The organism is Thauera sp. (assembly GCF_035444905.1).
GTDB lineage: Bacteria > Pseudomonadota > Gammaproteobacteria > Burkholderiales > Rhodocyclaceae > Thauera.
In genome coordinates this window covers 1-56,102 of record NZ_DAOMPS010000029.1, presented here as the reverse complement: position 1 = coordinate 56,102, position 56,102 = coordinate 1, and the positions used below count along the sequence as shown (strand labels likewise).

Annotated in this window: 55 protein-coding genes and 1 pseudogene (1 of these 56 running past the window's edge); 31 read left to right on the top strand and 25 right to left on the bottom strand. The window is 67.9% G+C overall.

The genetic code is table 11. The features are described 5' to 3' along the window. On the top strand, positions 1-787 hold the 3' portion of the coding sequence (gene gcvP / locus PLC66_RS13645; protein ID WP_324541298.1) for an aminomethyl-transferring glycine dehydrogenase. The gene continues 2,108 nt to the left of window position 1, outside the view; the window shows 787 of its 2,895 coding nt (coding positions 2,109-2,895); the start codon falls outside the window, past its left edge; its stop codon occupies positions 785-787. A gap of 170 nt (positions 788-957) precedes the next feature. Next, a complete protein-coding gene (locus PLC66_RS13640; RefSeq protein WP_324541314.1) occupies positions 958-2,574 on the top strand; it encodes a glycoside hydrolase family 17 protein in 1,617 nt (538 codons plus the stop codon). On the opposite strand, the gene PLC66_RS13635 is transcribed toward PLC66_RS13640, so the two are convergent. Then, positions 2,470-2,907, bottom strand: coding sequence for a hypothetical protein (locus PLC66_RS13635; protein WP_324541296.1), 438 nt, complete (start codon positions 2,905-2,907; stop codon positions 2,470-2,472). The two genes, PLC66_RS13640 and PLC66_RS13635, sit on opposite strands and share 105 nt — an antisense overlap. A gap of 278 nt (positions 2,908-3,185) precedes the next feature. On the opposite strand from PLC66_RS13635, the gene PLC66_RS13630 reads away from it, so the two are divergent. Further along, a complete protein-coding gene (locus PLC66_RS13630) occupies positions 3,186-5,801 on the top strand; it encodes a glycosyltransferase (RefSeq protein WP_324541295.1) in 2,616 nt (871 codons plus the stop codon). Between the two features lie 7 nt (positions 5,802-5,808). Here PLC66_RS13630 and PLC66_RS13625 read toward each other — a convergent pair whose 3' ends face one another. The 8 genes from PLC66_RS13625 to PLC66_RS13590 form a co-directional block, all read right to left on the bottom strand. Next, positions 5,809-7,146, bottom strand: coding sequence for an SLC13 family permease (locus PLC66_RS13625; protein ID WP_324541293.1), 1,338 nt, complete (start codon positions 7,144-7,146; stop codon positions 5,809-5,811). Positions 7,147-7,261: 115 nt separating this feature from the next. Beyond that, on the bottom strand, positions 7,262-8,518 hold the full coding sequence (locus tag PLC66_RS13620) for a 6-phosphofructokinase (protein WP_324541291.1): 1,257 nt from the start codon (positions 8,516-8,518) through the stop codon (positions 7,262-7,264). Positions 8,519-8,656: 138 nt separating this feature from the next. Continuing rightward, positions 8,657-9,310 carry an adenylate kinase gene (adk, locus tag PLC66_RS13615; RefSeq protein WP_324541289.1) on the bottom strand — a complete coding sequence of 218 codons (654 nt, stop codon included), beginning with the start codon at positions 9,308-9,310 and terminating at the stop codon, positions 8,657-8,659. Between the two features lie 87 nt (positions 9,311-9,397). Next, complete coding sequence (gene kdsB, locus PLC66_RS13610; protein WP_324541287.1) at positions 9,398-10,177, bottom strand: 3-deoxy-manno-octulosonate cytidylyltransferase; 780 nt, start codon at positions 10,175-10,177, stop codon at positions 9,398-9,400. Between the two features lie 5 nt (positions 10,178-10,182). Then, on the bottom strand, positions 10,183-10,374 hold the full coding sequence (locus PLC66_RS13605; RefSeq protein WP_324541285.1) for a Trm112 family protein: 192 nt from the start codon (positions 10,372-10,374) through the stop codon (positions 10,183-10,185). Further along, positions 10,355-11,353: a tetraacyldisaccharide 4'-kinase gene (gene lpxK / locus PLC66_RS13600; protein ID WP_324541283.1), complete on the bottom strand. Its 999-nt coding sequence runs from the start codon at positions 11,351-11,353 to the stop codon at positions 10,355-10,357. Before lpxK ends, PLC66_RS13605 begins: the two co-directional genes overlap by 20 nt. Before the next feature lie 9 nt (positions 11,354-11,362). Further along, the gene (locus PLC66_RS13595) at positions 11,363-11,788 is read right to left on the bottom strand and encodes an ExbD/TolR family protein (protein WP_324541281.1); all 426 of its coding nucleotides are present in this window, start codon (positions 11,786-11,788) and stop codon (positions 11,363-11,365) included. Between the two features lie 13 nt (positions 11,789-11,801). Continuing rightward, complete coding sequence (locus PLC66_RS13590) at positions 11,802-12,410, bottom strand: MotA/TolQ/ExbB proton channel family protein (RefSeq protein WP_324541279.1); 609 nt, start codon at positions 12,408-12,410, stop codon at positions 11,802-11,804. A 337-nt stretch (positions 12,411-12,747) separates the two neighbouring features. Between PLC66_RS13590 and xseA the strand changes: the two genes are divergently transcribed. From xseA to tal, 4 genes are all read left to right on the top strand, one after another. Further along, positions 12,748-14,127, top strand: a complete 1,380-nt coding sequence (xseA, locus tag PLC66_RS13585) for an exodeoxyribonuclease VII large subunit (RefSeq protein WP_324541277.1) — start codon at positions 12,748-12,750, stop codon at positions 14,125-14,127. Between the two features lie 238 nt (positions 14,128-14,365). Next, positions 14,366-14,950, top strand: a complete 585-nt coding sequence (locus PLC66_RS13580) for a superoxide dismutase (RefSeq protein WP_324541275.1) — start codon at positions 14,366-14,368, stop codon at positions 14,948-14,950. 116 nt (positions 14,951-15,066) lie between these two features. Further along, positions 15,067-15,867: a pseudouridine synthase gene (locus tag PLC66_RS13575; protein ID WP_324541273.1), complete on the top strand. Its 801-nt coding sequence runs from the start codon at positions 15,067-15,069 to the stop codon at positions 15,865-15,867. Between the two features lie 169 nt (positions 15,868-16,036). Beyond that, positions 16,037-17,113, top strand: coding sequence for a transaldolase (tal, locus tag PLC66_RS13570; RefSeq protein WP_324541271.1), 1,077 nt, complete (start codon positions 16,037-16,039; stop codon positions 17,111-17,113). A 33-nt stretch (positions 17,114-17,146) separates the two neighbouring features. Here tal and PLC66_RS13565 read toward each other — a convergent pair whose 3' ends face one another. The 11 genes from PLC66_RS13565 to PLC66_RS13515 form a co-directional block, all read right to left on the bottom strand. After that, positions 17,147-19,117, bottom strand: a complete 1,971-nt coding sequence (locus tag PLC66_RS13565) for a chemotaxis protein CheA (RefSeq protein ID WP_324541270.1) — start codon at positions 19,115-19,117, stop codon at positions 17,147-17,149. Between the two features lie 80 nt (positions 19,118-19,197). Further along, a complete protein-coding gene (gene cheZ, locus PLC66_RS13560) occupies positions 19,198-20,094 on the bottom strand; it encodes a protein phosphatase CheZ (RefSeq protein ID WP_324541268.1) in 897 nt (298 codons plus the stop codon). Positions 20,095-20,126: 32 nt separating this feature from the next. Further along, positions 20,127-20,525, bottom strand: a complete 399-nt coding sequence (cheY, locus tag PLC66_RS13555; protein WP_324541267.1) for a chemotaxis response regulator CheY — start codon at positions 20,523-20,525, stop codon at positions 20,127-20,129. Positions 20,526-20,560: 35 nt separating this feature from the next. Then, positions 20,561-21,520 carry a chemotaxis protein gene (locus tag PLC66_RS13550; RefSeq protein ID WP_324541265.1) on the bottom strand — a complete coding sequence of 320 codons (960 nt, stop codon included), beginning with the start codon at positions 21,518-21,520 and terminating at the stop codon, positions 20,561-20,563. Between the two features lie 10 nt (positions 21,521-21,530). Beyond that, positions 21,531-22,499 carry a chemotaxis protein gene (locus PLC66_RS13545; RefSeq protein WP_324541263.1) on the bottom strand — a complete coding sequence of 323 codons (969 nt, stop codon included), beginning with the start codon at positions 22,497-22,499 and terminating at the stop codon, positions 21,531-21,533. Positions 22,500-22,592: 93 nt separating this feature from the next. Continuing rightward, positions 22,593-23,591, bottom strand: a complete 999-nt coding sequence (motB, locus tag PLC66_RS13540; RefSeq protein ID WP_324541261.1) for a flagellar motor protein MotB — start codon at positions 23,589-23,591, stop codon at positions 22,593-22,595. A 78-nt stretch (positions 23,592-23,669) separates the two neighbouring features. Continuing rightward, positions 23,670-24,524, bottom strand: a complete 855-nt coding sequence (gene motA, locus PLC66_RS13535) for a flagellar motor stator protein MotA (RefSeq protein WP_324541312.1) — start codon at positions 24,522-24,524, stop codon at positions 23,670-23,672. 209 nt (positions 24,525-24,733) lie between these two features. Further along, positions 24,734-25,297: a flagellar transcriptional regulator FlhC gene (gene flhC / locus PLC66_RS13530; protein ID WP_324541259.1), complete on the bottom strand. Its 564-nt coding sequence runs from the start codon at positions 25,295-25,297 to the stop codon at positions 24,734-24,736. A gap of 10 nt (positions 25,298-25,307) precedes the next feature. Then, a complete protein-coding gene (gene flhD, locus PLC66_RS13525; protein WP_324541310.1) occupies positions 25,308-25,625 on the bottom strand; it encodes a flagellar transcriptional regulator FlhD in 318 nt (105 codons plus the stop codon). 148 nt (positions 25,626-25,773) lie between these two features. Then, the gene (locus tag PLC66_RS13520) at positions 25,774-27,525 is read right to left on the bottom strand and encodes a putative bifunctional diguanylate cyclase/phosphodiesterase (protein ID WP_324541257.1); all 1,752 of its coding nucleotides are present in this window, start codon (positions 27,523-27,525) and stop codon (positions 25,774-25,776) included. Beyond that, complete coding sequence (locus PLC66_RS13515) at positions 27,525-29,468, bottom strand: GGDEF domain-containing response regulator (protein WP_324541255.1); 1,944 nt, start codon at positions 29,466-29,468, stop codon at positions 27,525-27,527. Before PLC66_RS13515 ends, PLC66_RS13520 begins: the two co-directional genes overlap by 1 nt. Before the next feature lie 158 nt (positions 29,469-29,626). Between PLC66_RS13515 and PLC66_RS13510 the strand changes: the two genes are divergently transcribed. The 11 genes from PLC66_RS13510 to PLC66_RS13460 all read left to right on the top strand — a co-directional run bounded on the left by PLC66_RS13510 (position 29,627) and on the right by PLC66_RS13460 (position 38,258). Next, positions 29,627-30,175, top strand: coding sequence for an NUDIX hydrolase (locus PLC66_RS13510; protein ID WP_324541254.1), 549 nt, complete (start codon positions 29,627-29,629; stop codon positions 30,173-30,175). A gap of 102 nt (positions 30,176-30,277) precedes the next feature. Continuing rightward, positions 30,278-30,862, top strand: a complete 585-nt coding sequence (gene rsxA / locus PLC66_RS13505) for an electron transport complex subunit RsxA (RefSeq protein WP_324541252.1) — start codon at positions 30,278-30,280, stop codon at positions 30,860-30,862. A 13-nt stretch (positions 30,863-30,875) separates the two neighbouring features. Next, positions 30,876-31,427, top strand: a complete 552-nt coding sequence (rsxB, locus tag PLC66_RS13500) for an electron transport complex subunit RsxB (RefSeq protein WP_324541250.1) — start codon at positions 30,876-30,878, stop codon at positions 31,425-31,427. Further along, a complete protein-coding gene (rsxC, locus tag PLC66_RS13495) occupies positions 31,424-33,133 on the top strand; it encodes an electron transport complex subunit RsxC (RefSeq protein WP_324541248.1) in 1,710 nt (569 codons plus the stop codon). The genes rsxB and rsxC overlap by 4 nt, the downstream gene beginning before the upstream one ends. Positions 33,134-33,140: 7 nt before the next feature. Beyond that, positions 33,141-34,157, top strand: coding sequence for an RnfABCDGE type electron transport complex subunit D (locus tag PLC66_RS13490; protein ID WP_324541246.1), 1,017 nt, complete (start codon positions 33,141-33,143; stop codon positions 34,155-34,157). Next, positions 34,154-34,828 (top strand): RnfABCDGE type electron transport complex subunit G, encoded by a 675-nt coding sequence (locus PLC66_RS13485; RefSeq protein WP_324541245.1) that lies wholly within the window; start codon positions 34,154-34,156, stop codon positions 34,826-34,828. Before PLC66_RS13490 ends, PLC66_RS13485 begins: the two co-directional genes overlap by 4 nt. After that, positions 34,825-35,538 carry an electron transport complex subunit E gene (locus tag PLC66_RS13480; protein ID WP_324541243.1) on the top strand — a complete coding sequence of 238 codons (714 nt, stop codon included), beginning with the start codon at positions 34,825-34,827 and terminating at the stop codon, positions 35,536-35,538. The genes PLC66_RS13485 and PLC66_RS13480 overlap by 4 nt, the downstream gene beginning before the upstream one ends. Before the next feature lie 13 nt (positions 35,539-35,551). Next, entirely contained in the window at positions 35,552-36,184 is a 633-nt protein-coding gene (gene nth / locus PLC66_RS13475) for an endonuclease III (RefSeq protein WP_324541308.1), read from the top strand. A gap of 34 nt (positions 36,185-36,218) precedes the next feature. Beyond that, positions 36,219-36,650 carry a DUF1841 family protein gene (locus PLC66_RS13470; protein ID WP_324541241.1) on the top strand — a complete coding sequence of 144 codons (432 nt, stop codon included), beginning with the start codon at positions 36,219-36,221 and terminating at the stop codon, positions 36,648-36,650. Between the two features lie 64 nt (positions 36,651-36,714). Beyond that, positions 36,715-36,954: a hypothetical protein gene (locus PLC66_RS13465; protein ID WP_324541239.1), complete on the top strand. Its 240-nt coding sequence runs from the start codon at positions 36,715-36,717 to the stop codon at positions 36,952-36,954. Between the two features lie 176 nt (positions 36,955-37,130). Next, positions 37,131-38,258, top strand: coding sequence for an aminotransferase class V-fold PLP-dependent enzyme (locus PLC66_RS13460; protein WP_324541237.1), 1,128 nt, complete (start codon positions 37,131-37,133; stop codon positions 38,256-38,258). 135 nt (positions 38,259-38,393) lie between these two features. On the opposite strand, the gene PLC66_RS13455 is transcribed toward PLC66_RS13460, so the two are convergent. Then, the gene (locus PLC66_RS13455) at positions 38,394-39,923 is read right to left on the bottom strand and encodes a sigma-54-dependent transcriptional regulator (RefSeq protein ID WP_324541235.1); all 1,530 of its coding nucleotides are present in this window, start codon (positions 39,921-39,923) and stop codon (positions 38,394-38,396) included. Positions 39,924-40,181: 258 nt separating this feature from the next. On the opposite strand from PLC66_RS13455, the gene PLC66_RS13450 reads away from it, so the two are divergent. From PLC66_RS13450 to PLC66_RS13440, 3 genes are read left to right on the top strand one after another with little or no spacing between them, the layout of a single operon-like run. Then, the gene (locus PLC66_RS13450) at positions 40,182-41,435 is read left to right on the top strand and encodes a D-amino acid dehydrogenase (protein ID WP_324541233.1); all 1,254 of its coding nucleotides are present in this window, start codon (positions 40,182-40,184) and stop codon (positions 41,433-41,435) included. 44 nt (positions 41,436-41,479) lie between these two features. Further along, positions 41,480-41,857, top strand: a complete 378-nt coding sequence (locus tag PLC66_RS13445) for a Rid family detoxifying hydrolase (RefSeq protein ID WP_324541231.1) — start codon at positions 41,480-41,482, stop codon at positions 41,855-41,857. A 30-nt stretch (positions 41,858-41,887) separates the two neighbouring features. Beyond that, positions 41,888-43,273, top strand: a complete 1,386-nt coding sequence (locus PLC66_RS13440) for an alanine/glycine:cation symporter family protein (protein ID WP_324541229.1) — start codon at positions 41,888-41,890, stop codon at positions 43,271-43,273. 77 nt (positions 43,274-43,350) lie between these two features. On the opposite strand, the gene cueR is transcribed toward PLC66_RS13440, so the two are convergent. Together cueR and PLC66_RS13430 are read right to left on the bottom strand one after the other, a co-directional pair. Continuing rightward, on the bottom strand, positions 43,351-43,752 hold the full coding sequence (gene cueR / locus PLC66_RS13435) for a Cu(I)-responsive transcriptional regulator (protein ID WP_503012208.1): 402 nt from the start codon (positions 43,750-43,752) through the stop codon (positions 43,351-43,353). Between the two features lie 11 nt (positions 43,753-43,763). Next, complete coding sequence (locus PLC66_RS13430) at positions 43,764-46,298, bottom strand: heavy metal translocating P-type ATPase (protein ID WP_324541227.1); 2,535 nt, start codon at positions 46,296-46,298, stop codon at positions 43,764-43,766. Between the two features lie 200 nt (positions 46,299-46,498). Here PLC66_RS13430 and PLC66_RS13425 point away from each other — a divergent pair, with 200 nt between their 5' ends. The 5 genes from PLC66_RS13425 to PLC66_RS13405 all read left to right on the top strand — a co-directional run bounded on the left by PLC66_RS13425 (position 46,499) and on the right by PLC66_RS13405 (position 50,864). Beyond that, positions 46,499-46,963, top strand: a complete 465-nt coding sequence (locus PLC66_RS13425; RefSeq protein WP_324541225.1) for a hypothetical protein — start codon at positions 46,499-46,501, stop codon at positions 46,961-46,963. A 45-nt stretch (positions 46,964-47,008) separates the two neighbouring features. Beyond that, positions 47,009-47,431 carry a c-type cytochrome gene (locus tag PLC66_RS13420; RefSeq protein ID WP_324541223.1) on the top strand — a complete coding sequence of 141 codons (423 nt, stop codon included), beginning with the start codon at positions 47,009-47,011 and terminating at the stop codon, positions 47,429-47,431. 195 nt (positions 47,432-47,626) lie between these two features. After that, positions 47,627-49,900 carry a heavy metal translocating P-type ATPase gene (locus tag PLC66_RS13415; protein WP_324541221.1) on the top strand — a complete coding sequence of 758 codons (2,274 nt, stop codon included), beginning with the start codon at positions 47,627-47,629 and terminating at the stop codon, positions 49,898-49,900. A 35-nt stretch (positions 49,901-49,935) separates the two neighbouring features. Continuing rightward, on the top strand, positions 49,936-50,226 hold the full coding sequence (locus tag PLC66_RS13410; RefSeq protein ID WP_503012207.1) for a DUF2933 domain-containing protein: 291 nt from the start codon (positions 49,936-49,938) through the stop codon (positions 50,224-50,226). Beyond that, the gene (locus tag PLC66_RS13405) at positions 50,223-50,864 is read left to right on the top strand and encodes a methyltransferase family protein (protein ID WP_324541219.1); all 642 of its coding nucleotides are present in this window, start codon (positions 50,223-50,225) and stop codon (positions 50,862-50,864) included. Before PLC66_RS13410 ends, PLC66_RS13405 begins: the two co-directional genes overlap by 4 nt. 9 nt (positions 50,865-50,873) lie before the next feature. Here PLC66_RS13405 and PLC66_RS13400 read toward each other — a convergent pair whose 3' ends face one another. Then, the gene (locus tag PLC66_RS13400; RefSeq protein ID WP_324541217.1) at positions 50,874-51,068 is read right to left on the bottom strand and encodes a phospholipase D-like domain-containing protein; all 195 of its coding nucleotides are present in this window, start codon (positions 51,066-51,068) and stop codon (positions 50,874-50,876) included. 143 nt (positions 51,069-51,211) lie between these two features. Here PLC66_RS13400 and PLC66_RS13395 point away from each other — a divergent pair, with 143 nt between their 5' ends. The 5 genes from PLC66_RS13395 (at position 51,212) to PLC66_RS13375 (ending at position 55,428) form a co-directional block, all read left to right on the top strand. Then, positions 51,212-51,544, top strand: a complete 333-nt coding sequence (locus tag PLC66_RS13395) for a hypothetical protein (protein WP_324541215.1) — start codon at positions 51,212-51,214, stop codon at positions 51,542-51,544. Between the two features lie 183 nt (positions 51,545-51,727). Further along, positions 51,728-53,038, top strand: a complete 1,311-nt coding sequence (locus tag PLC66_RS13390; RefSeq protein WP_324541213.1) for a TolC family protein — start codon at positions 51,728-51,730, stop codon at positions 53,036-53,038. Between the two features lie 2 nt (positions 53,039-53,040). After that, positions 53,041-54,447: a multicopper oxidase family protein gene (locus PLC66_RS13385; protein WP_324541211.1), complete on the top strand. Its 1,407-nt coding sequence runs from the start codon at positions 53,041-53,043 to the stop codon at positions 54,445-54,447. 85 nt (positions 54,448-54,532) lie between these two features. Continuing rightward, the gene (locus PLC66_RS13380; RefSeq protein ID WP_324541209.1) at positions 54,533-55,072 is read left to right on the top strand and encodes a cupredoxin domain-containing protein; all 540 of its coding nucleotides are present in this window, start codon (positions 54,533-54,535) and stop codon (positions 55,070-55,072) included. Positions 55,073-55,134: 62 nt separating this feature from the next. Next, positions 55,135-55,428, top strand: coding sequence for a copper-binding protein (locus PLC66_RS13375; protein ID WP_324541207.1), 294 nt, complete (start codon positions 55,135-55,137; stop codon positions 55,426-55,428). 513 nt (positions 55,429-55,941) lie between these two features. Here PLC66_RS13375 and PLC66_RS13370 read toward each other — a convergent pair. Then, positions 55,942-56,102: pseudogene (locus PLC66_RS13370) on the bottom strand (ISAs1 family transposase); the annotation flags it as partial.

The window sequence follows — 56,102 nt, the reverse complement described above, 5'->3', positions numbered from 1 at the left end:
GCACATGAACCTGCACAAGACCTTCTGCATCCCGCATGGCGGCGGTGGTCCGGGCATGGGTCCGATCGGCCTCGCGGCACACCTCACGCCCTTCATGGCCGACCACGTCGTTCAGCCCACCGGCAATGCCGACCGCCCCAACCTCGGTCAGGGCGCGGTGTCGGCCGCCCCCTTCGGCTCGGCCAGCATCCTGCCGATCTCCTGGATGTACATCACCATGATGGGCGGCGACGGCCTCAAGCGTGCGACCGAGGTGGCGATCCTCAACGCCAACTACCTCGCCGAGCGCCTCAAGGCTCACTACCCGGTGCTGTACACCGGCAGCCAGGGCCGCGTCGCGCACGAGTGCATCCTCGACATCCGCCCGATCAAGGCTGCGACCGGGGTCTCGGAGGTCGACATTGCCAAGCGTCTGATGGACTACGGCTTCCATGCGCCGACGATGTCCTTCCCGGTGCCGGGCACGATCATGGTCGAGCCGACCGAGTCGGAAGATCTCGGCGAACTCGACCGCTTCATCGACGCGATGATTGCCATTCGCGACGAGATCCGCCAGATCGAGGCCGGAACCTGGTCGGCGGAGGACAATCCGCTCAAGCACGCGCCGCACACCCAGGCCGATTTCATCGGCGACTGGCAGCGCCCCTACTCGCGCGAGCAGGCGGTGTTCCCGCTGCCCTGGGTGGCCGAGAACAAGTTCTGGCCGAGCGTCAATCGCGTCGACGACGTGTATGGCGACCGCAACCTGTTCTGCGCCTGCGTGCCTATGAGCGACTACGCCGAATGAGCGCAGGGAACGCGCGCTGACGGTGGCGCCCTGTCCCGCCCGGTTTCACCGAAAGCCACGCCCGAGGGCGTGGCTTTTTCGTGTCCGCCCTCGCGCCAATCCCAGCAGCCTCCCCTGAGGCCCTATCATGGCCGCCGGAACCGCCCACAACGAACAACACCTTGACCCAGATGCTTCCCCCACGCACCGACCGCAGAGCCCTCTGGCTAAGCCTGCTGGCAAGCAGTGTCGCGCTGCTTGCCCTCCTCTTTTCCGGCCTCGTCAAGCAGTCCCGCCCCGTGCCGATGCACGACCTGCAACTCGCCGCAGGCGAAAAGCTCAAGTGCGTCTCCTACGCCCCTTACCACCGGCCAGGCCAGACCCCGCTCGATGCCGAAACGCGGATCGAGCGCACGCAGATCGCCGCGGACCTCGCTGCACTGGCCGAGATCACCGATTGCGTGCGCCTGTATTCGGTCAACCAGGGGCTGGAGCAGGTCCCGGAAGTCGCACGCGCGCTCGGCCTCAAGGTCTTGCTCGGCGCCTGGATCGGCTACGACCCGGTCATCAACGCCATCGAGCTCGAACGCGCAATCGCGCTCGCCAACGCCCACACGGACGTCGTGCGCGCCCTCGTGGTTGGCAACGAGGTGCTGTTGCGCCGCGAACGCAGCGAGGACGAGATGCGGGCGCTTATCCGGCATGCCAAGACCCACTCGCAGGTCCCGGTCACCTACGCCGATGTGTGGGAATTCTGGACGCGCCACGACAGCCTCGCCGCCGAGGTCGATTTCGTCACCGTGCACATCCTGCCCTTCTGGGAGGACGACCCGGTCGATATCGACCTTGCCCTCGCGCACGTCGCCGACACCCGCCGCGCCGTCGCCCGCCACTTCGGCGACAAACCCATCCTGATCGGTGAGACGGGCTGGCCAAGCGCCGGTCGCCAGCGTGAACATGCTCGCCCGTCGCGGGTGAACCAGGCGCGCTACATCCGCGAATTCGTGCATCGAGCCCACGACGAGGGCTGGGACTACAACCTCATCGAAGCCATCGACCAGCCCTGGAAGCGCCGCCTCGAAGGCACGGTCGGCGGCCACTGGGGCATGCTCGAGGCGGACGACCTGTATCCCAAGTTTCCGCTCGCCGGCCCGGTCGCCGAGCGCGAGAGCCTGTTCGGACCGATCGGTGGCGCGCTGATTGGCGGCCTGCTCGCCTGCCTGCTCGCCGCGACCGGGCGGCGCACCCACCTGCTGCGCGTGAGCGCACTCACCGCGACCGGGGCCGTGGGCGGCGTCATCGCGGTGCTGCACTGGGAACACGCCCACCTCGCCTACCGCGATGCACTCGAATGGAGCCTGCTCGGCGGCGTCGCGGCGCTGTCCGGCCTGGTGCCGCTGGTGCTGGCGCGCTGGCATGGCGAGCCCATTCCCGATGCCGCGCGCGCGCGTCACATCCTGTGGACCCACACCCGCCTGCGTTCGAAGGCACCCTCGCTAGGGCTGCTGCGCGGCCTGCTGCTCTTCGCCGCCGCGGTGGCGGCGCTGCTGCTGTGGGTGGACCCGCGCTATCGCGATTTCCCCACCCTGCTCTATCTCGGCCCGGCGCTGGTGTTCGGCGTGATCGGCTGGTGGCGCAGCGGCATCACGGCGACCGAGCGCAGTTGCGCGGCGGTCATCGCGATCGGCGTGATCGGGCGCTGGTCAACGGAGATGACCAACCCCCAGGCCATCGCCTGGCTGCTGACCGGACTGGCGCTGGCCCTGCCGGTGCTGCTCGTGCGCGCGCACCAGCACGAGCAGCGCTAGCAGCGCACCGACCGCCGCCGGGTCGTAGCTGTACAGCACCAGGCCGGCCACGCCGCTCAGCCACGCCACCCAGGCCAGGCGCGGGCTGTCGCGCACGAAGGCAAGCACGCCAAAGGCCAGGCTCAGCCAGCCGATACGCTGGTGAAGGAAAGTCTGTATCAACGCGTCCTTCGCCAGACAGAGCCCCAGCGGACTGCCGGGCGCCGCGCAATCCCTCGGCAACAGGCCCGCTTCGAGCACACCATGCCGCAGCCAGAACACGCCTGCGCCCAGTGCCAGCGCGGCGAGCAGCGCCCAGACGATGACATGTTTCCCCGAATTCTTTGACCTCATTTGCGGCTTTCCCTTAATAATCAGCAGCGCGCGAGAGCAAACATCTGCTGTTGCAAATTCGCACCCAGTCTTCCTCGTAAGAGACTGAAATCGTGCATAAAATGCGCCCCGCCAGGCTGATCGAAGGGCGCGCTCGAGTGCGCGCATTCTGTCATAGTGCATGGGGCGGGCGAAGTTCGCGCGACACCCCAAGCCTTTTGAGCGCCCGGCATGAAGCCCACAAGGCACCTGCAACGCACACGCACTGCACAAGCACGGCAAGGCACGGGAAGAAGAACATGAAGCAAGCTGCCACCCTCACGGTCCGACTGGCGATCGCAATTGCGATCGCGGCCGCAGTCGCCTTCGCGCAGTACTGGATCTGGCAGCAGTTCAACCGTGGCGCCGAATTCATCGGCACCAACCAGAGCATCAAGGGCTTCGCCTATAACGGCTTCCAGCGCGACCAGAGCCCGCTGCGCGGCACCTACCCGACCCGCGCCGAGGTCGCCTCCGACCTCGATCTGCTCGGACGCATGTCGGACGGCCTGCGCACCTATGGCGTCAACGACCTGCCCGACCTGCTGGCGCTCGCCGGCGAGCGCGACATGATGGTCACCGCCGGCGCCTGGCTGGACGCCGACAAGGACAAGAACGCGCGCGAAGTCGATGCCCTCATCGACGCCGCCCGCGGCATGCGCCACATCGAACGCGTGATGGTCGGCAACGAGGCCATCCTGCGCGGCGACCTGCGGGTCGAGGAGCTGATCGTCTATCTCGACCAGGTGCGCAAGGCCATCCGCAAGCCCGTCTCCACCGCCGAGCCCTGGCACGTTTGGCTGCGTTACCCCGAGCTCGCCAAGCACGTCGACTACATCACGGTGCACCTGCTGCCCTACCACGAGGGCCTGCCGGTCGAGGAGGCGGTCGAGTACGCCTTCCAGCGCTACGACGAAGTGGCCAAGGCGCATCCGCGCAAGAAGATCGTGGTCGGCGAAGTCGGCTGGCCGAGCCGTGGTCCCACCATCGGCGCCTCGGTGCCGTCGCTCGACAACCAGGCGCGCTTCGTGCGCGAATTCCTCGCCCACCCCCGCACCGCGCGCATCGACTACTTCCTGATGGAGGCCATCGACCAGCCCTGGAAGGTCGACGTGGAAGGCTGGGCCGGCCCCTATTGGGGCATGTTCAATGCGGACCGCGAGCTCAAGTACGCCCTCGAGGGCCTGGTCGAGCGCGATCCCTACTGGTCGCAGAAGGCGAGCAACGCCGCTGCGCTGGCCTTCGTGCCGATGTTGCTGGTCGCCTTCTTCCTGCCCGGCTGGAGCGTGTTCGGCCGCCTCTTCCTCGCCGGCCTGATCCAGGCCTGCGTGTCGACGCTGATCATCGGCATCAACGTGCCGGTGGAGTACTACCTCACCCAGCGCGACCTCATCGGCCTGGTGCTGCTGATCGGCGCCACCTGCATGACCGCCGCGGTGCTGCTGTCCCATGGCTTCGAGTTCGGCGAGATGCTGTTCAAGAAGAAATGGCAGCGCCGCTTCATGCCCCTGCCGCCGCATGCCCCGGACCAGCAGCCCTTCGTGTCCATCCACCTCGCCTGTTACAACGAGCCGCCCGAGATGGTGATCGCCACCATCGACAGCCTGGCGAAGATGAACTACGAGAACTTCGAAGTGCTCGTGCTCGACAACAACACCCGCGACGAGGCGCTGTGGAAGCCGCTCGAGCGCCGCTGCGCCGAGCTCGGCCCGCGCTTCCGCTTCTTCCACCTCGCCAACTGGCCCGGCTTCAAGGCCGGCGCACTGAACTACGGCCTCAAGGTCACCGACCCGCGCGCCGAAGTCGTCGGCGTGGTCGATGCCGACTACGTGGTCGACCCCGACTGGCTGGCCTGCCTGATTCCCCACTTCGACCAGCCCGACGTCGCCGTGGTGCAGGCACCGCAGGCCCACCGCGACTGGGAGACCCAGCCCTTCAAGCGCATGTGCAACTGGGAGTTCGACGGCTTCTTCCGCATCGGCATGCACCACCGCAACGAACGCAACGCACTGATCCAGCACGGCACGATGACCCTGGTTCGCCGCCTGGCGCTGGAGGAGGTCGGCGGCTGGTCGGAATGGTGCATCTGCGAGGACACCGAGCTTGGCCTGCGCCTGATCGAAAAGGGCTACGACACGCGTTATGTCGACCACATCCTCGGCCGCGGCCTGACGCCCTCGGGCTTCGCCGCGATCAAGAGCCAGCGCTTCCGCTGGGCCTTCGGCGCGATGCAGATCCTCAAGGCCCACCTGCCGCAGATGGTGGGGCGCAGCAGCCTCAACCTCGCGCAGCGTTACCACTTCCTGACCGGCTGGTTCGCGTGGCTGGGCGATGCGCTGCAGCTCGTGTTCGCCTTCGGCAGCCTGTTGTGGACCCTGGGCATCCTGCTGTTCCCGAAAGCCTTCGGCCTGCCGGTAATCGCGCTCGCGCTGCCGATCCTCGGCTTCATGGCCTTCAAGGCCGCGCTCGGCCCCATCCTCTACCGCCGCACGATGGACTGCCCATGGAAGGACATCCTCGGCGCCTCGATCCTGTCGGTGGGCCTGGCGCACGCGATCGCACGCGGCGTGTTCGCCGGTCTGGTGAAGAAGAAGGGCGTGTTCGTGGTCACGCCCAAGGGCTGGCGCGGCGGCGGGGCGCTTGCCTTCTTCAACCCGATCCGGGAAGAAATCGGCATGCTCGTGGCCCTGCTGATGGGGGCTGCCACCCTGGTTGCCCAGCGTGGCGCCGACAACCTCGAGACGCAGCTCTGGGTCGGCATCCTGTTACTGCAGTGCATCCCCTACTTCGCCGCCATCCTGTGCCAGATTGCCGCCTACATGCCGGAGCGCAAGGTCGCGCCCGGCACGGCGGTGGCGCTGCAGCCCCAGTCCTGAACGCGCCTCAATACAGCGCCAGCGCGATCGCCGCGGCCAGCACCAGCACCGGATAAACGAGCAGCGTCACGCGCAGGCCGCCGGCAATCATCACCCTTTGCGGGACGTGGCCGCTGCCAAACACGATCGCGTTGGGCGGCGTCGCCACCGGCAGCAGGAAGGCGCAGGACGTGCCCACCGCCACCAGCACGGCCAGCGGCACGCTGTCGACATGCGGCGCCAGGCCGAGGAACAGCGGGATCAGCAGCGCGGCACTGGCGGTGTTGCTGGTGACTTCGGTCAGGATCAGCGCGAAAAGCACCATCAGCGCCACGCACAGCAGCACCGGCATGCTCGCGAACGGCCCGCCGAGTTGCGCCGCAAGCCAGGCGGCCGCGCCGCTGTCGGCGAGCGCCTTGCTCAAGGTGAGGCCGCCGCCGAACAGCAGCAGCACACCCCACTCGGTACTGTGCTCGACATCGCGCCAGCTCGCGAGCTTGAGTCCGTGCAGCAACACCAGCGCCAGGATCGCCACCGCCGCATCGTAGCCGCGCGCCAGACCGAGCGCCTCGCCCAGTGGTGCGCCGAAGATCCACAGCACCACGGTCAGGCCGAACACCGCCAGCATCTGCTTCTGCGCCCCCGTCCACGCCCCCGGCGGCGGAGGCGGCGTCACCATGATGTCGAACTGTGGCTTCAGCGCCCAGCGCAGCGCGTACTCCATCAGCGGCATCAACACGATCACCAGCGGCAAGCCCCAGGCCAGCCAGCCGGCAAAGCTGAGCCCCATGTTCGAGGCGGCGATCGCATTGGGCGGGCTGCCGACCAGGGTGCCGATGCCGCCGATGTTGGCCGAGAACGCCACCCCCAGCAGCACGTACATCCAGGTGCGGCGGAACTGCTCCACCGGCAGCGGTGCCAGCAGGCCGAGCGCCAGCGGCAGCATCATCGCTGCGGTGGCGGTGTTGCTGATCCACATCGACATGAAGGCGGTGAGCCAGAACAGCCAGCGCACCGCGCGGCCAAAATGCGCGCCCGCGCGCCGCATCACCTGGCCGGCCATCCAGCGGTCCAGCCCCTGCCGCTGCAGGCCTGCCGCCAACGCGAAGCCGCCCAGGAAGAGGAAGATCACCGGATCGGCAAACTGCAGCAGGGCCTGGTCAAACGCCAGCACCCCGCTCAGGGCGGCCAGCAGGGGCACAAGCAGCGCGGTGACGCTCACATGCAGCGCCTCGCTCATCCACAGCCAGGCGATCGTCGCCACCAGGGCGAGGCCACCGCCAGCGGCGCCGAGGTGGGGTTCGAGCCAGAAATTGAGTCCGACGAAAAGGGACAGGGCGATGATGAGATTGATGGTTCGCGACACGGATGTTTCCTGATGATGTTCGGCACTCAGGCCGAGGCGGCGCGTCCGACCCAGGACTCGTCACCGCCCTGCTGCCGCCCACTTGCGAACGGCCACGTGTGGCGGCGGCGGGTGCTCAGGCCGGCCAGGCCGGCAGCAGCCGGGCCACCCCGGCCAGGGTAAAAGCGCGGTAATCCGGCAAGCCGCCGCGTATCGGCTGGACGAACTCGCCCTCGATGAAGGGCCGGATGTAGTCGCAGGCGGCGGGCGTGACATGCATGCCGTCGGCCTGGATGAAATCCGGCGGCAGGGCACGCTCGAGATTGGCGATGGGCGCCGCCGCCACCCGCAGCACGTCCCAGCGGTAGGGCGCATCCTGCAGGCGGCGGATTGCCAGCATCATGCCGCCGCCGCCCTCCAGCGCGCAGGCCACGGCCGCGCGCCCCACCGCCATCGCCTGCTCGCGATCGGTCGCCGACAGCCAGTGGCCAGACGCACGCTGCAGATAATCCGGAATCGCCCAGTGATGCTTGTAGCCCAGGCGCTCGTGAATCAGGCGCGCCACTGCCAGGCCGGCGCCGCCAAGCTGCACGTAACCGCGCGCGTCGTGGGACTTCTCCATGACCAGGCTGCCGTCGGCATGGCGAATGCCCTCGGACACCGTCACCGTGCAATAGCCCAGGCGCTCGGTCACCGCCCGCACGCGCTGCAGGAAGGCCGCCTCGTCGAAGGCCACCTCGGGCACCAGCACGATGTGTGGCGGGCGGTCGGGGTCGCCGTCGGCCGCCAGCGCCGTCGCCGCGGCGAGCCAGCCGGTATTGCGCCCCATGACCTCGAGCACGAACACACTGCCCTTGCGCCCGACCATGGACGCGATGTCGAGCCCCGCCTCCAGCATCGAGGTCGCCAGATACTTCGCTGCCGAGCCGAACCCGGGGCAGCAGTCGGTGCCGACGATGTCGTTGTCCACCGTCTTCGGCACGCCGACGCACTGCAGCGGATGGCCGCGCCGCGCTGCCTCGGCCTGTAGCCGGGCGACGGCGTCCATCGAGCCGTTGCCGCCGTTGTAGAGCAGGTAGCCGATCTGATGGGCGTCGAACACGGCAAACAACCTGTCCATCACCACCCCGCCGTCGTCGCGCGGCAGATCGAAGCGGCACGAGCCGAACGCCCCCCCGGGGGTGCGCGCCAGGCGCGCGAGCGCCTCGCCATCGAGTGCGCCGGTGTCGATCAAGTCCTCGGCGAGCACGCCGCCAATGCCGCGATGGGCGGCAAACACACGACCGATCTGCTGCGGCCGTGCGCGTGCCGCCTCGATCACCGCGGCGGCCGTGGCATTGATGACGGCGGTCACTCCACCGGAATGGGCGTAGAGCAGGTTGTTGCAGGGCATCGCATGCTTCCTCGTTCAGGCGGGACACCGCGCATTGCACCATGAGGGCATGAAACAAACGCGGCCGCCACCGTTTCCGGAGCGGCCGCGGGGCGCGACGGACCGGGCACGCGCTTGGCCCGACCGGGTGCGAAACAGTTACTTGAGGGCGGCGAAGGCGTTCGCCGTGATCTCCTCGACCGGACCGAGGCCGGAGATCTTGCGCACCTTGGGCGCCTTGGCGTCGCCCGAGGCGGCCCAGGAACTGTAGTACTCGACGAGCGGCTTGGTCTGCGCGTGGTAGACGTCGAGACGCTTCTTCACCGTCTCTTCCCTGTCGTCGTCGCGCTGCACCAGGTCCTCGCCTGTGACGTCGTCCTTGCCTTCGACCTTGGGCGGGTTGTACTTGACGTGATAGGTGCGGCCCGATGCCAGGTGGGCACGACGGCCGCTCATGCGCTCAACGATCTCGGCGTCGGGCACGTCGATCTCGAGCACGAAGTCGATCGCCACGCCGGCGTCCTTCATCGCGTCGGCCTGCGGGATGGTGCGCGGAAAGCCGTCGAACATGTAGCCGGCCTTGCAGTCGTCCTGCTGCAGGCGATCCTTGACCAGGCCGATGATGATGTCGTCGGACACGAGGCCGCCCGCATCCATCACCTTCTTGGCCTCGATGCCGAGCGGGGTGCCCGCCTTGACCGCCGCGCGCAGCATGTCGCCGGTGGAGATCTGCGGGATGCCGAACTTCTCCTTGATGAAGTTGGCTTGCGTGCCCTTGCCGGCTCCCGGCGGTCCCAAAAGAATCAGTCGCATACACCCTCCCAAAAATGGACGACCATCGAGCATGGCCGTTTCCTTATTGAATAAACAGCGGAAACTTAACCGACGCACAGCGGGTGGTCAAACCCCTCCGGCGGCGAACAGCGCGCGTACGCGCTCGAGATCCTGCGGCGTGTCGACACCGGCCGCCGGCGCCTCGGCGAGCTCGAGCACGCGGATACGATAGCCATGCCACAGCGCACGCAACTGCTCGAGCGCCTCCCAGTGCTCCAGCGGCGAGGGCGCGAGCCCGGCGTAGCGGCGCAGGAAACCGACGCGATATGCGTACAGCCCGACGTGGCGCAGCATTGGCAGGCCGGCCGGCAGCGCATCGCGCTGCCCGGCCCAGGCGTCACGGGCCCATGGAATCGGCGCCCGTGAGAAGTACAGTGCCCGTCCGGCGGCGTCGCACACCACCTTGACCACGTTGGGGTTGAAAGCCTCGGCGGCATCGCCGATGGCGTGCGCGGCGGTGGCGATCGCCGCCTCGGTATCGGCCGCCAGCGCCTCGGCCACGGCCACGACGATGGCGGGATCGATCAGCGGCTCGTCGCCCTGCACGTTGACGACGATGTCCTCGTCGGCCCAGCCGCGCAGCGCCGCGACCTCGGCCAGGCGGTCGGTGCCGCTGGGGTGATCGGCGCGCGTCATCACCACCGCAGCGCCGGCCGCGCTCACCGCGGCGCGCACCGCCTCATGGTCGGTCGCCACCCAGACTTCGCTCGCGCCCGCATCCCGCACCCGCTCGACCACGCGCACGATCATCGGCTTGCCGGCGATGTCGGCCAGCGGCTTGGCCGGCAGGCGAGTGGACGCGTAGCGCGCGGGAATGACGATGCGAAAGCACGCCGGCGTACTCATCGCGCTCACTTGCGCAGCGCATCCACTTCTTCGGCGCTGAGCGTGCGCGCCTCCTCGTCCAGCATCACCGGGATCCCGTCCCGGATCGGGTAGGCCAGGCGGTCAGCCTTGCACACCAGTTCCTGCTTGTCCTTCAGGTAGTCGAGCGACCCCTTGCACAGCGGGCAGACGAGGATCTCAAGCAGTCGTGCGTCCATCTTCGAGTTTCTCCAGGATGCGTTCGGCCGCGCCGGTGCCGATGCTGGCCCTGACCGGGAACTCCCAGCAGTCGGCCGGCGCGAAAGCGGCGCATTTTACCGCATCCTTGGCGGTCATCAGGATCGGCAATGCATCGCCGAACGCGAGATCGGCTGCAGCGAAGGCGTGATGATCGCCGAAAGCATGCGGCAGGACCTCGATCCCGGCCGCCTCGAGCTGGGTAAAGAACCGCTCCGGGCGGCCGATTCCCGCCACCGCATGCACGCGCTGGCCGCGAAAGTCGCCCAGCGGACGCGTGCGCGCGGGATCACTCACGGCGCGCAACAGGCTGCCCTCGAGACGCATGTCGAACACCGGCACCGCCGCGGCCGCCGCCCGTGTCGAAGCGGACAGTTCGCCATGCGCGATGACCAGGTCAACCTCGGCAAGGCGGCCGAGCGGCTCGCGCAAGGGCCCGGCCGGCAACAGCCAATGGTTGCCGAGTGTCGCCTCGTCGACCACGGCGATCTCCAGCGCACGCCCGAGCCGGTAATGCTGCATGCCGTCGTCGGCGATGACCACGTCACAGCGTGGGTGGCGGCGCAGCAGTTCGCGTGCGGCTTCGGGCCGGTCCCGACCCACGACCAGCGGACAGGCCGTGAGGCGCGCCAGCAGCACCGGTTCATCACCGTAGTCGGCGGCCGCACCGTCGGCGGGCACGAGTGCGCAACCTGCGACTCGACCGCCATGGCCGCGGCTGATGATGCCCGGCTGCCAGCCGGCGGCGCGCAGCACGTCAACCAGCCAATGCACGACCGGCGTCTTGCCGCTGCCGCCCACCGCGATGTTGCCGACCACGATCACCGGCACCGGCAGGCGCTGCGGCGTGAGCCGCGCCCGGCGCCGACGCGCCAGCACGCCAAACAGCACGGAGAGCGGAAACAACAGGTGCGCCACCGGCCCGCGACGCTGCCAGAACGCGGGCGCACGCGCGGCCATCTCAGGGCGTCACTCGGCCGCCGCCTGGGTGGCGAAGGTGATGTGCGGCAGGCCGACGCGCTGCGCCGCCTGCATGACGTCAATCACGCTCTGGTGGCTCGCCTTGGCGTCGGCGTTGATCACGATCACCGGCGCATCGTCCGCATCCGCCGGCACGGCCCTGGCAAGGGCCGCGGCAATCGCATCGATGCTGCGCTCCCCCACCGGCTGGCGGTCTACCAGCACCTCGCCCGCCGCGGTGACCGCCACGACGATCTCGTTGGCGACCGCCTCACTGGCGTCGGCTGCCGCCGTCGGCAGGTTGATCTCGAGCCCCGATACCTTGGAAAAGGTCGTCGTCAGCATCAGGAAGATGATGATCACCAGTACCACGTCGATGAGCGGGATCATGTTGATCTCCGGCTCCTCGTTGCGGCTGCCGCGGCGAAAGTTCATGCCCTCGGCCTCGTCAGGCGCGGCGTTCGCCGTGGGCAACTTCGACCAGCTTGATCGCCTGCTGCTCCATGTCGATCACGAAGCTGTCGATGAGCGCGCGGAAATGGCGCCAGAAGATCATCGCCGGGATGGCGATGAGCAGGCCCAGGCCCGTCGTATACAGCGCAATCGAGATGCCCTGCGCCAGTTGCGCAGGGTTGGCCCCGCTCACGCCCTGCGAAGCGAAGATGTCGATCATGCCGATGATGGTGCCGAGCAGGCCCAGCAGCGGGCTGATCGCGGCGATGGTGCCGAGCGTGGTGAGGAAACGCTCGAGCTCATGGACCACGGCACGGCCGGTTTCCTCGATCGACTCCTTCATCACCTCGCGCGAGCTGTTCACATTGCGCAAGCCGGCGGCAAGCACGCGCCCGAGCGAGGAATGGGCAGCCACGCGCTCGATCATCTCTGCCGATGCGCCGTGCAGGCGCAGGTCGCTCAGGACCTGGTCGAGCAGGCCGGGGGGCACGACGCGCACGCGCCGCAAGGTGATCGAGCGCTCGATGATCAGCGCAACCGCGATGACTGAAGCGAGAATCAGGGGCCAGATCGGCCAGCCGACGGCCTGGATGATCGCGAACACGCGGGACGACCTCTACGGGGCAAAGGCGGGACTCTAGCGCTGACGGCCTGGCGCGGCAAGCCGCATTGGCGTGCCAGACCAGACCCGGAACGCATTGCCAGCATCCACGGGGCTTGCCGCGATGAATCCACAGAAGCTGTGGATAAGTTTGTGGATGGAATCGGGAAGTTGCCCGCGAAGCCCGTCGCCACAAGCATTCGGTCACTCCGATGCAAAATTGTGCAACAATTTAAATCCATTTAATTCAATAACTTAGCATTCACCCCTTTCCAATCAAGGACTTGCGACAAGGTCCTTGACAGGATTCCGCGCCTGTGGATTCCGCTACAATCCCGCCATGTCATCAGCCCCGCCAAGCCACGATCCACGCCCCGACGGCACGGCCGCACCCAAGCAGATCGTCAGCGTCTCCGCGCTCAACCGGCTCGCGCGTGAGGCGCTCGAACGGGCGCTGCCGCTGCTCTGGGTCGGGGGCGAGATCTCCAACCTCACCCGCGCTGCCTCAGGCCACCTCTATTTCACCCTCAAGGACGCCAACGCCCAGGTGCGCTGTGCGATGTGGCGCAACCGCGCCCAGCTGCTGCCCTTTCGCCCCGAGAACGGCATGCGCGTCGAGGCACGTGCGCTGGTCACGCTGTACGAGGCGCGTGGCGACTATCAGCTCAACGTCGAAGCGCTGCGCCCCGCCGGCATCGGCAACCTCTTCGAGGCCTTCACCCGACTGAAGGACAAGCTCGCTGCCGAGGGCCTGTTCGACCCCGCCGGACGGCGCCCGCTGCCGCGCCTGCCGCGCGCCATCGGCATCGTCACCTCGCCGCAGGCCGCCGCGCTGCACGACGTGCTCGTCACGCTGCAACGCCGCGCCCCGCATCTGCCGGTGGTGCTCTACCCCACCCCGGTGCAGGGCGCGGAGGCCGCTGCCCGCCTCGTCGCCGCGGTCCGCAGCGCCGGCCGGCGCGCACAGGCCGACGGCATCGAACTGCTGTTGCTGGTGCGTGGCGGGGGCAGCCTGGAGGACCTGTGGCCCTTCAACGACGAGACGCTGGCGCGCACGCTGCGAGCCTGCCCGCTGCCGGTGGTATGCGGTGTCGGGCACGAAACCGACCTCACCATCGCCGACTTCGCGGCCGACCTGCGCGCGGCCACGCCGACCGGTGCCGCGGAGCTTGCGAGCGCCGGCTGGCTCGGCGTGCGCACCGAACTGCCGGCCCTGCACGCGCGCCTGGGGCGCGCCCTGCAGCGTCGACTAGAGGGCCTCGCCCAGCGTCTGGATCGGGCCACGCTGCGCCTGGTGCACCCGCGCGAGCGCCTGCTGCGCGAGCGTCAGCAACTCGCCCTCCTCTTCCAGCGCCTGAACACCGCCATGCAGCGCCGCCTGGAGCGCGCCGTCATGCGCTGTACACACGCCGAAGCCCGCCTGCGCGGCACCGCGCCGCGCCCCGGCCTCCTGCGCAGCCGTGTGAATACGCTGCAGCAACGCCTGCAGCTTGCGGCCGACCACCTCCTCGAGCGCCGCCGCGCGCATCTGCTGGCGCTGGCCGCCCACCTTGAACACCTGGCGCCGCAGCAGGTCCTCGCGCGCGGCTATGCCATCGCCCGTGACGAGCACGGCAAGGTGCTGCGCCGTGCCGAAGGCGTGGCAGCGGGTGCCGCGGTCAGCGTGCAGCTGGCCGAAGGCGCGCTGGCTACGCGGGTCGTCGGGCACCTCGAGCACTGAGCACAGTCCAATTCTCGCGCCGTGTCGATGGACGCCCCGTCCATCGCACGCCAGCACCCCCCGATCGACACCCGCAGCCCGACCGGCATCGGCGAAGCGGAACGTCGTGCTGCCTGTTTCGCAATCCGGCGGATGGGCTTAACATTCGGGGCCCAGCATTGCCGGTGGCATTGAATCAAGACTAGAATGGTCCTGCTTTCAATCCACCGATCGACAAATCGAATTCAGGAGAATCCGCATGGAACACACGCTGCCCGCCCTGCCCTACGCCAAGGACGCCCTCGCCCCGCACATCTCCGCGGAGACGCTCGAGTTCCACTACGGCAAGCACCACCAGGCTTACGTCACCAACCTGAACAACCTGATCAAGGGCACCGAGTACGAGAATCTCGACCTCGAAGCCATCGTCAAGAAGGCGCCGGCCGGCGGCATCTACAACAACTCGGCCCAGGTCTGGAACCACACCTTCTTCTGGAACAGCATGGCGCCCAACGGCGGCGGCGAGCCGAGCGGCGCGCTGGCCGACGCGATCAAGGCCAAGTGGGGCTCGTTCGACGACTTCAAGAAGGCCTTCCAGGCCTCTGCGGTCGGCAACTTCGGCTCCGGCTGGACCTGGCTGGTGAAGAAGGCCGATGGTTCGGTCGACATCGTCAACATGGGTGCCGCCGGTACCCCGCTGACGACCGGTGACACCGCGCTGCTCTGTATCGACGTGTGGGAACACGCCTACTACATCGACTACCGCAACCGTCGCCCGGACTTCGTCGCCACCTTCCTCGACAAGCTGGCCAACTGGGACTTCGCGGCGAAGAACTTCGCCTGACGCCCGCGGCCGGCGCTGACCGGCCGCTACCTCACGAAAGCGACCCGCGCGGTCGCTTTCGTGCTTTCCGGCCCAGCTCCCGCTCCCGCGGGGACGCGCCGCACACGGGGCGACGCATGCTCGACATCCTGTACCGCGACGACTGGCTGGTTGCGATCCACAAGCCCTCGGGCCTGCTCGTGCATCGCAGCCCGATCGCCGCGCACGAGCAGCGCTTCGCGGTGCAGTTGCTGCGCGACCAGATCGGCCGCCGCGTGTTTCCCGCCCATCGCCTCGACCGTGGCACCTCGGGCGTGCTGCTGTTCGCGCTCGACCGCGAGGTTGCGCGGACGCTCGCGGGCCGCTTCGAGTCGCAGGCAGTAGAAAAGCGATACCTGGCGGTCGTGCGCGGTCATCCGGCCGCGAGCGGCGTTATCGACCACCCCCTGGTGCGCCGTCTCGACCCCATCGAGCTCCGCCACGGACGCGGCGCCGGCGCCCGCGACGCCCTGCCCGAGGACAGCGACGAGCCTGGGGACGGCGATCAGGCCGACCACAGCCAAACAGTCGCGCAGGCCGCTCGCACCCGCTTCCGCCGCCTTGCCACGGTCGAACTGCCCTACGCGGTCGACCGCTACCCGAGCAGCCGCTACGCGCTGGTCGAACTCTTCCCCGAAACCGGGCGTCGCCACCAGTTGCGCCGCCACCTCAAGCACATCGCACACCCCATCATCGGCGACGCGACCTATGGCAAGGGCCGCCACAATCGCCTGTTCCAGGCCCTGTTCGGCAGCCACCGGCTGCTCCTCGCCTGCACCCGGCTCAGCTTCGCGCACCCGCTGAGCGGTGTCACGATGCGCATCGAGGCCCCGCCCGCAAGGGATTTCATGGACCTGGTGGGTCCCCTCGGCTGGGATCCCGACTGCGTCGACGGCTGACGCGCGGCGCCTGCGCCAACGGCAGCCCGAGTTGCCCGCCCGCCTCCACGGTGGCGCGTTTTCAGGGCACAATTGCCGCTCGCCACGCTGCCCGCTGCCCTCCCGTGGACGTCGCCGCGGCTGCAACCCGTTCATGCGCTCGCGCACTCACGATCACCCAGGTATCTCGATGAATCCGCTGCTCCAGGTACGTCAGCACGGCCAGCAGATCTGGCTCGACAATCTCTCCCGCACCCTGCTCAACGACGGCCATCTGGCCCGTTTCATCGTCGATGACGGCGTGGCCGGGGTCACCACCAATCCGTCCATCTTCCATAAGGCGATCGCCGGCGGGCGTTATTACGAGGACGACCTCGCCCGCCTCAAGCAGCAGCCCATGAGCGCCGAGGCGCGCTACGAGGCGCTGGTGATTCCCGATGTGCAGCGCGCCTGCGACCTGCTGGCCCCCCAGCATGCGCAGAGCGGCGGATCCGCGGGCTACGTCAGCCTCGAGGTCTCGCCGGCGCTTGCCCACGACGCTGCCGCCACGATCGCGGCCGGCCTGCGGCTGAAGGCCGCGGTTGCCCGCCCCAACCTGCTGATCAAGGTGCCGGCCACGGCTGCTGGCCTGGAGGCGATCGAGGGCCTGATCGGCGCCGGCATCAGCGTCAATGTCACGCTGATGTTCTCGCTCGGCCACGTCGATGCGGTCGCCGCCGCCTATGTGCGCGGGCTGGAGCGGCTGCGCGCCGGCGGTGGCGAGGTCACGAGCGTGATGTCGGTGGCCAGCCTGTTCCTGTCGCGCGTCGATACGCTGGTGGACAAACAGCTCGAGGAGGCGGGTGGCGAGGCCCTGGCGCTGCGCGGCCGGACCGCGGTGGCGCTCGCCCGGCTCGCCTACCAGCGCTACCTCGCACGCTTCCACGGCGAGGGCTTCGCCATCCTGCGCGCGGCGGGCGCCCGCCCCCAGTACATGCTGTGGGCCAGCACCGGCACCAAGAATCCAGCCTATAGCGACCTGCTTTACGTCGAGCCGCTGATCGGCGCGGAGACGGTGAACACCTTGCCCGACGCCACCCTGGACGCCCTGCGCGACCATGGCCGGGTCGAGCCCACGCTGGCGCGCGACGTCGACCTCGCGCAGGCGCAGTTCGCCGCGCTCGCCGCAGTCGGCATCGACCTCGAGGCGGTCGGCAAGCGCCTGCAGCAAGAAGGACTCGTGCAGTTCGAGCAGGCCTTCGCCGCGCTGCTCGAACTCACCGCCTGAGTCCCACGCCCACCCTCCTCTGCCGCCCCGCCCTCAGGACAGGGCGGACGCGTCGCCCCCTACCAGGGCGTCGCGCGACACACTGCGCTGCTCGCTGCCGGTGTCGAGCAACTCCTTCATGTCGAGGATCAGCACGATCTGGCCGTTCGACAGGGTCGTAACGCCGGCCACACCCTTCGGGCGGAAGTCGTCGAGCGACTTGATCACCGCATCCTCGCGCCCGGCGAAGCTGTCGACGGCGAGGATGAAGGACCATTCGGCCGCCTGCATCAGCACCCCGTACTGCGGTACCCGCTCGCGCGGCCAGCCCAGCAGGGACGACAAGGGCACGATCGGCAGCACCTCGCCACGCACCACCATGGTCGCCCGCCCGCCCACGTCCTGGATCGACTCGGGCACGATCGGCAGGATCTCGCGCACCATGGACAGCGGCACCGCAAAGGGCTGCTCGCCCAGGCGCACCAGCAGCACCGGCAGGATCGCCAGGGTCAGCGGCAGGTTGATCAGCAGGGTCGTGCCCTTGCCAAGCTGCGACTTGATCTCGATCGAGCCGTTGAGCTTCTGGATGTTGGTGCGCACCACATCCATGCCCACCCCGCGCCCGGACACGTCCGACACCTTCTCGGCCATCGAGAATCCGGGCAGGAAGATGAGGTTGTAGCTCTGACGGTCGTCCATCGTGCTCGCCTCCTCATCGCTGATGAGGCCCTTGGCGAGCGCCTTCGCGCGCAGCCGCTCGGCATCGATGCCACGCCCGTCGTCGGCGACCATGATGACGATGTGGTCACCTTCCTGGCGCGCCTCGAGGCGCACCAGCGACTTCTGCGGCTTGCCTGCGGCCGCGCGCGCCGCGGCGTCCTCGATGCCGTGGTCGACCGCGTTGCGGATGAGATGGATGATCGGGTCGGACAGGTCCTCGATCATTGTCTTGTCGATCTCGGTCTCCTCGCCGACCAGCACGAGCTCGACATCCTTGCCCAGGCTGCGGGCAAGGTCACGGGCAATGCGCGGATACTTCTGGAACAGGCGGCCGATCGGCTGCATGCGCGTCTTCATGACCGCGTTCTGCAGATCGGAGACGAGCAGGTCGAGCTGGCTCACCGCGACGTCGAGCGCGTGCAGCGTCTCGGTGTCGGTGCGGCCGTTGAGGATGTCGCTGCGCAGCGCGTTGAGGCGGTTCTTGGTCAGCCCGATCTCGCCCGACAGGTTCAGCACCTGATCGAGGCGCGCGGTGTCGACGCGGATGGAGTTGTCGCGCTGGCGCTCGCTGTCGCGCCGTCCGGTGGGCCCGCTGGCGCCGGGCAGGTCGGTGGCACGGCGGCCGAGCGCAGCCTTGACGATGGGGTCGTTCGCCTCGGAAGGCGCGGCCGCGGCGGCCGGGCGGCTCGTGCCGCCCCCGGCATCGGCGCGCGGCGCCCTCGCCTGCGCAGCGTCGATAACCACCGTGGCAACCGGGATGGCGTCCGCCGAAGCAGCAGGGGCGATCGTCGCGCCGGTGACCACGGCGAACAGCGCGTCCCAGTCGGGCTCGCCCTGGCGCGGCACCTTCACCGCGTCGCCTGCAGGGGCACTGACCGCGGCCGGCGTGGCCGCCGCTCCGTCCTCGGCCTCGTCATTCGCAATCGCTGCACGCAGGCTCGCGATCAGGGCGGGATCGGCCGGGCCGGGCTGGGTGGCGCGCTCGAGATCGACGAACATGTCGCGCACCGCCGCCGTCGCCGCCAGGATCACGTCCATGCGCTCGGGGGTCACGCGCAGCTCGGCGTTGCGCAGCTTGTCGAACAGGCTCTCGGTCAGGTGGCAGAGCGTGACCAGCTCGGTGGCGCTGAGAAAGCCCGCCCCGCCCTTGATGGTGTGGAAGCCGCGGAAGATGTCGTTCAGCAGGTTGCGGTCATCGGGCGAACGCTCGAGATCGACCAGCTTGTTGTCGACCCCGGACAGAAGATCCCCCGCCTCGACGAGGAAGTCCTGCAACAGTTCTTCCATCCCTGCAAAATCACTCATGACTCACCTTGCTCCTGATCGCGCGACGGTCAGGCCCTGCCTGGCCGTGCGCTCGATGCCCTGCACCCGTCGTGGCGGGTTCAGAATCCGAGGCTCTCCAGCAGGTCATCGACCTGGGCCTGGTTGTTGAGGACGTCCCCGCCGACGCTGCCATCGATCACCGGCCCGTTGAGCAGGCTGGAATGGCGCTCGCTGCGGACCGCCGGCGGCGCCGCCTCGAGCAGCACCTGCAACAGCTGGCTCTCGAGCATCTGCGCCAGTTCCACCACGCGCTTGATGACCTGCCCGGTGAGGTCCTGAAAGTCCTGCGCCATCATGATCTCGTGCAGCTGCGCGCTGGTGGCACGGCTGCCGCTGGCGACCTCGCCGATGAAACCGCGCGTGTCGGCGCTCAGCTCGCGAAACGCCTCCGGCGACAGCTTGCCGGCATACAGGCGATCCCAGCGCGCGGCCAGCGCATCGGCGCCGCTGGCGAGCTCGTCCTGAATGGGGCGGGCGACATCGGTGGCGTTGAGTACGCGGCTGGCGGCCTGCTCGGTCATGCGGGCGATGTAGTGCAGGCGCTGGCGGGCATCGGGAATGGCTTCCGCCGCCTCCTGCAAGGTGGCTTCGAGACCGAGCTCGCGCAGCGTGTCATGCACCTGGCGGGTGAGATGACCGAGGCGGTGGAACACCGCCTCGGAGTCGGTCTGCTCGTCCGCGCCGGCGGCGGCCGGTGCCTGCACGGTGGCGCGGGACGCCGCCATCATCGCCGGCCCGTCCCCGAACTGACCGGACTCCATCGCCACGGCGTCGAACAAGGCCTGCAGCTCGTCGTTGTCGCCGGACGCGTCGTCGCTCGCGGGCGCGCCGGGCAGGACCGCCAGCTCGGCCTGGGGCGGCCGCCGGCCGGCGACCGGCTCGGCGGCGATGCTGTCGAACAGCGCTTGCAACTCGTCCGAGTCGCCGGACTCGTCGAACTTCGGCCTCTTGCTCATGTTCCTGCTCCGTATTCCGTCGGCAGCGGCACTCAGGCCGGACTGCGACCCATCCTCTCGAAGATCTTTTCCAGCTTCTCCGCCAGCGTCGCCGCGGTGAAGGGCTTGACCACATAGCCGCTCGCCCCGGCCTGGGCCGCGGCGATGATGTTCTCCTTCTTCGCCTCGGCGGTGATCATCAGCACCGGCAGGTGCTTCAGGTGCGGCGTGCGCCGGATCGTCTGGAGCAGGGCCAGCCCGTCCATGTTCGGCATGTTCCAGTCGGTGACGACGAAATCGAAGGGCGCACTGTTCAACTTCTGCAGCGCGATCGCGCCGTCCTCGGCCTCGTCGACGTTCGCGTAGCCCAGCTCCTTGAGCAGGTTGCGGACAATGCGACGCATGGTCGAAAAGTCATCGACGACGAGGAACTTCATCTTGGGGTCGGCCATTTTCTCTGTTCTCCGGAATTGCTTGCCCGCGCCGCTCAGGGTGCGCGCCGGCCTCGCTGCAACATGGGCCGAATCGTCTCGGCGAGCACGTCGCCGTCGAATTTTGCCACGTAGGCATCCACGCCGACGCGCTTGCCCATGGCGCGATTGGCCTCGGACGACAGCGAGGAGTGCATGACGACGGGAATGCCGCTGAAGCGGGGGTCGGCCTTGATGTTGCGGGTCAGTACATAACCATCCATCTCGGGCATCTCGGCATCGACCATGATCAGGTCGATGTCGTCGATCACGTGCCGCCCGCCCTGCTCGGCATGGGTGGCGATGCTGTCGAGCCGGTTCCAGGCCTCCAGCCCGTTCTGCGCATGCTTGTGACGCACGCCGAGCTTGTCGAGCACCTCGGCGATCTTGCGCCGAGCCACCGCCGAGTCATCGACGAAGAAGACGTTCACCTCGTGACCGTTGCCGAGCGGCGCAATGTTGCCGACCACCGCGTCACCAAAGGTGTTGGCGAGGATGGTCTCGACGTCGAGGATGGACACCAGCCGGCCGTCGGGCAGCTCGGTGATCGCGGTGATGAAGCTCTGCGTGCCGGGGGAGACGTTCTCGGGCGCCCTCACCCGGTCCCAGTCCACGCGGATGATGCGGTCGACCGAGTCGACCAGGAAGCCGAGCGTGCGCTTGCTGTACTCGGTCACCATCATCGCCCCGCCCAGCGGCGCGCCAGGCGGCACGAGATCGAGGATGCGGCCCAGGGCGAGCACCGGGATGACGTTGCCGCGCAGCGAGATCAGGCCTTCGACGCCGACCGGCATGTTCGGCGTGCGGGTGATGAATGGGGTCTTCGATACCTCGCGCACCTTGAACACGTTGATGCCGAAGTTCTCGCGCGTGCCGAGCGAGAACAGCAGGATCTCCATGCGGTTCGAGCCGGCCAGCGTGGCACGGCCCTCGACGGAGTCGAACAGGGCACATTCTTCGTGCTGTGTGTTCTGCATGCGGGCCTCCTCAGCCGCCTTGCTCGCTGCCGTGCGCGCCCAGCCGGCGCACGAGCGTCTGTGCCAGGCGTTGCGGCTCGAACTTCGGCACGTATTCGTCCACCCCGACCGAGCGGCCGAGTTGCTGGTTCGACATCCCCGACAGCGAGGAATGCATGATCACCGGGATGTCGGCAAAGCGCCGGTCGGCCTTGATCTGGCGGGTGAGCATGTAGCCGTCCATTTCCGGCATCTCGACGTCGGTCAGCACGAGGCTGACGAAGTCGGACACCTTGCGCCCGCTCGCATCGGCATGCGCGGCGACCTTGCGCAGCTCGTCCCAGGCCTGGCGGCCATTGACCGCGCCGACGTGGCGCAAGCCCATCGCGTCCAGGGTCTGCACGATCTGCCGCCGCGCCACCGAGGAGTCGTCGGCGAAATACACTACATGCTCGTCGGCGCCAGGCACCGGCGTGATGTCGCGGAACAGGAACTCGTCATCGTAGTTGGACGTCTCGGACAACACCTTTTCGACGTCGAGCATCATCACCAGGCGCGCGTCGGCCAGCTCGGTGACGGCCGTCACCAGGCCGCCGAGCTTGGCTGACAGCATCTCCGGCGGTACCCGCATCTGCGACCAGTCCAGGCGCAGGATGGTGTCGACCGCCTCGACCAGGAAACCCTGGGTGTGGCCGTTGTACTCGGTGACGATCATGATCTCGCGCGGGCTGTCGTCACCGATGCCGCCGTAGCTGCCCAGATCGACCACCGGCACCAGGGCGCCGCGCAGGCTGACCATGCCCTGCACCGCCGCTGGCATCTCGGGCGCAGCGGTGATGGGCGGCGTACGCATCACCTCGCGTACCTTGAAGACATTGATGCCAAAGGTCTCGCGCCGGCCGGTGCGCGGATCGGCGCCGAGCGTGAACAGCAGGATCTCGAGCTTGTTCGTTCCTGCCAGCCGGGTGCGGGCGTCGATGTTCTTGAGTAGTTCGGACATGTTGTTTTCCGCTTCACGGTCTCGTGCGGGCGCACGGATCGGGCGCCATGGAGTCAATATCGGCCGCCGACGCCCCTACTTGAGCACCGATGTTCAGCGCACCGGCGCGCCGAAGAGGTCGCTCACCGACGGCCCACCCACGTCCGGGGGTCCATCGCCATCGGGCGCCCCCGTCCCGCCGACGTCGAGCTGCCGGCCCGGGTTGCGCATGGCCTCTTCCGCCTGGCGGTTGAGCACCACGATGCTGATGCGGCGGTTGGCCGGATCGAGCGGGTCGTCCGCGTTCAGGTGCGCGGTGTCGGCGAGGCCGAGCACGCGCAGCAGCTTGCCGGGCTCGAGCCCGCCCGCGACCAGCTCGCGCCGCGCCGCATTGGCCCGGTTGGACGACAGCTCCCAGTTGGAAAAGCCGCGCTCGCCGCCGGAGTACTGCGCCGAATCGGTGTGCCCGGACATGCTGATGCGGTTGTCGACGTCATTGAGCGCACGGGCGATCTCGCGCAACAACTCGCGCGTGTAGGGGCGCAGGTCGGCGCTCGCCGAGGTGAACATCGGCCGGTTCTGCGCATCGATGAGCTGGATGCGCAGGCCCTCGCTGATGATGTCGAGCAGGATCTGGTTCTTGAACTGGCGCAGCGAGGGGTTGGCCTCGATGATCGCCTCGAGCTTGCCCTTGAGGTCGATCAGGCGCGCCCGCTCGCGGCGCTGGGCGATGCGCGCAAGGTCCATCTCATCGACGTTCTGCGCTCCGCGCGAGGCTGCCTCGAAGTTGATCGAACGCGTGCTCGGCACATCGCCACGCTTGACCTGCCCCACCGAACGCGTCAGATCCTCGCCACCGCCCTTGATGATGCTCGAGCTGTCGCCGGTGCCGCTGCCGCCTTCGAGCGTCATCTTGAGGGGGTTCTGGAAATAGTCGGCAATGCCCTCGAGGTCACCCTGCGCGGTCGAGCCAAGCAGCCACATCAGCAGGAAGAAGGCCATCATCGCGGTCACGAAGTCGGCGTACGCGATCTTCCATGCACCGCCGTGGTGGCCGCCGCCGCCCTTCTTGATGCGTTTGACGACAATCGGCTGCTGGGTGTCGTCGCTCACGGCGCGCTCCTCCCTGTCCCGCCCGGGTGCGTCGGCTCAGCCGCCCAAAGCGTCGCTCCAACTGGCTTCATGCGCGCCTCAGCCCTTGCGGTTCTTGATTTCTTGCTCGAGCTCGGTAAAGCCCGGGCGGTCGGTGGCGTACAGCACCTTGCGCCCGAACTCGACCGCAACCTGAGGCGCGTAGCCATTCATGCTCGCCAGTAGCACGACCTTGATCACCTGATAGATCTTGCCGCTCTCCTCCACCTTCTGCTCGAGCTGGCTGGCGAGCGGGGAGACGAAGCCATAGGAGACCAGGATGCCGAGGAATGTACCGACCAGCGCGCCACCGATCATCTTGCCCAGCACGGCCGGCGGCTGGCCGACCGACCCCATCACGTTCACCACCCCCATCACGGCGACCACGATGCCGAACGCGGGCACGGCGTCGGCGACCTTGGCCACGATGTGGGGCGCCTGATGCGCCTCCTGGTGATGGGTCTCGATCTCCATGTCCATGAGGTTCTCGATCTCGAACGCATTGAGGTTGCCGCCCACCATCATGCGCAGGTAGTCGGTCATGAACTCCACTGCGTGGTGGTCCGCCGTCACGCTCGGATACTTGGAGAAGATCGGGCTGGCCTCCGGGTTCTCGATGTCGTTCTCGATCGACATCAGTCCTTCCTTGCGCACCTTGGCCAGGATCTCGAACAGCAGCGCGAGCAGATCGACGTACAAGGCCTTGTTGTAGCGCGAGCCCTTGAGCGCCATCGGCAGCCCCTTGAGGGTGGCCTTGATCGCCTTCGGCCCGTTGCCGGCGACGAAGCCGCCGATCATCAGGCCGAAGATCGCGACGTACTCGAGCGGCACCCACAGGGCCAGCAGGCTGCCGTGCATCGCGTAGGTACCGAGCGATGCCAGCAGCACGATAACGTAACCAATGATCAGGAACACCAGTGACTCCAGAAGGGTCGGCCGCGAACCCGGCCTGCCACACAGCAGGCCGCGGAGTTGCAGCATCTGACGGTCTTAACGACCGGTCCCGGCAAAACTTGAACCCTGCCCATCGCCCGCGCACGGGGGCGCCCAAAAGACATGGGCCGCGCTGTCTCCAGTGCGGCCCATGTCAGGCGATGCGGGGCTTGGCTTGCGTCGCGCCGGTCTCAGGCCGGCACCAGCTGCCGGGTGCGCGACACCGCCTTGCGCGCGGTCTTCTTGCGCGAGGAGCCGGCACGCGAGGGCATGTTGCACAGGCCACACACGTAGGCATGCACCGGATCGTGGGCATGGGCGACGAACTGCCCGCCACAGCAGGTGCAGGCGCTCAACTGCAGCAGGTCGGCGTCGAAGAAGCGCACCAGGGTCCACGCCCGGGTCAGGCTCAGTACCGGTTCCATCGCCGCGCCCTCGATGTGATCGAGGTAGAGGTGGTAGGACTTCAGCGTCGCCTCAAGGCCCTGCACCCCGCCGCGACCGCTGAAGAAGCGATGGAAACCCATGAACAGCGAGGAATGCACGTTGGGCTGCCAGGTCATGAACCAGTCGGTCGAGAACGGCAGCATGCCCTTGGGCGGCGAGACGCCACGCACCTCCTTGTAGATCTTGAGCAGCTTCTCGCGGCTGAGGCGCGTCTCGACCTCGAGCATCTGCATGCGCGCGCCGAGCTGGACCATTTCGACTGCGAGTCGAACGTCCTCTGCCTCTGCGATGACGGTCTTGTTCTTCATCAGGGCCTCCTCAGGCCGCTTCTTCGGCAGCCTTGCCCGCGGCGAGGATCGCCGCGTGCAGGCTTGCGCTGGTGGCATCGCGCCCCTCGCCCGCCATCAACCGGGCCAGTTGTGCGTCGTCGAAACGAAAGCAGGGGATCAACATCTGGCTGCTCGCCATGCGCACCAGCTTTGCCGCCGACATGGACTGGATCAGATCGGCCAGGCCGTCACCGATGCCGAGCCGGAACAGGGCCGTCGCCCGGTCACTGCGAAGCATCTGCTGGGCGAGCATCAGGTAGGCGAGATTCAGTTCGCGAATTTCGGCCTGGAAGTCTGGACGATCCATGGTTTCCAATCCCCTTCAGGGATCAATGACACTGAAGTTAAAGTAAATTCTCAGCAACGGCAAGTTACAGAATCACCGGAACCGTGCTTTTTGACACAGCACCTGTGGCCTTGCAGCAACAGAGCCCCACTGCACTCGGTGGCAACGGTCACCGATCGGGCGTCAGCGAGCCGAAGCGGAAGGCGTCGGCAACCAGCGGACGGCCATAGCGGAATCCCTGCAGCGCGTCGCAGTGCGAGGCCTGCAGCAGTATCTCCTGCGCCGCCGTCTCCACCCCCTCGGCCACCACCCGCAGGCGCAGACTGTGCGCCATCGCGAGGGCCGCGCGCACGATCGCGCTGGCATCGTCGTCGCGATCAACGTCGCTCACCAGCGCGCGATCGATCTTGATCACATCGATCGGCAGCCGGCGCAGGTAGGCGAGCGAGGAATAGCCGGTGCCGAAGTCGTCGATGGCGATGCGCAGGCCCAGGGCCTTCAAGGCTCGCAGGCAGCGCGCCGCGTGCTCGCAGTCGCTCATCAGCGAGCTTTCGGTGATCTCGAGCACGAGACACGAGGCCGGGAAGCCACTTCGCGCCAGCGCCGCCTCCACCTGAGCGTAGAGGCCGGGCTGCACGAACTGCACTGCGGACACATTCACCGACATCTCGAAATCCGCCAGCCCCGCACGGTGCCAGCGCTTGCCCTGCATGCAGGCCTCGGCCAGCACCCATGCGCCGATGTCGGCGATGAGGCCGGTCTCGTCCGCGAGCGCAATGAAGCGGTCGGGACCGAGCAAACCGTGCACCGGGTGCTGCCAGCGCAGCAGGGCCTCGGCGCCGCGGGCGTGACAGCTCGCGGCACCGACGATGGGCTGGTAGTGCAGGCGCAGTTCGTTGCGGGCCAGCGCCGAGCGCAAATCCCGCTCGAGCGCCAGCGCGAAGGCCGACGCCCGGCTCTGGGCTTCACGATGAATGCGCACGCAATTGCCGCCCGCGCGTTTGGCCTCGGCCAACGCCACCTCGGCCTGCATCAGCGCATCGACGGCAGGGACGTGGCCGGCATCGAGCAGCGCGACGCCGACGCTCGCATTCAGCGTCAGGCCGCCAGGCACGCTGGCGAAGGGTCGCTCGGGGACGCGCAGCAGGCAGCGCGCCAGCAGTTCGGCCTGGCCCTCGTCGACCACGCCCGGCACGAACACGCCGAAGCGGTCGCCGCACAGCCGTGCCAGCATCGCGCTCGGCGGCACGACCTCCACCAGCCGCCGGCCGAGCTCGCGCAGGACCTCGGTGCCGACCTCATAGCCGAAGCCGACGTTGACCCGCATGAAGCGATCGAGGTCGAACACGATCAGGGTCGCGCCGGTATTGCGGCCGCTGCGCTCGCGGCATGCAAGCCAATCGGCGACCCGGGCACAGAAATGGGCCTGATTGGACAACTGGCTGAGCCCGTCGAACAGGCTCAACTCGCGAATTCGGTCCTCGGCCCGGCGCACGGCGGCACGGTCGGCCTGGGCGAGCAGTTCGCGCTCGATGACCGCGAGCAGGCGCGCATGGTCGCCCTTGACGACGAAGTCGCGCGCCCCCTCGTACATCGCCCCGACACCCTCGCTCGGCGTCATGCGGCCCGAGTGCAGGATGAAGGGCAGATCCCTGCCGCTACGCTGCAGCACCGTCAGCGCGCGCCGGCAGTCGAAGGCCCGCAGGGTGTGATCGCACAGGACGAGGTCCCACGCCGTCGTCGCGAGCGCGGCCGCCATGTCGATCGCATTGTCGACCCGCATCCACGACAATCGCATGCCACGGCGAGCCAGTTCGGCCTCGACGCGCAGCGCGTCGTCCTCACAGTCATCGACGATCAGCACCCTCGGCGTCGAGCCGCGCTCGGGCATTGCCAGCGCATCACCCGGCGCCGATCGCATCACGTCGCCGCCCTGCCGGCCTGGAGCGCAACGACGCGATTGCGACCCTGCTGCTTGGCAACATACGCCCCCTGGTCGGCCACCTTGATCAGCGCATCGACATTGGCCATCTCCGCCTCGCGCTCGGCGATGCCGATGCTCACCGTCATCTCCAGCTGCGGCCCGCCGGTGTCGATCAGCCGTGACTCGGCCGCGACACGCAGGCGCTCGGCGACGGTCATCGCCGCGCGCAGGTCGGTATCGGGACAGATGACGAGGAACTCGTCGCCGCCGGTGCGGCAGATCACGTCCTGCGCCCGCAAGGCCTCGCGCAGCAATTCGGCCGACTGCCGCAGGGCGATGTCGCCGACATCGTGGCCATAGGTGTCGTTGATCGCCTTGAAGGCATCCAGATCGATGATCATGGCCGCCAGCGGGCGACCGTGCCGCGCCGCCGCGGCCCACTCCATCTGCATGGACTCGAGGGCGTGGCGACGGTTGGGCAGACCGGTCAGCGGGTCGGTCAGGGCGGCCTCCTGCAGGCGGCGATTCGAGATCGCGAGCTCGGCGGCGAAGTTGCGCAGCTCCTCGCGCTCATGCTCGAGCTCGTGCTGCAGGGCCAGCATGCGCAGGCAGGACCGCAGGCGAACGCCGAGCGCCGCACCGCGCAGGGGCAGCACGGCGAAGTCGTCGGCGCCGGCCGCGGCCGCCGCCAGCAGCAGCGCATCGTCCTCCCGCGGCAGGATGGCCAGGATGTGCATGCAGCGCCCGAGGCGCAGATCGCGCAACCCCCGCACCAGCTTCTCGCCCTCGCTGCCCGAAGGCGAGACCCAGTCCACCAGCACCATCTGCGGCTGCACGTCGATGGCGAGCTCGAGCGCCGCTTGCGCCGAGGCAGCCTCGAACACCTTCAGTCCTGCCGCCTTCAGCTCGGCGCTCAACACGGCACGCGCCGCGGCGTCGCGCACCACCACCAGCGCGGGCATCACGGCGGCACCGGGCTCGCCGCCGGCCGTCTCGTCCGCCCCGGCGGCATCGGCCAGCGCTGCATCGCCGCCGAGTTCGCCGAAGCGAGGCACGGTCTCGGTGCGAATCTGCAGCAGCTTGCCCCATTCGCCCCAATCGCGACCGACGCGATCGCACAGGTTGATGAACTCGCCACGGCCAAGGCCGAGCCGGCTCGACAGGCGCAGCATCACGGGCATCAGGCGTTCCTGCTCGGCGACCGGCGCAAGGCACAACTGCGCGATCGCGCGCGACAGCACCAGGCACTGCACCAGCCCGGACTCGCGCGAACCCTCGGCGTAGCCCGCCAGCTCGGGGCTCTCATGAAAGCGCACCGGCTGCACCAGGGCCTCGGGCAGGCCCCAGTCGAGCAGCATGGCGGCGCCGAGCTCGCGATGGTTCATGGCGAAGGCCTGATCCTCGAGCGCCACCTGCTGCAGCCCGGGGGCGCGCTTGATCTCGGCGAGCAGACGCGAGAACGCATCGGGATAGAGGGTGGCGAGCGCGAGTTCGCCCACCCGCGCCAGCAGCCCCAGGCTGAAGGCCTCGTCGGGCGCCGCAACCCGCACGCGCTGCATCAGTGCCTGCATCGCCAGCGCCATGAGCAGCGACGAGGACCAGAAACGCGGGTAGTCGAAGCCCGCGCAACCGCCCTTGCGGTAATGCGACAGCAGGGAAAAGCCCAGCGCCATCGTGCGCACCGCGGGCAGGCCCATGACCATCAGGGCCTCCTGCACCGACACCACGGCGCGCCGGTTCTCCGCCACCAGTCCGTTGGCCGCCTTGACCAGGCGGCCAACGAAGGCCGGGTCGCCCTTGATCACGCGGCCGAGCTCGGCCATCGACACGTCGGCCGACTGCGTCAGGCGAATGATCGCGATCGCAACGCCGCGCGGCGACGGCAGATCCCCCGCGGCCTTGAGCTGGGCGAAGCGCTTCATGTCGATCGGCTGTGCCATGCACTCCCCAATGTGGTCTGGTGACTCCCTGTCGGCCCTGCGCACGCACGACGAGGTATCTTCGTCATAACGGCGGCGAGGCGCGATTCTTTAACGCTTGCGTACAGGAGGGCAAGCGAAAGCAGGCTAGAATCGGCGAAAACCTCACGTTACCCGCCATGAAATTCTGTTCCACCTGCGGCGGCGCCGTCGCCTTCCGCATCCCGCCGGGCGATACCCTGCCGCGCCATGTTTGCGAACACTGCGGCACGATCCATTACCAGAACCCGAAGGTCGTCGTCGGCGCCCTGCCGGTGTGGGAGGATCGCGTGCTGCTGTGCCGGCGTGCCATCGAGCCACGCTACGGCATGTGGACCCTGCCCGCCGGTTTCATGGAAAACGAGGAAACGACCGCCCAGGCGGCGGCGCGCGAAACCCTCGAAGAAGCCTGCGCGCGCATCGAGGTCGGCGAGCTGTATACCCTGATCGACGTGCCGCACATCAGCCAGGTGCACATCGTCTATCGGGCCCGCCTGCTCGACCTGGATTTTCGCCCGGGCGAGGAATCGCTCGAGGTTGCACTGTTCCGCGAGGAGGACATCCCCTGGGAGCAGATCGCGTTCCGCTCGATCTCCATGAGCCTGCGTCATTTCTTCGCCGACCGTCGCACCGGCCACTGGCAGGTGCACACCGCCAGCCTCGGCCCGCCGCCGCCGGATTGGCGCTGATTGCTGCAATGCCGCAACACTCTCCAAGACTATGCAGGCATCAGGGTTGAGCCCCCCTGCCGTGCAGAGGATAATCTCGGGATTCCTTCCCGCCTGCGGATCATGACCAGCTACATTTTCGTCGTCATCAGCGCCGTTCTGGTGAACAACGTCGTCCTCGTCCGCATTCTCGGGCTGTGCCCCTTCATGGGCGTGTCCAAGAAGCTCGAGACGGCGATCGGCATGGGTGCGGCCACCACCTTCGTGCTGACGCTGGGCGCGGGCACCAGCTACCTGATCGACCACTACCTGCTGCAGCCCTTCGAGCTGGGCTACCTGCGCACGCTGTCCTTCATCGTCGTCATTGCCGCGATCGTCCAGCTCACCGAGCTCGTCATCCAGAAGACCAGCCCCTTGCTGCACCAGGTGCTGGGCATCTACCTGCCGCTCATCACCACCAACTGCGCGGTGCTCGGGGTGCCGCTGCTCAACGTCGGCATGCGCCACAACCTGCTCGAGTCGCTGCTGTTCGGTTTCGGCTCCTCGGTCGGCTTCACGCTGGCGCTGGTGCTGTTCGCCGGCATCCGCGAGCGCCTGGACGGCGCCGACGTGCCGCTGCCGTTCAAGGGTACGGCCATCGCCATGATCACCGCCGGCTTCATGAGCCTGGCCTTCATGGGTTTTGCCGGCCTCGACCGCTTCCACTGAGGATCGCACGCGCATGCTCACTGCCCTCCTCGTCATGGCCGGCATCGCCATCGTGCTCGGTGCCGCGCTCGGCTATGCGGCGATCCGCTTTCGCGTCGAAGGCGACCCGCTGGTCGAGAAGATCGACGCCATCCTGCCGCAGACCCAGTGCGGCCAGTGCGGCTTTCCCGGTTGCAAACCCTACGCCCAGGCCATCGCCAACGGCGAGGCCGACATCAACCAGTGCCCGCCGGGCGGCGATGAGGGCGTGCGCAAGCTGGCCGACCTGCTCGGCCGCGAGTTCAAGCCGCTGTCCGAAGAGCACGGCGTCGAGAAGCCCAAGTCGGTCGCCGTCATCGACGAGCAGACCTGCATCGGCTGCACGCTGTGCATCCAGGCCTGCCCGGTCGATGCCATCGTCGGTGCCGCCAAGCAGATGCACACCGTGGTCGAGCCCCTGTGCACCGGCTGCGAGCTCTGTGTCGCGCCCTGTCCGGTCGACTGCATCGCCATGGTGCCGGTGGCCGACACCGTACAGACCTGGAAATGGAAATACCCCGTGGTCGAAATCAGGAAGGCGGCATGATCGGGCGCCTGTTCAAGTTCCATGGCGGCATCAAGCCGGCAGCCCACAAGGATGAGTCGGCCAGTGCCCCGATCCGGCGCGCGCCCCTGCCCTCGCGCCTGATCGTTCCGCTGCGCCAGAGCACGCGCGCCACCGCCACCTGCATCGTCGAGGTCGGGCAGAAGGTGCTCAAGGGCCAGCGCATCGGCGAACCCGAAGGCCTGCTCGGCACCGCGGTGCACGCCCCGACCTCGGGCACCGTGGTCGACTTCGGCCCCTACACCATGGCCCATGCCTCCGGCCTGCGGACGCGTTGCGTGGTGATCGAGCCCGACGGCGAGGAACGCTGGATCGAGCATGCGCCCTTCGACTACCACGGCACCAGTCGCGAGGAATCGCTCGCCTGGCTGCGCGAGTGCGGCATCGTCGGTCTGGGCGGCGCCAGCTTCCCCAGCCACGTCAAGCTCGGCAAGGGCGCCGGCATCGAGACCCTGATCCTCAACGGCGGCGAATGCGAGCCCTGGATCACCTGCGACGACCGCCTCATGCGCGAGCGCGCAGCCGACATCCTGGCCGGGGCGGTGATCCTGCGCGAGCTCATCGGCGCGCGCGAGATGGTGGTCGGCATCGAGGACAACAAGCCCGAGGCGATCGCCGCGATGCAGGAAGCCGCAGCCGCCTCCGGCCACGGCGTGCGCATCGTGCCCATCCCCTCGCTCTATCCGGCGGGCGGCGAGAAGCAGCTCATCCGCGTGCTGACCGGCATCGAGATCCCCTACGGCAAGCTCGGCGCCGACTTCGGCGTGCAGTGCTTCAACGTCGGCACCGCGCACGCGGTGTATCGCGCCATCGCCCATGGCGAGCCGCTGCTGAGCCGCATCGTCACCCTCACCGGCAACGTCGAGGATGCCGGCAACTGGGAGGTGCTGATCGGCACCCCGATCGAGGAGCTGCTGCCGCTGGCGCGTCCGAAACCCGACACCGACCGCCGCATCATGGGCGGTCCGATGATGGGCTTCGCGCTGCCGCGCCTGGACGTGCCCATCGTCAAGGGCAGCAACTGCATCATCGCCGCCTCGCCCAAGCTGTTTCCGCCACCGCCGCCCGAGCAGCCCTGCATCCGCTGCACCGAGTGCGCCAAGGCCTGCCCGGCCGAACTGCAGCCCTTCGAGCTGTACTGGTTCGGGCGCTCGAAGAACTTCGGCAAGGCGCAGGAATACCACCTCTTCGACTGCATCGAATGCGGCTGCTGCGCCTACGTGTGCCCCTCGCACATCCCGCTGGTCGATTACTTCCGCTTCTCCAAGAGCGAGATCTGGGCACGCGAGCGCGACAAGGCCGCCGCCGACCAGGCGCGCGAGCGCTTCGAATTCCGCAACTTCCGCCAGGAGCGCGAGAAGGCCGAGAAGGCCGCCAAGCTCGCCGCCAAGGCGGCCGAGACGCGGGCCAAGCTCGCCGAGGCGGGGAGCGATGCCGCAGCCGCCGAGCCCGCGCCGGCTGCCGAAGACCCCAAGAAGGCCTTGATCGCGGCCGCCCTGGCGCGCGCCAAGGCCCAGAAGGCCGAGGTCAAGCCGCAGAACACCGACAACCTCAGCCCCGAGACGCAGGCCGAGATCGCGGACATCGAGGCACGCCGCAAGGCCCTGGCGGGCGCCGACGGGGTGGCGGCCCCGCGCACCGACGCGGGCCCGGCCGCGGCCGCCGCCGCTGACGAGCCCAGACCCTGAGCCCTCAATGATCCATTCACCCTACGTCCGCAAACCGGTCAGCGTGCAACGCACGATGGGCCTCGTCCTGCTCGCCCTGCTGCCCGGCATCGCCGCCTACGCGTGGAAGATCGGCACCGGCATCCTCGTCAACCTCGTGCTCGCCACCCTCGCCGCGCTGCTCGCCGAGGCGCTCGTGTTGTGGCTGCGCCGGCGGCCGGTCGGCATCGCGCTCGGCGACCTCTCCGCCGTCGTCACCGCCTGGCTGGTCGCGCTCAGCCTGCCGAGCATCGCGCCGTGGTGGCTCACGGTATCGGCCGTGCTGGTGGCCATCGTCGCCGTCAAGCACCTCTACGGTGGGCTGGGGCAGAACCCCTTCAACCCGGCGATGGTCGCCTACTGCACGATGATCGTTGCCTTCCCGGCGCTGATGTCGCAGTGGCCCGCGCCCGGCCAGCTCGATTTCGCCTCCCAGCTCGGCCTCATCCTCGGCGGCGCCCGCGACCTGGACGCCATCACCGGCGCCACCGCGCTCGACGCGCTGCGCACCGGGCTGCGGGCCGAAGGCGCCAGCGTGGGTTCGGTGATGCAGGGCAGTGCCTTTGGCCTGGTAGGCGGGCGCGAATGGGAATGGGTCGGGCTCGGTTACCTGGTCGGCGGCCTCTTCCTGCTCGCCACCCGCATCATCACCTGGCACATGCCGGTCGCCTTCCTCGGCACGCTGGTCGCCATTGCCGGGGTGTTCTGGCTCATCGAACCCGCCCACTTCGCCTCGCCGCTGTTCCACCTGGCCAGCGGTGGCGCCCTGCTCGCGGCCTTCTTCATCGTCACCGACCCGGTATCGGGCGCCACCACGCCGCGCGGCAAGCTCGTGTTCGCCGCCGGCATCGCCCTCATCGTGTGGCTCATCCGCAGCTTCGGCGCCTATCCCGACGGCATCGCCTTCGCGGTGCTGCTGATGAACATGTGCGTGCCGCTGCTCGACATGAAGACACAGCCGCGGGTCTTCGGCCATCGCGACGAGGCCGGGGAGGCAGGCAAATGAGCGGCCGCTACACCGCCACCCGGACCTCGCTGCGCACCAGCGCCATCATGGTGCTGTTCACGCTGCTGTTTACCGCGCTGATGTCCTCGACCTACCGCGTCACCCGCCCCGCCATCGAGGCCTCGAAGCAGGACGCACAGATGCGCCTGCTCGCCGAGGTGCTGCCACCAGGCAGCTACGACAACGCCCTGCTCGACGACGTCGTGCGCTTCGGGCCGGCGCCGCAGATCGGCATGGAGGCCGGCGGGCGCGTATGGCGCGCGCGCAAGGCGGGTGAACCGGTGGCGCTGATCATCGAGGGCGCGGCGACCGACGGCTACGCCGGTCGCATCGGCCTGGTGGTTGCGGTACAGCGCGACGGCCGCCTGTCCGGCGTGCGCGTGACCGAGCACAAGGAGACCCCCGGCCTGGGCGACTACATCGATCCCAGGAAGGACCGCCGCAAGGATTCGCCCTGGATCGCCCAGTTCGCCGGCGCCAGCTGGGCCGCGGTCAACACCGCCGAATGGACGGTGCGCAAGGACGGCGGCAGCTTCGACTACCGCGCCGGCGCCACCATCAGCGCGCGCGCCGTCACCCGCGCCGTCGGCCACAGCACCGCCTTTGCCGCAGAGCGCATGGACGCGCTCTTCGCTGCCCCTGCCGGCAGCCTGCTCGGAGACGACTCATGAGCCCGCAACAGTTTCGCGACATCTCCTGGAACGGCCTGTGGAAGCAGAACCCCGGGCTCGCCCAGTTGCTCGGCCTGTGCCCCATCCTCGCCGTCAGCACCACCCTGGTCAATGCGGTGAGCCTGGGCATGGCCACCGTGCTGGTGATGACGGTGGCCAACCTGGCGGTATCGGCGCTGCGCAACTTCATCCCTTACGAGATCCGCATCCCGGTCTTCATCCTCATCATCGCTTCGCTGGTGACGATGGTCGACCTGGCCTTCAACGCCTATTTCCACGACCTCTACCTGGTGCTGGGCATCTTCATCCCGCTCATCGTCACCAACTGCATCGTGCTCGCCCGCGTCGAGGCCTATGCGGCCAAGAACGACCCGCTCACCTCCACCGTGGACGGGGTCATGATGGGCATCGGCCTGGTGTGGGTGCTGGGCGTGCTCGGCGGCATCCGCGAGCTGCTCGGCGCCGGCACCCTGTTCTCGGGTATCGACATGATCATCCCCGGCGCCCAGGCGTGGTCGGTGTTCGGCGACGACTACCCCGGCTTCCTCGTCGCCATCCTGCCGCCCGGCGCCTTCTTCGCGCTGGGCGTGCTGATCGCGGTGTTCAACATGATCAACGCCCGCCTTGCCGCGAGGGCGCGCCGCAGCCCGCCGCCCACGGCGCCCGCACCCAGGACCGAAGGCGAGGCCGAGCCGGCGGCGGCAGGCTGAGCGCATGGCCCTGATGAAGCGCGAGGCGATTCGCGAGTTCTTCCGTCGCCTGCACGAGGCCAACCCGAACCCGCAGACCGAGCTCGAATACGCCTCGCCCTACCAGTTGCTGGTTGCCGTCGTGCTGTCGGCGCAGGCGACCGACCGCAGCGTCAACATCGCCACGCGCAGGCTGTTCGCCCTCGCGCCCACCCCCGAAGCCATGGTCTCGCTCGGCGAGGAAGGCATCGCCGACTGCATCAAGACCATCGGCCTGTTCCGCAACAAGGCGAAGAACACGCTCGCGTTGTCGCGCCTGCTGCTCGAGCGCCACGGCGGCGAGGTGCCGGCCGCGCGCGAAGCCCTCGAGGCCCTGCCCGGCGTCGGCCGCAAGACCGCCAACGTGGTGCTCAACACCGTGTTCCGCCAGCCGGTGATGGCGGTGGATACCCACATCTTCCGCCTCGCCAACCGCAGCGGCCTCGCCCCCGGCAAGGACGTGGTCGAAGTCGAGAAGGCCCTGATGCGCCGCGTGCCCAAGGACTACCTGCTCGACGCCCACCACTGGCTGATCCTGCACGGCCGCTACGTATGCACCGCGCGCAGCCCCCGCTGCGGCCGATGCAGCGTGCGCGACCTGTGCCTGTTCCGCGACAAGACCGACTGAAGCGCGCGACCAACCCACCTAGCCGAGAACCGCCATGTACAACCCCAGCCGCGACCAGGTACGCAGCTTCTTCATCGACACCTGGCGCAAGGCCCGCGCCAAGGAAGTGCTGACGCCGATGGAGACGATCGCCGCCGACATCATTGCGATGCATCCGGAATACCACGCGATCGTCGAGGACCCGGACGCGATCGACCGCGACTTTCCACCCGAAGCCGGCCAGATCAACCCCTTCCTGCACCTGTCGCTGCACCTGGCGATCGAGGAGCAGCTCTCGATCGACCAGCCGCCCGGCATCCGCGCCGCCTTCGACGCCGCCTGTCTGCGCCGTGGCGAACGACACGATGCCCTGCACGACGCACTCGAGTCGCTCGGCGAGATGCTGTTCGAGGCCCAGCGCAAGGGCACGCCGCCCGACGGTGCAGCTTATGTGCACAGCCTGCGGCGCAAGGCCGGCCTCGGATGAACCATCGCGCCGCCTGCGCGTCCGAAACCTACAGACAGCCCTCCGCAAGCACAGGATGCCGACCATGAGCACACGCAAGCCGACCGCCGAGCGTACCGATCTGCTGCAGATCGCCAACCACGTCTTCTTCATGACGGCCCTGCTTTTCGTGGCCCATCAGAACGCGCTCAACGCAGACGTCTTGCGCTCGCAGACCGTCTTCGTCGCGCAGGCGCTCAACCTGCAGCCGCGCACCCCGCCGCCGGGCTTCGACCCCGACGAGATGACGCTCGACGCGCTGGACGTCGCCTCGCCCACCGATTGAAGCTCGACGGCAAGCGCCCCTGACCGGGCCCTTCAGGTCCTGCGCGCCGATGCTGCGGTGCGAAAGCGGGCCTTCGGCCAAGTCGATACAATCCGGGCTTCTACTGCGAGCCCCGCATGCCCTTACGGCAGCGCCGAGGCGAGGCTCGCCCAATTCCCGAATCCCTGGAGGCGTCCATGTCCGGTCTGTTGCCCAATGTCGATCCCGATGGCCTGCTCGAATACTCCGTGGTCTATACCGACCGCTCGCTCAACCACATGTCGCAGGCCTTCCAGGGCGTCATGCGCGAGCTGTCGACGACGCTGAAGAAGGTCTATCACGCCCAGTCCGTCGCCATCGTCCCCGGCAGCGGCACCTTCGGCATGGAGGCGGTTGCGCGCCAGTTCGCCACCGGCAGGAAGACCCTGGTGATCCGCAACGGCTGGTTCAGCTACCGCTGGACCCAGATCTTCGAGATGGGGCACATCCCCAGCGAATCGATCGTCCTCAAGGCCCGCCAGCTCGCCGACGACGCCCAGGCGCCCTTCACACCGGCGCCGATCGAAGAGGTCGTGGCGGCGATCCGCAACCAGCGTCCGGACGTGGTGTTCGCGCCGCACGTCGAGACCTCGGCCGGCATGATCCTGCCTGACGACTACCTGCGCGCGGTGGCCGACGCCACTCACGAGGTCGGCGGCCTGTTCGTGCTCGACTGCATCGCCTCGGGCACGATCTGGGTGGACATGTCGGCCACCGGCGTCGACGTGCTGGTGAGTGCACCGCAGAAGGGCTGGACGGCCTCCCCCTGCTGCGCGATGGTGATGATGAGCGCCGCCGCGCGCGAGCGCATCGAGGGCACGACCAGCACCAGTTTCGCCTGCGACCTCAAGAAGTGGCTGCAGATCATGGAGACCTACGAAGGCGGCGCCCACGCCTACCACGCCACCATGCCCACCGACGGCCTGGTCAGGCTGCGCGACGTGATGCGCGAGACCGCGGCCTATGGCTTCGACAAGGTCAAGGAAGAGCAGCTCGAGCTCGGCCGCCGCGTGCGCGCCCTGCTCGAGGCGCGTGGTTTCCCGAGCGTGGCGGCGCCGGGCTTCCAGGCCCCGGGCGTGGTCGTCAGCTACACCACCGACGACGGCATCAAGACCGGCGCCAAGTTCGCCGCGGCCGGCCTGCAGGTGGCCGCCGGCGTGCCGCTGGCGTGCGACGAGCGCCCCGACTACAAGAGCTTCCGCATCGGCCTCTTCGGCCTCGACAAGCTGCACAACGTCGAGCGCAGCGTCGCCACCCTGGAAAAGGCCCTCGACCAGCTCGCCTGAGCGGCCAGGGCCTGCAGGCGCGCGCACTACGCCAGCCCCCTATCAGGCGCCAGGTCGGCGCCCCTGCGCCACCAGCCCCCGGGCTGGCGGCGCAGGGGCGCCGATTTTCCTTCGCCGCGCAGCCGGACTCCGGGATCAGGAAATGCCGTAGCGTCGCAGGCGGTTGGCGATGGCCGAGTGCGAGGTGTTGAGCCGCTTCGCCAGCCGGCGGCTCGAGGGAAATTCCCGGTACAGGCGCTGCAGCAGCGTCTTTTCAAAGTCGGCGACGGCCTGCTCGAGGCTCGCAACGTCGCCGCTTTCACCAGCCGGGGCCGGCGTGGCCTCCTGGGCCAGTTCGAGGTCGCCGACATTGATGACGTTGCCTTCGGTCATCGTCACGGCGCGGAAGATCACGTTCTGCAATTGGCGGATATTGCCGATCCAGGGATTGGCCAGCATGGCCGCGCAGGCTGACTGGGACAGCCGCATCGGCGCCCGCGAGGCCTGGGCACACGCGCGCGAGAGGAAGAACTGGGCAAGCGGCAGGATGTCGCCGGGTCGCTCACGCAGCGGCGGCACATGCAGATTGAGCACATTCAGGCGAAACAGCAGGTCCTGGCGGAAATGACCGCTGCTCACCATGTCCTCCAGGGCGCGGTGGGTCGCGCTGATGATGCGCACGTTCATCCGTAGCTCGCGGTCGCCACCGACGCGGCGGAAACTGCCGTCGTTCAGAAAACGCAGTAGCTTGGCCTGCAGATACGGCGACATTTCGCCGATCTCGTCGAGAAAGACGGTGCCGCCATCGGCCAGTTCGAGCAGGCCGGGTTTGCCGCCGCGCAGGGCGCCGGTAAAGGCCCCGGCGGCGTAGCCGAAGAGTTCGCTTTCAGCCAGACTTTCCGGCAGCGCGGCGCAGTTGAGGGCGAAGAAGGGCTGACTGCTGCGGCTGCTGCCGGCGTGGCAGGCGTGGGCGAGGAGTTCCTTGCCGGTGCCGGTTTCGCCGGTGATCAGCAGCGGCGCGTCTACGATCGCCATGCGTGCCGCGCGCTGCTTGAGCTGCACGATCTCCGCTGAAGTGCCGAGGATCGCTTCGAAACCACCCGCGTCGTAGTTCTGCAGGGCGCTCATCCGTTCGCCCATCCGGCTGGGGGCGTGCAGGGTCATCACTGCGCCGGCGACGCGACCGCCCACCTCGTGCAGCGGCATTGTTTCCAGCATGTAGGGCTCGCGATTGATGACGATCTCGCACACCGGCAGATGGTAGCCGCCATCCACCAGTTCGCTGAGCAGTGTCGGATTGCCGATCAGATCCTGCATCGGACTGCCGATCAGGCCGGCTTCTTCGAGGCCGCTGGCCGTGATCGCGGCATTGTTGGCGAGCACGACGCAGCCCGCTTCATCGACCGCGAAGATCGGATCGGGTTGCGAGGCAAGCAGGGCGTCGAGATAAAGGCGGCGCTGCGCGCCCGGCAGCATGCCGACCGGCTCGACGCTGCGCACGCCGCTGACCTCCATCAACTGGGCACGCAAGGCGTCCAGCCCCGCCTGCTCGAGCGCCGGCGCCTCGATGAAGATATGCGGCGGATCGACTTCGACGGCAGTCACGTTGAGGCTGCGCCGCGCCAGCTCGGCGAGGACTTCCTGGGCGATGCCGACGCGGTCGGCAAAGAAGACATCGATGCGCATGCCTGCCATCCGTAAAGTAATCGTTACACCGTATCAAAACCAATACGATTCTTGCAAGCAAATGAAACGTAAGGGAAAGCAGAGGCTTTCAAACATTTTTCAGCATGCTTTGTAGTGAAATCGTTACAGACGATCTTGCCTTGGTGCCGAGAGTTCGTCTAACCCACTGTTTTCATTGCATTTCCATCGCTGGCACGGAAATCGCTTAACGGTCTTCATCCAGGGCAGCAGAACCCCTTTTCGTGAAGGAGCATTCCCATGCACGTCCTCGTTCTCGGCAGTGGAGTCATCGGCACCACCATCGCCTACTACCTGGCCAGGGCCGGTCACCAGGTCACCGTGGTCGACCGCCAGCCGGGGCCAGCCATGGAAACCAGCTTTGCCAATGCCGGCGAGGTCTCGCCCGGCTATTCAGCGCCGTGGGCCGGTCCCGGCGTGCCGCTCAAGGCAATCAAGTGGATGCTGATGCACCACAGCCCGCTGGTCATCAAGCCCATGCTCGATCCGGCGATGTGGCGCTGGGGGCTGGCCACGCTGCGCAACTGCACCGAGTCCGCCTACAAGATCAACAAGAGCCGCATGGTACGGGTGGCCGAATACAGCCGCGACTGCCTCAAGCAACTGCGCGCCGAGACCGGCATCACCTACGACGAGCGCAGCCAGGGCACGCTGCAGTTGTTCCGTACCCAGAAGCAGCTTGACGGCATCGGCAAGGATGTCGCCATTCTCAAGAGCTTCGGCGTTCCCTTCCAGGTGCTCGATCGCGCCGGTTACCTCGAATACGAGCCGGCGCTGTCCCTCGTCAAGGACAAGTTCATCGGCGCCTTGCGCCTGCCCGGTGACGAGACCGGCGATTGCTACAAGTTCACCCAGAACCTGGCGAAGATGGCCGAGGCACTGGGTGTCAGCTTCCGCTTCGGCACCACCATCGCCGGCATCGACCGCGATGCCCAGCGCATCACCGGCGTCCGCACCGATGCCGGCACCCTGAGCGCCGATCACTACGTGCTGGCGCTGGGCAGTTATTCGACGCAGTTGCTGAAGCCGCTCGGCATCGATATCCCGGTCTATCCAGTCAAGGGCTTCTCGATCACGGTACCGATCACCAACGCGGCCATGGCGCCGGAGTCCACGATCATGGACGAGACGCACAAGGTCGCGGTGACCCGTCTCGGCGACCGCATCCGCGTCGGCGGCACGGCCCAGCTTTCCGGCTTCGATCTGCGCCTCGACGCCGGGCGGCGCAAGACCCTGGAGTTCGTCGTCAGCGATCTCTTCCCGCAGGGCGGTGATGTTTCCCGCGCCGAGTTCTGGACCGGCCTGCGCCCGATGACGCCGGACGGCACGCCGATTATCGGCAAGACCCGCTACGGCAACCTGACGCTGAGCACCGGCCACGGCACGCTCGGCTGGACGATGGCCACCGGAACCGGGCGTGTCGTCGCCGACCTGGTTTCCGGCAGGACCCCCGAGATCAGCCTGGACGACCTTGGTGTCGCCCGCTACGCCTGATCTCGACAACCGCAGTATCCAACTACAAGCAAGGAGGTTCTTTCATGCACGTCATCTCGACAAACGAGGCGCCCGCCGCAATCGGCCCCTATGCCCAGGCCATCGTGGCTGACGGCTGGCTGTTCACATCCGGGCAGATTCCGCTCACCGCAGCCGGTGAACTGACCGGCACCGAAATCGAAGCTCAGACCGAACAGGTGTTCGACAACCTGGTCGCCGTCCTTGCGGCGGCTGGCGCGTCGCTGGCGCAGGTGGTCAAGACCACCGTCTTCGTCCAGGACCTCAACGACTTCGCTCGCCTGAATGCCGTGTACGAGCGGCGATTCGGCAGCCACAAGCCGGCGCGCTCGACCGTGCAGGTGGCGCGCCTGCCGCGCGACGTCCTGGTCGAGATCGAAGTCGTCGCCCGTATTGCTGCCTAAAAACAACCAGAACCATACAAGGAGAGGATCTTGGAGACACTGACTCAATTCATCACGGCGATCAACGACATCGTCTGGGGACCGCCGATGCTGGTCGCCATTCTCGGCACCGGCCTGTTCCTGCAACTGCGCCTGAAATGCATGCCGCTGACCAAGATCTGCGCCGGCTTCGCGATGGTCTGGCGGGGCCGCAAGGCGGTGCCCGGTGCGCCGGGCGAGATCACCCCGTATGCCGCGCTGATGACGGCCCTGGCGGCAACGGTCGGCACCGGCAACATCGCCGGTGTGGCCACGGCCATCGCCATCGGCGGCCCGGGCGCCGTGTTCTGGATGTGGATGACGGCCCTGGTCGGCATGGCCACCAAGTACGCCGAGGTGCTGCTTGCGGTGCACTACCGCGAGACCGATGACCGCGGCGAGCAGGTCGGCGGCCCGATGTACGCGATCAAGAACGGCCTCGGCAGGCACTGGCGCTGGCTCGGCGCCGCCTTTGCCATCTTCGGCGGTCTGGCCGGCTTCGGCATCGGCAACATGGTCCAGTCGAACAGCATTGCCGGCGCGCTCGATGGTGCGTTCGGCATCGACCCCTGGGTTTCCGGCATCGTCATGGCCGTCTTCACCGGCTTCGTGCTGCTCGGCGGCGTCAAGCGCATCGGCGCAGTGGCCGAGAAGCTCGTTCCCTTCATGTGTGTCGGCTATGTCGTCGCCTCGCTGATCGTGCTCGGCATCTATGCCGACCAGATTCCCGCCGCCTTCGCCCTGATCATCGACAGTGCCTTCAATCCGGTCGCAGCCACCGGCGGCTTTGCTGGCGCCGCGTTGATGATGGCGATCCGCTACGGCGTTGCCCGCGGCATCTTCTCCAACGAAGCCGGCCTCGGCACCGCCGGCATCGCCCAGGCCGCCGGCCAGACCAAGAACCCGGTCGAGTCCGGACTGGTGGGCATGATGGGCACCTTCATCGACACCATCATCGTGTGCACGATGACCGCCCTTGTGCTCATCGTCACCGGTGTCTGGAATGGCGGCCTCAAGGGCGCAGCCCTGACGGCCGCCGGCTTCGACGCCGCCTTCCCCGGCTTCGGCGGGCAGTTCCTGGCCATCGCCATCACCACCTTCGCCTTCACCACCATCCTCGGCTGGGCCTATTACGGCGAAAAGTGCTGGGCATACCTGGTCGGCACCGCGGTGGAAGTTCCCTACCGCGTGGTGTGGACGCTCTTCGTGCTGGTCGGCGCGGTGACCCAGCTCGACTTCGTGTGGCTGGTCGCCGATACGCTGAACGCCTTCATGGCCCTGCCCAACCTGGTCTCGCTGCTGCTGCTCTCGCCCGTCGTGGTCCGTCTGACCCAGGAGTACTGGGCCAAGCACGAGCGCGATCGCAGCGCGCTGACCCCGAGCGCGAAGCGATCATGAGCAGGCGCTGCGCCCCCGGGTACCGAGGGTGAATCCTTCTGCCGCAGGCCAGGCCGTGGCCAGTGAGCAACGGCCTGCTAGCGCCCGCCGCCGGCGTCGAGGTCCTCGAGGATCGGGCAATCCGGGCGCGCATCGCCATGGCAATGCTCGGCCAGCATGCGCAGCGTCCCCGCCATGCCCTGCAGTTCGGCGATCTTGCGCTCGAGTGCGGCGACGTGCTCGAGCGCAATCCGCTTCACCTCCGCACTGGCCCGACCCTGGTCGCGCCACAGCGCGAGCAGCTCGCCGATGTCGGCCACCGTAAAGCCGAGGTCGCGCGCGCGACGGATGAAGCGCAGCATGTGCACGTCCTCGTCTGAATAGAAGCGGTAGCCCGAATCCGTGCGCCGCGCCGCCGGCAGCAGGCCGATCGACTCGTAGTAGCGGATCATCTTCGCCGACACGCCCGAGGCGGTGGCGGCCTTGCCGATGTTCATCATGGTGCGCCCCCTCAGCCCGCCACCGGCACCGGGTTGGCGCCGAAGCGGCGCAGGCGCAGCGCGTTGCCGAGCACGAACACGCTCGACATCGACATCGCCGCCGCGGCAAACACCGGCGACAGCAGCAGGCCGAAAGCCGGATAGAAGACCCCCGCGGCGAGCGGGATCAGCGCCGTGTTGTAGGCGAAGGCCCAGAACAGGTTCTGGCCGATGTTGCGCATGGTCGCGCGCGACAGCGCGATCGCGCGCGGCACGCCCATCAGGTCGCCCGACATCAGCACCACGTCGGCGCTCTCGATCGCGACATCGGTGCCGGTGCCGATCGCGATGCCCACGTCGGCCTCGGCGAGCGCCGGCGCATCGTTGATGCCGTCGCCGACGAAGGCGACGCGACGGCGCCCTTCACCCTCGCCCACCTTGCCGTCCTCGCCCCCTGCCAGCCGCTTCAGCGCGGCCACCTTGCCGTCGGGCAGCACCTCGGCGATCACCTCGTCGATCCCGGCCTGGCGCGCGATCGCGCGCGCAGTGCGGGCGTTGTCGCCGGTGATCATCGCCACCTTCAGCCCCATGCCGTGGAGCGCCTTGACGGCCGCCACCGAGGTCGGCTTGAGCGGGTCGGCCACCGCCAGGATCGCCGCCAGGCGGCCGTCGATCGCCGCATACAGCGGCGACTTGCCCTCGTCGGCGAGGCGCGCCGCGGTGTCGGCGAAGACGTCGACATCGAGCCCCAGGCGGCGCATCAGGCGGTCGGCACCGACCTCGACGCGCTGTCCATCCACCTGCGCGCGCACGCCATAGCCGGCCTCGGCCTCGAAGCCTGCGGCGCTGGCGACCGCCAGCCCGTCGGCGCGCGCGGCGGCGACGATGGCCTCGGCGATCGGATGCTCGGAGCCCCGCTCCACCGCCGCCACCCGCGCCAGCACCTGGTCGCGCTCGAAGCCCGCGGCCACCACCAGGTCGGTGAGCTGCGGCTTGCCCACGGTGAGCGTGCCGGTCTTGTCCACCGCCACCACCTCGGCCTCGCGCAGCAGCTGCAGCGCATCACCCTTGCGGAATAGCACGCCCATCTGCGCCGCGCGCCCGGTGGCGACCATGATCGAGGTCGGCGTCGCCAGCCCCATCGCGCATGGGCAGGCGACGATCAGCACCGCCACCGCGCACACCAGGGCGAAGCTGAGCACCGGCATGTCGGCCGGCAGCGCGCCGCCGCCGAAGACCAGCCAGGCGAGGAAGGTCAGCGCCGCCACCGCCATCACCACCGGCACGAACACCATCGTCACCTTGTCGACCAGCGCCTGGATCGGCAGCTTGGCGCCCTGCGCCGCCTCCACCATGCGGATGATCTGCGCCAGCACCGTGTCCGCCCCCACCCGGGTGGCGCGGAAGGCGAAGGCACCGCGGGTGTTCAAGGTGCCGCCGACCACCGTCGCACCCACGCCCTTCTCCACCGGCACCGGCTCGCCGGTGATCATCGACTCATCGACGAAGGACGCGCCCTCCAGCACCTCGCCATCGACCGCCACCTTCTCGCCCGGACGCACCTCCACCACGTCGCCCACCGCCAGCTCGGCGATCGGCAGCTCGACCACCTCGCCGCCGCGGCGCACGCGCGCGCTACGCGGCTGGATCCGCATCAGGCTGCGGATGGCATCACTGGTGCGGCCGCGCGCGCGCGCCTCGAGCAGGCGCCCGATCAGGATCAGGGTGATGATCACCGCCGCGGCCTCGAAATAGACATTGACCGTGCCTTCTGGCAGAAGCCCAGGCGCGAACACTGCCACCACCGAATACGCCCACGCCGCCGCGGTGCCCACCGCCACCAGCGCATTCATGTCCGGCGCGCCGCGCAGCAGCGCCGGCACGCCCTTGCGGAAAAAGCGCAGTCCCGGCCCGAACATCACCGCGCTGGTCAGTACGAACTGCAGCAGCCAGCTCTCGCGATGGCCGATCGTGGCCATCACCCAGTCGTGCATGCCCGGGATCAGGTGCGCACCCATCTCGAGCACGAACACCGGCAGGGTGAGCGCCACCGCGATCCACACCGCGCGCTGCAACGCCGCCTCCTCGGCTGCGGCGTCGGCCTCGCGCGCGCCTTCGCTCAGCTCGCTGGCCGGGCGCGCGCCAAAGCCGGCTTTTTGCACCGCGGCGACCAGCGCCGCCGTCGGGACGCTGCCGGTGAGCTCCACATGCGCCTTGCGCGCCGCCAGGTTCACGTTTGCCGTCACCACCCCGGGCACGCGCTGCAGCACCTTCTCGACCCGGCCCACGCAGGCCGCGCAGCTCATGCCCTCGATGTCGAGCTCGAGCGCCTCGCGCCGCACCTCGTAGCCCGCCTTGGCCACCGCCTCGATCAGCGCCGACAGCGGCACCGAGGCCGCTGCGGTCACGCTCGCGGTCTCGGTCGCCAGGTTGACACTCGCCGCCTGCACGCCCTCGACCTTCAGCAAGGCCCGCTCGACATGCGCCACGCACGAGGCGCAGGTCATGCCGGCGATGTTGAGGCTGCGCACCGCGCCCTCAGGGGGTAGGGTTATAGGGATGTTCATGATGCGACCTGCTCCGGTGGGTATCGACGAGCCAACTTTAAACCTTGCCAACATGGGAAGGTCAAGCAGATCCCGTTAGCGGCCATCACGCTGGGTGAGATTACGAAGATGTAATCCCCCCGTCAGCGGGGTGTCGGTGTGGGCAACCTAGAGTGGAGGCCAGTCGATACGACGAATCCGCTGACCCAAGGAGGTTTGCCATGAGCACGATGACTCACACTCGCATCTCGCTGCTGTTCGCGACCCTGATTGGCGGCAGTCTGCTCTTTGGCCCATCGTTTGCGCAGCAGTCTGATGATCACGCGGCCCATCACCCGGTTGACGTCGCGGCCACCGAAGCCGCGCCCGCAGCGCCACCGGCGGCACGAATCACGGCGATGCGGGAACGCATGGAGCAAATGCGGCAGATGCGTGATCCAGCCGAGCGCATGCGCTTGATGGAGGAGCAGATGGCCGACATGGAGGGCATGATGCAGGCGATGCCCGCGGATTGTCCGATGATGTCCGGCGACCGGCCCATGGGACCGGGCATGATGAAAGGCGGCATGATGGGCGGCGGCATGCCCGGCATGATGGGTGGTCAGGGTCGCGGCCCGGAAGCCATGCACCAGCGCATGGAGGCGATGGAAAAGCGCATGGACGCGATCGAGAAGCGCCCCCAATGACCGTCCCCGGCCCGCCAAGCGCATGGACACCATGAGTGAGAAGGGATGAAGCGCAATCTCGAGTTGAAGCCCCGGGGGACCGCATCGAGCGCGGCCCGCTGGGGTGTCGCCATGTTGCTGTGTCTGACCACGACGGGCATCGCCGCACAGAGCTGGCAACCGCCGCCGCAGCCCAGCCCCGGCTTGATGCCCAACCCAAATGTAGGCAAGCCGCTGTACGAGGCGCACTGCGCGTCCTGCCACGGCGGTGGCCTCAATGGCACCGACTCCGCCCCCCCGCTGCTGCACAAGATCTACGAACCGTCGCATCACAGCGATGCCGCCTTTCAGATGGCGGTGGCGCAGGGCGTTCGCGCCCATCACTGGCAGTTCGGCGACATGCCGCCGGTCGAAGGCCTGACGCCCGATGACGTTGCCCACATCACCGCCTACATCCGCATGCACCAGCGCCGGGTCGGAATTCGCTGAGCGATCCCGTTTTTGACGGGCTGTTGAGGGCGCCCACGCCCCTTGACGGCTGGGCTCGGGTGTCAACCTCTCCGCCCAGCGGATCCGCATATCGCCGCACAGCGACCATCCTGACGAAACCGTAATCGGGCTGCCATCGGGCGGACAGCCGCAGTCGGTCATGCTGCAACCATGATCGACAGGAGGCACAAGGCCATGAACGCCCCCACCACCGCGACGAAAACGGCGCTCTTCACCGTGCCGGGCATGGGCAGCAATCACTGCGCAGGCCTGGTATCGACGTCCATCGGCAGGGTGGACGGCATCGAAGCCGTCGAGACCAATATCGCCAACCATCGCGTAACGGTGCGCTTCGACTCGATGCGCACGCAGCCGGATGCGATTCGTGCCGCGATCGAGCGCGCCGGCTATGAGGTCGATGGCGTCGCTGGCGTCGATCCCGAAAGCCCCTCGCGCGGACAGCAGGCGAGCGACGCCGAAGAACGCTACCTCGCACTGGCGACGCGGCGGCTGTGGATCGCTGCTGTGCCCGCATCCCTGATCATGCTGCTGATGGTGCCGCACATGTTCTGGCAGCCGATTCCGGGCTATCTGCTCATCGTCGCAGTCCTTGCGTTTCCGGTGGTGTTCACCCACGGCGGGTGGGCGACGCATCGTTCGGCCTGGCGCTCGCTGAAGAATCGCACCGCCAACATGGACGTCCTGATCTCGCTGGGCAGCATCCCGCCCTATCTGATCGGGCTGATCGGCTTCATCTACCCGATGACCTCCTTCATCGAGATGGCTGCGACCATCATGACCTTCCACCTGCTGGGCCGTTACCTGGAGACGCGCGCCAAGGGGCGCGCCTCGCAGGCGATCAGAAAGCTCGTCACGCTCGGCGCCAAGACCGCGTCGGTACTGCGCGACGGCCGCGAGGTGGAAGTGCCGGTCGCCGAACTCGCGGTCGGCGACGTGATGGTCGTGCGCCCCGGCGCGAAGGTGCCGACCGATGGAGAAATCGTCGAAGGCACCAGCCACCTCGACGAATCGATCGCGACCGGCGAGTCGGTACCGGTCGAGAAGGGGCCGGGCGAGGCGGTAATCGGCGCGACCATCAACAAGGAGGGCTTGCTCAGGGTCCGTGCGACCCGGGTTGGCGCTGACACCTTCCTGTCGCAGGTGATCCGTCTGGTCGAACAGGCACAGGGCTCGAAGGTGCCGATCCAGGAGTTCGCCGACCGCGTCACCGGCCGCTTCGTGCCGGCAGTGATCCTTGTAAGCCTGGCGAGCTTCGCGATGTGGCTGGCGATCGGCGCGAACCTGCAACCGGTGCTCGACTGGGGCGCGGGCTTCCTGCCGTGGGTGGACGCGAGCCGCACCCCGCTCATCGTCGGCACCCTGTCAGCAGTGGCCGTGCTGGTGATCGCCTGCCCCTGTGCGCTGGGCCTGGCCACGCCGACGGCGCTGATGGTCGGCTCCGGCATCGGCGCCGAACGCGGCGTGCTGATCCGCTCCGGCGAGGCGATCCAGACGCTGAAGGACATCAAGGTCGTCGTGCTCGACAAGACCGGCACCATCACCGAAGGCAAGCCCGACCTGACCGACGTCGTCCCGACCGCGGGCATCGACGAAACCGTCCTGTTGCATGCTGCCGCGGCGATCGAGGCGGGCTCGGAGCATCCCCTCGGGCAGGCCATCGTCGCCAGCGCGCGAGCGCGTGGCATCGCCGTTCCCGCAGTCCGGTCGTTCAGGGCCGTCACGGCACGCGGCGTGCAAGGCGAGGTCGACGGGCGCCTGGTGCGCGTCGGCAGCCGCCGCATGCTGGATGAGGCCGGCATCGCCTACGGCGCACTCGATGCGGCGCTCACGCGCCTCGAGAACGAGGGCAAGACCGCCATGCTGGTCGCAATCGACGATCGCGCCGCGGGCATCGTCGCCGTGGCCGATACCGTCAAGGCCGACTCGAGATCCGCAATCGCCGCGCTCCATGCGCACGGCATCCATGTGGTGATGGTCACCGGCGACAACGAACGCACCGCGCGCCATGTCGCCGCCCAGGTCGGCGTGGATGAGGTCATGGCCGGCGTATTGCCGGAGGGCAAGGTCGAGGCGATCCGGCGGCTTCAGCAACAGTACGGCGATCATGTCGCGATGGTCGGCGATGGCATCAACGACGCGCCGGCGCTCAAGCAGGCCAACGTGGGCATCGCGATCGGTGCCGGGGCAGATGTCGCCATCGAAGCCGCCGACGTGACGCTGGTCAAGGGCGAACTGACCAAGGTCGTCGAGGCCATCCGGCTGTCCAAAGCGACCTTCTCAAAGATTGTGCAGAACCTGTTCTGGGCCTGGTTCTACAACGTCGCGGCGATCCCGATCGCCGCGCTCGGACTACTGCACCCGATGATCGGCGTCGTCGCGATGACCGCCAGTTCGCTGTCGGTGATCGGCAACTCGCTGTTGCTGCGGCGTGCCCGCATCAGCATCTGACAGCCTGTAACGACTGGAAAGCGAAGGAGGCCACCATGCCCTGCCACAACGAAGCCCCGCGCAAGCTCAGGTCGGCGGACCCGAACGCGGCGTCGCAACCCCTGCCGAAACCACTCAAGTGGGCCATGCCCGCCTTTCTGGCGCTCATCGCCGGGCTGCTGCTGTTTGAGCATCGCCTGCACCTGAATGTCATCCTTCCCTGGCTGCTGCTCGCCGCCTGCCTTGTCATGCACCTCTTCATGCATCGTGGTCATGGCAAGCACGGGCACGACCGCCGCACCCATGAACAGCACCACGACCATCGTGACGGGGCAGATCACCCATGACACTCCCTTCCGATTACGGCCTGTGGTCGCTCGTTGTGTTGAACTCGCTGATCTTCATCGTCTTCGCGTTCAGCTTTGCCCGGCCCCGCACGACGCGCGACTGGCGCTCGTTCGGGGCCTACTCGGCGTTTGTCGTTGCGCTATTCACCGAGATGTACGGGTTTCCGCTGACGATCTACCTGCTTTCGGGATGGCTGTCCTCACGCTTCCCGGGCGTCGACTGGCTGTCGCACGATGCAGGCCATCTGCTCGAGATGCTGTTCGGATGGGCGGCGAACCCGCACTTCGGCCCCTTCCACCTCCTCAGCACCGCCTTCATCGTCGCTGGCTTCTGGCTGCTCGCGAAGTCGTGGCCGGTGCTGTACGAGGCCCAGCGCGAGCACCGCGTCGCGCATACCGGTCCCTATGCCCGGATCCGCCACCCGCAGTACGTCGGTTTCATCGCGATCATGTTCGGCTTTCTGCTGCAATGGCCGACGCTGATCACCGTCGTGATGTTCCCGGTCCTGCTGGTGGTCTATGCACGGCTTGCCAGGCGCGAGGAGCAAGACTCGCTGGCCGAGTTCGGTGACGCATACCGCACCTACATGGACTCGACGCCCGCCTTCATTCCACGCCGCGCAGCGCGGCCAGCTTGAGCGCACTGATCACGCCTCATCCGGGCCGAGCAAGTGCGTGTCGCGCCAGGTGCCGATCCTCTTGTCGCGCCCCAGATACTCGTCGCCGACGTTCAGCCCGCCCAGCCAACCCGTGTGGCCATCGACAATCACGATCTTGCGATGATTTCGGAAGTTGAGCTGCAGATGGTTACCCGTACCCCGCGTCGAGTAGAAACGGCGCACCTGAACGCCCGCCTCCTCCGCATCGTCATGTTACTGACGTCGACGTAATGCCCGCATCAGGCTGCTGTCATGGGTGCCTCCCTATCATGGAATCCGTGACGCACACAACGCATCACGTCCAAAGAACGACAAGGAGCAACACCATGACGATCAAGAAAACCATCATCGCCATTTCCTTCGGCGTCCTCGCCGTTCCGTTTGCGAGTGCCGACAGTGGCATGCGCTGGATTGGTGGGGAGCCTGGATACGACTTCCACGCCATGCCCTCGACCAAGAGCCGCGCCGAGGTCCTCCAGGAACTGCGTGCATTCCGCGCCAATCCAGTCGGCGCGGACGGCTGGCGTTACGCGGGTGGCGAGGTCAGCTGGGTGCCCCCGACGCAGGTCGGCAAGGCGGCAGACAGCTCGCCACGGCCCTCGCTGCAGATGACCGAGGAAGAGCGTCTCCGATTTGCGGAGCTCTACGCCGGTAGCTGAGCGCAGGACGACGGCTTCTCACACCCCATCGCGGATTACAGCTTTGTAATCCGCGGCTCAGCATCCGGTAAGGACGCTGGCAGCATCATTTGCCCCGAGGCCTTCTCGCGTGCGCGCGAAGTGCCTGGCCTACCACGCATATACAAGCGTGGACGCATCCAACGAGAGAGAAGGAGTCAGGACTTGACCCGCAAACGCCACCTGGCGGGCTGGCTGGCGGTCGGCTTGCTGCCCATGGCCGTCCACGCCGCCCCGCCCTATGAGCCGGCTGCGCCGGTTCCCGCGCCACGCTACGTGCCGCTTCCCTTGCTCGACACCACGCCGCAACTGGGCGAGATCGATTGGCGCCAGGCCAATGAGACCGTCGGGCAGTTCACCCGTGGGCATATCGATGTCCTGCGCTGGGAAAGCGAGAATCCCGCAAGCGGGCAGACGGAGCCCACCCCGGCGGGCGCCCTGATCGGCGCCTCCGAATCGCTCCGCCTGGCCCTTGCCGCACGGCCCGACCTGTTGGCGACCACGTCGATGAGCCCGGCCGAGCGCGCCCGCGCCGACATTGCCGCCGCAGCGTTCTCCCGCGATGTGCTGCGCGCCTGGGTGAGCGCGGTCGCAGCCGAGACGGCCCTGACGAATGCCGGCAAGGCCTATGGCGCGGCAGAGACCGGCGCGGAGCTGGCGAGCCGGATGACCCGTGTCGGCAATTGGGCGCAGGATCGCCTGCTGAGCGAGCAGCTCTCGCTCAAGGACGCGGGCGTCGGCCTGATCGCTGCCCGCCAGGAAGCAAGCCGCGCGCGCGAAGCCCTGGCGCGGATGACCGGCTTATGGGGAGAGGCGCTGCACTTCACGCTGCCGGCGAGCCTGCCCGCATTGCCGGCCGACGCCCTCGAAGGCGCCGGGCTGGAAGCGCTGGCCTTGTCGCGTCATCCCATGCTGAGCTTGGCAACGCAGGACGCCGAGCGCGCCCTCCAGTCGCAAGGACGGGGCGCGCAGGCGCGCTGGCAGACACTCGGCGCAGAGGCCGTGGAACGCCTGCTGGGCGGACGCGCTGATGATGGCGCCGTATTGAGCCGTCCGCCTGGCACCGCGGCCGTGATCGACCTCCGGCGCGCCGCCGTGGGGCAGGATGCGCCCCATGCCTTCGGCAGGGTCGCCGACGCCGAAAGCCTGGCCGTGAGCGTGCGCTCGCAGGTACGCGAGGCCTACATCAACTACCGCATCGCCCACGATCTCGCCACCCAGGCGCTCAGCCGCCAGGGCCTGCAGGTCGCAAAGCAGGAGGAAGCCCTGCTGCGCTACAACGGCATGCTCAAGAGCACCTGGGATCTGCTCGACGCCGCCCGCGAACGGCTCGCTGCCGAAACCACCGCGGCGCAGGCGCTGCGCGACTTCTGGCTGGCGCATGTGAATCTGCAGGCGGTGCTGGCGGGCGCAGACTATCCGGGCGCCGACGGGGTCGCGCAGCCGGCGGGCAAGAAAGCAGCGGGAGGGCATTGAGCATGGACAGACGACAATTCATCAGCCGTGCCGCCGTGGGGGCGGTCGCCGCCGCCAGCGTGAGCAAGGCCGCCCTCGCCGCCTTGCCCGAGCCGGTCATCCAGACCTCGCCCGACACTGCGCCGCCGCTGATGCCGCCAACCGGCCGCCCGTACAACCCGGTGGTCACGCTCAACGGCTGGACCGCCCCCTGGCGCATGAACAACGGGGTCAAGGAGTTCCATCTGGTCGCCGAACCGGTGGAGCGCGAGATCGCGCCCGGCATGGTCGCCCGCCTGTGGGGATACAACGGGCAGAGCCCCGGCCCCACCATCGAGGTGGTGGAAGGCGACCGCGTACGCCTGTTCGTGACCAACCGCTTGCCCGAGGCGACCTCCATCCACTGGCACGGCCAGCGCCTGCCCAATGGCATGGATGGCGTGGTCGGGCTCAACCAGCGCGCAATTCCGGTCGGCAAGACCTATGTGTACGAGTTCATCGCGCGCCGGCCCGGCACCTTCATGTACCACCCCCATGCCGACGAAATGGTCCAGATGGCGATGGGCATGATGGGCTTCTGGGTGACCCATCCGCGCACCCGCAACCCGCTCATCAACGAGGTGCAACGCGATTTCTGCTTCCTGCTCAACGCCTACGACATCGACCCCGGTAGCCTGGTGCCGAAGATCAACACCATGCTCGACTTCAACCTGTGGACCTTCAACAGCCGCGCGTTTCCGGGCATCGACTCGATGAACGTGCGCCTGGGCGACCGGGTGCGCATCCGCGTCGGCAACCTGACCATGACCAACCACCCGATCCACCTCCACGGCCACGAGTTCGAGGTCACCGGCACCGACGGCGGCCCCACGCCGCCCGCTTCGCGCTGGCCGGAGGTCACCACCGATATCGCGGTGGGGCAGATGCGCCAGATCGAGTTCATCGCCGACGAGGAAGGCGACTGGGCCTTCCATTGCCACAAGAGCCATCACACCATGAATCCGATGGGCCATGACGTGCCGACCATGATCGGCATCGACCACCGCGGGCTGGTGGGGCGAATCCAGCAGCTCGACCCCGAGTACATGCTGATGGGCGAGCGCGGCATGGCCGACATGAAGGAAATGCCGATGATGCTGCCCGAGCAGACCCTGGCGATGATGGCCGGCTTCGGCCCCCACGGCCCGATCGGCATGGGCGGCATGTTCACCACCTTCAAGGTGCGCCGCAACCAGAAGCCGGGCGACTACGCCGACCCCGGCTGGTATGCGCAGCCGCCTGGCACCCAGGCTTTCGAGTGGCAGGGCAGCCTGCCCGAGCCCGCCCGTTTCAGCGCCGAACGCCTCAATGCCGGCGAGGTGCCCGGCCTGCGGCGCTCCGCGCTCGAGATGCAGGTCCGCAAGCCGGGCAGTGGCAAGCATCCGCATTGATCGGTAACGGTCTGATTGAATAAAGTGCCCGCCAACGAGCGGCCCCGTCGAGTTCGCCCCCCACCCAGAGAGGAGTCTCAGCAGAATGAAAAAGCGAATGCTCACCCCGATCGTCGCCGGCCTGATGCTCGGCATGGCCAGCCTTGGCCTGCATGCACACGGCAGCAAAGAGCACGGCCCGCGCCAGGCCGTCGTCAAGGAGCAGACCGGCTGGGGCATCGCCGGCGATGCCGAACAGGTCAGCCGCAGCCTGGAGGTGGTGATGACCGACGACATGCGCTTCACCCCCGCCGCGGTCAAGGTCAGCGAAGGCGAGACGCTGCGCATCGTGGTGCGCAATGCGGGTCAGATGATGCACGAACTGGTCATCGGCGACAGTGAGGCGCTGGCGGAGCACGCCGAGATGATGGTGCGCTTCCCGAACATGGAGCACGACGAGCCCTACATGGCCCACGTCCCGCCGGGCGAGACCGCCGAGATCATCTGGACCTTCAATCGCGCCGGGGAATTCGAGTTTGCATGCCTGCTGCCGGGCCACTACCAGGCGGGCATGATCGCGAAGGTGGTGGTCGAGTCGCCACGGCTGGCCAGTCGTGAGCACGAACGGTCCCAATCCGTGCAGTAGCGCAGGCACCCACTCCGCCCCCACTGAGCTTCCAAGCGGCTCCCAACCAGCGAGACAAGACAATGAAGAATCTACTAGCCATCCTGGCGACAAGCCTGATCACCGCTTCGGCCCTTGCGGATAGCCACCTGCCCGCAGTGGACGCCGAAGTGCGTCGCGTCGATCGCAACGCGGGCAAGCTCACCCTGAGGCATGGCCACATCCCCAACCTGGACATGCCCCCCATGACCATGGTGTTCACGGTCAGGGAGCAAGCCTTGCTGGATGGGGTCGAGCCAGGCGATAAGGTCGTGGTTACCGTCGACCAGATCGATGGCGCGTATGTCGTTCAATCGCTTGGCAAGGCGAACAGGTGACGAAGGTTTCCGCAATTCGACACTGACGGCCCTTGGGTGGGCCATGAACGGTTCATCCCCACGCCCGTGGGGAACGCCGTACGACAGAAGCCCCACGACGAATCTGTCCCGGTTCATCCCCACGCCCGTGGGGAACGCGCCGCATTTGAGCAGGCTGTCGAGCACGAAATGCGGTTGATCCCCACGCCCGTGGGGAACGCATGTGCTGGTCCTGCCCGCCCTCGCCGTAGTACGGTTCATCCCCACGCCCGTGGGGAACGCTTCCCAAAGCCGCGTTCGTGGTCGCTATCGGGCGGTTCATCCCCACGCCCGTGGGGAACGCGGCGATCCGCCTTCCGCAAAGTAGAGCCCGTCCGGTTCATCCCCACACCCGTGGGGAACGCGTCATTGGGCAGATCCTCTGTGGCGAAAAGTTCGGTTCATCCCCACGCCCGTGGGGAACGCCTGCAAAAGGTGGCGCAGCGCGTCGACGAGGACGGTTCATCCCCACGCCAGGGCCATCGCACTCGAAAGTCATAACGGATGAATCCCCAGCATTTTCATACGGATATCGTCATCCCAAGCCGCCCGCTTGCGCTTGAGCCGCAGGCTCGTCTTGGCGGTGTCGGTCTTGTCCGCGCGAATCAGGTTCAGCACGATCTTCTTGAGCAGCGAGAGGTTCTGCGGTGCGTTGT

Excerpts from the sequence above, each read along its gene's own strand:
- PLC66_RS13605 (WP_324541285.1), bottom strand. The coding sequence starts at position 10,374 with ATGGACGCACGACTGCTTGAGATCCTCGTCTGCCCGCTGTGCAAGGGG.
- adk (WP_324541289.1), bottom strand. The coding sequence starts at position 9,310 with ATGCGACTGATTCTTTTGGGACCGCCGGGAGCCGGCAAGGGCACGCAA.
- PLC66_RS13515 (WP_324541255.1), bottom strand. The coding sequence starts at position 29,468 with ATGGCACAGCCGATCGACATGAAGCGCTTCGCCCAGCTCAAGGCCGCG.
- PLC66_RS13415 (WP_324541221.1), top strand. The coding sequence starts at position 47,627 with ATGAACGCCCCCACCACCGCGACGAAAACGGCGCTCTTCACCGTGCCG.
- PLC66_RS13550 (WP_324541265.1), bottom strand. The coding sequence starts at position 21,520 with ATGCAGAACACACAGCACGAAGAATGTGCCCTGTTCGACTCCGTCGAG.
- PLC66_RS13410 (WP_503012207.1), top strand. The coding sequence starts at position 49,936 with ATGCCCTGCCACAACGAAGCCCCGCGCAAGCTCAGGTCGGCGGACCCG.
- PLC66_RS13460 (WP_324541237.1), top strand. The coding sequence starts at position 37,131 with ATGTCCGGTCTGTTGCCCAATGTCGATCCCGATGGCCTGCTCGAATAC.
- PLC66_RS13425 (WP_324541225.1), top strand. The coding sequence starts at position 46,499 with ATGAGCACGATGACTCACACTCGCATCTCGCTGCTGTTCGCGACCCTG.
- PLC66_RS13640 (WP_324541314.1), top strand. The coding sequence starts at position 958 with ATGCTTCCCCCACGCACCGACCGCAGAGCCCTCTGGCTAAGCCTGCTG.
- PLC66_RS13385 (WP_324541211.1), top strand. The coding sequence starts at position 53,041 with ATGGACAGACGACAATTCATCAGCCGTGCCGCCGTGGGGGCGGTCGCC.
- PLC66_RS13545 (WP_324541263.1), bottom strand. The coding sequence starts at position 22,499 with ATGTCCGAACTACTCAAGAACATCGACGCCCGCACCCGGCTGGCAGGA.
- PLC66_RS13510 (WP_324541254.1), top strand. The coding sequence starts at position 29,627 with ATGAAATTCTGTTCCACCTGCGGCGGCGCCGTCGCCTTCCGCATCCCG.
- PLC66_RS13490 (WP_324541246.1), top strand. The coding sequence starts at position 33,141 with ATGATCCATTCACCCTACGTCCGCAAACCGGTCAGCGTGCAACGCACG.
- rsxB (WP_324541250.1), top strand. The coding sequence starts at position 30,876 with ATGCTCACTGCCCTCCTCGTCATGGCCGGCATCGCCATCGTGCTCGGT.
- flhD (WP_324541310.1), bottom strand. The coding sequence starts at position 25,625 with ATGGATCGTCCAGACTTCCAGGCCGAAATTCGCGAACTGAATCTCGCC.
- cheZ (WP_324541268.1), bottom strand. The coding sequence starts at position 20,094 with ATGAGCAAGAGGCCGAAGTTCGACGAGTCCGGCGACTCGGACGAGTTG.
- PLC66_RS13485 (WP_324541245.1), top strand. The coding sequence starts at position 34,154 with ATGAGCGGCCGCTACACCGCCACCCGGACCTCGCTGCGCACCAGCGCC.
- PLC66_RS13420 (WP_324541223.1), top strand. The coding sequence starts at position 47,009 with ATGAAGCGCAATCTCGAGTTGAAGCCCCGGGGGACCGCATCGAGCGCG.
- flhC (WP_324541259.1), bottom strand. The coding sequence starts at position 25,297 with ATGAAGAACAAGACCGTCATCGCAGAGGCAGAGGACGTTCGACTCGCA.
- PLC66_RS13450 (WP_324541233.1), top strand. The coding sequence starts at position 40,182 with ATGCACGTCCTCGTTCTCGGCAGTGGAGTCATCGGCACCACCATCGCC.
- PLC66_RS13520 (WP_324541257.1), bottom strand. The coding sequence starts at position 27,525 with ATGCGATCGGCGCCGGGTGATGCGCTGGCAATGCCCGAGCGCGGCTCG.
- PLC66_RS13630 (WP_324541295.1), top strand. The coding sequence starts at position 3,186 with ATGAAGCAAGCTGCCACCCTCACGGTCCGACTGGCGATCGCAATTGCG.
- xseA (WP_324541277.1), top strand. The coding sequence starts at position 12,748 with ATGTCATCAGCCCCGCCAAGCCACGATCCACGCCCCGACGGCACGGCC.
- PLC66_RS13595 (WP_324541281.1), bottom strand. The coding sequence starts at position 11,788 with ATGAACTTTCGCCGCGGCAGCCGCAACGAGGAGCCGGAGATCAACATG.
- PLC66_RS13480 (WP_324541243.1), top strand. The coding sequence starts at position 34,825 with ATGAGCCCGCAACAGTTTCGCGACATCTCCTGGAACGGCCTGTGGAAG.
- PLC66_RS13430 (WP_324541227.1), bottom strand. The coding sequence starts at position 46,298 with ATGAACATCCCTATAACCCTACCCCCTGAGGGCGCGGTGCGCAGCCTC.
- PLC66_RS13455 (WP_324541235.1), bottom strand. The coding sequence starts at position 39,923 with ATGCGCATCGATGTCTTCTTTGCCGACCGCGTCGGCATCGCCCAGGAA.
- tal (WP_324541271.1), top strand. The coding sequence starts at position 16,037 with ATGAATCCGCTGCTCCAGGTACGTCAGCACGGCCAGCAGATCTGGCTC.
- nth (WP_324541308.1), top strand. The coding sequence starts at position 35,552 with ATGAAGCGCGAGGCGATTCGCGAGTTCTTCCGTCGCCTGCACGAGGCC.
- PLC66_RS13395 (WP_324541215.1), top strand. The coding sequence starts at position 51,212 with ATGACGATCAAGAAAACCATCATCGCCATTTCCTTCGGCGTCCTCGCC.
- PLC66_RS13405 (WP_324541219.1), top strand. The coding sequence starts at position 50,223 with ATGACACTCCCTTCCGATTACGGCCTGTGGTCGCTCGTTGTGTTGAAC.
- rsxA (WP_324541252.1), top strand. The coding sequence starts at position 30,278 with ATGACCAGCTACATTTTCGTCGTCATCAGCGCCGTTCTGGTGAACAAC.
- PLC66_RS13635 (WP_324541296.1), bottom strand. The coding sequence starts at position 2,907 with ATGAGGTCAAAGAATTCGGGGAAACATGTCATCGTCTGGGCGCTGCTC.
- PLC66_RS13375 (WP_324541207.1), top strand. The coding sequence starts at position 55,135 with ATGAAGAATCTACTAGCCATCCTGGCGACAAGCCTGATCACCGCTTCG.
- PLC66_RS13445 (WP_324541231.1), top strand. The coding sequence starts at position 41,480 with ATGCACGTCATCTCGACAAACGAGGCGCCCGCCGCAATCGGCCCCTAT.
- PLC66_RS13580 (WP_324541275.1), top strand. The coding sequence starts at position 14,366 with ATGGAACACACGCTGCCCGCCCTGCCCTACGCCAAGGACGCCCTCGCC.
- kdsB (WP_324541287.1), bottom strand. The coding sequence starts at position 10,177 with ATGAGTACGCCGGCGTGCTTTCGCATCGTCATTCCCGCGCGCTACGCG.
- PLC66_RS13470 (WP_324541241.1), top strand. The coding sequence starts at position 36,219 with ATGTACAACCCCAGCCGCGACCAGGTACGCAGCTTCTTCATCGACACC.
- PLC66_RS13465 (WP_324541239.1), top strand. The coding sequence starts at position 36,715 with ATGAGCACACGCAAGCCGACCGCCGAGCGTACCGATCTGCTGCAGATC.
- PLC66_RS13380 (WP_324541209.1), top strand. The coding sequence starts at position 54,533 with ATGAAAAAGCGAATGCTCACCCCGATCGTCGCCGGCCTGATGCTCGGC.
- rsxC (WP_324541248.1), top strand. The coding sequence starts at position 31,424 with ATGATCGGGCGCCTGTTCAAGTTCCATGGCGGCATCAAGCCGGCAGCC.
- PLC66_RS13575 (WP_324541273.1), top strand. The coding sequence starts at position 15,067 with ATGCTCGACATCCTGTACCGCGACGACTGGCTGGTTGCGATCCACAAG.
- PLC66_RS13620 (WP_324541291.1), bottom strand. The coding sequence starts at position 8,518 with ATGCCCTGCAACAACCTGCTCTACGCCCATTCCGGTGGAGTGACCGCC.
- PLC66_RS13565 (WP_324541270.1), bottom strand. The coding sequence starts at position 19,117 with ATGAGTGATTTTGCAGGGATGGAAGAACTGTTGCAGGACTTCCTCGTC.
- cheY (WP_324541267.1), bottom strand. The coding sequence starts at position 20,525 with ATGGCCGACCCCAAGATGAAGTTCCTCGTCGTCGATGACTTTTCGACC.
- cueR (WP_503012208.1), bottom strand. The coding sequence starts at position 43,752 with ATGATGAACATCGGCAAGGCCGCCACCGCCTCGGGCGTGTCGGCGAAG.
- lpxK (WP_324541283.1), bottom strand. The coding sequence starts at position 11,353 with ATGGCCGCGCGTGCGCCCGCGTTCTGGCAGCGTCGCGGGCCGGTGGCG.